Source organism: Myroides sp. (genome assembly GCF_032073645.1).
GTDB classification, from domain to species: Bacteria; Bacteroidota; Bacteroidia; order Flavobacteriales; family Flavobacteriaceae; genus Flavobacterium; species Flavobacterium odoratimimum.
In genome coordinates this window covers 326,658-374,548 of the sequence record NZ_DAMANB010000001.1, presented here as the reverse complement: position 1 = coordinate 374,548, position 47,891 = coordinate 326,658, and the positions used below count along the sequence as shown (strand labels likewise).

General features: G+C 34.4%; 45 protein-coding genes and 1 pseudogene. 28 read left to right on the top strand and 18 right to left on the bottom strand.

What is annotated here, in order from left to right; all coding sequences use genetic code 11:
- The first annotated feature begins 165 nt into the window (after positions 1-165).
- The 3 genes and pseudogenes from RT228_RS01765 to RT228_RS01755 all read left to right on the top strand — a co-directional run bounded on the left by RT228_RS01765 (position 166) and on the right by RT228_RS01755 (position 2,136).
- A pseudogene (locus RT228_RS01765) lies at positions 166-1,023 on the top strand (TraB/GumN family protein).
- 80 nt (positions 1,024-1,103) lie between these two features.
- Positions 1,104-1,544 (top strand): RNA polymerase sigma factor, encoded by a 441-nt coding sequence (locus tag RT228_RS01760; RefSeq protein ID WP_006257170.1) that lies wholly within the window; start codon positions 1,104-1,106, stop codon positions 1,542-1,544.
- The gene (locus RT228_RS01755; RefSeq protein WP_006257169.1) at positions 1,531-2,136 is read left to right on the top strand and encodes a hypothetical protein; all 606 of its coding nucleotides are present in this window, start codon (positions 1,531-1,533) and stop codon (positions 2,134-2,136) included. Before RT228_RS01760 ends, RT228_RS01755 begins: the two co-directional genes overlap by 14 nt.
- A gap of 40 nt (positions 2,137-2,176) precedes the next feature.
- Here RT228_RS01755 and RT228_RS01750 read toward each other — a convergent pair whose 3' ends face one another.
- The 3 genes from RT228_RS01750 to RT228_RS01740 form a co-directional block, all read right to left on the bottom strand.
- A complete protein-coding gene (locus tag RT228_RS01750) occupies positions 2,177-4,129 on the bottom strand; it encodes a heavy metal translocating P-type ATPase (protein ID WP_006257168.1) in 1,953 nt (650 codons plus the stop codon).
- Between the two features lie 95 nt (positions 4,130-4,224).
- On the bottom strand, positions 4,225-5,547 hold the full coding sequence (locus RT228_RS01745) for an MATE family efflux transporter (protein ID WP_006257167.1): 1,323 nt from the start codon (positions 5,545-5,547) through the stop codon (positions 4,225-4,227).
- A 112-nt stretch (positions 5,548-5,659) separates the two neighbouring features.
- A complete protein-coding gene (locus tag RT228_RS01740) occupies positions 5,660-6,370 on the bottom strand; it encodes an OmpW/AlkL family protein (protein WP_006257166.1) in 711 nt (236 codons plus the stop codon).
- A gap of 228 nt (positions 6,371-6,598) precedes the next feature.
- On the opposite strand from RT228_RS01740, the gene RT228_RS01735 reads away from it, so the two are divergent.
- Complete coding sequence (locus tag RT228_RS01735; protein WP_006257165.1) at positions 6,599-6,955, top strand: CoA-binding protein; 357 nt, start codon at positions 6,599-6,601, stop codon at positions 6,953-6,955.
- A gap of 46 nt (positions 6,956-7,001) precedes the next feature.
- Here RT228_RS01735 and RT228_RS01730 read toward each other — a convergent pair whose 3' ends face one another.
- Positions 7,002-8,504: a sodium:solute symporter gene (locus RT228_RS01730; protein WP_006257164.1), complete on the bottom strand. Its 1,503-nt coding sequence runs from the start codon at positions 8,502-8,504 to the stop codon at positions 7,002-7,004.
- 166 nt (positions 8,505-8,670) lie between these two features.
- Between RT228_RS01730 and recR the strand changes: the two genes are divergently transcribed.
- The 9 genes from recR to RT228_RS01685 all read left to right on the top strand — a co-directional run bounded on the left by recR (position 8,671) and on the right by RT228_RS01685 (position 17,898).
- Positions 8,671-9,291, top strand: coding sequence for a recombination mediator RecR (gene recR / locus RT228_RS01725; RefSeq protein WP_006257163.1), 621 nt, complete (start codon positions 8,671-8,673; stop codon positions 9,289-9,291).
- 601 nt (positions 9,292-9,892) lie between these two features.
- Positions 9,893-10,126, top strand: a complete 234-nt coding sequence (locus tag RT228_RS01720; protein WP_006257162.1) for a ferrous iron transport protein A — start codon at positions 9,893-9,895, stop codon at positions 10,124-10,126.
- Positions 10,127-10,150: 24 nt separating this feature from the next.
- Entirely contained in the window at positions 10,151-12,328 is a 2,178-nt protein-coding gene (feoB, locus tag RT228_RS01715) for a ferrous iron transport protein B (RefSeq protein ID WP_006257161.1), read from the top strand.
- A gap of 266 nt (positions 12,329-12,594) precedes the next feature.
- Complete coding sequence (locus tag RT228_RS01710; protein ID WP_006257160.1) at positions 12,595-13,125, top strand: hypothetical protein; 531 nt, start codon at positions 12,595-12,597, stop codon at positions 13,123-13,125.
- Positions 13,126-13,552: 427 nt separating this feature from the next.
- Complete coding sequence (locus RT228_RS01705; protein ID WP_006257159.1) at positions 13,553-14,053, top strand: hypothetical protein; 501 nt, start codon at positions 13,553-13,555, stop codon at positions 14,051-14,053.
- A gap of 45 nt (positions 14,054-14,098) precedes the next feature.
- The gene (locus tag RT228_RS01700; protein WP_006257158.1) at positions 14,099-14,605 is read left to right on the top strand and encodes a hypothetical protein; all 507 of its coding nucleotides are present in this window, start codon (positions 14,099-14,101) and stop codon (positions 14,603-14,605) included.
- The gene (locus RT228_RS01695) at positions 14,595-15,542 is read left to right on the top strand and encodes a DUF6175 family protein (RefSeq protein ID WP_006257157.1); all 948 of its coding nucleotides are present in this window, start codon (positions 14,595-14,597) and stop codon (positions 15,540-15,542) included. The genes RT228_RS01700 and RT228_RS01695 overlap by 11 nt, the downstream gene beginning before the upstream one ends.
- 7 nt (positions 15,543-15,549) lie before the next feature.
- Complete coding sequence (locus RT228_RS01690) at positions 15,550-16,485, top strand: hypothetical protein (RefSeq protein WP_006257156.1); 936 nt, start codon at positions 15,550-15,552, stop codon at positions 16,483-16,485.
- A 21-nt stretch (positions 16,486-16,506) separates the two neighbouring features.
- Positions 16,507-17,898 (top strand): hypothetical protein, encoded by a 1,392-nt coding sequence (locus tag RT228_RS01685; protein WP_006257155.1) that lies wholly within the window; start codon positions 16,507-16,509, stop codon positions 17,896-17,898.
- A gap of 83 nt (positions 17,899-17,981) precedes the next feature.
- Here the strand turns inward: RT228_RS01685 and RT228_RS01680 are convergent, their stop codons facing one another.
- Positions 17,982-18,647 (bottom strand): vancomycin high temperature exclusion protein, encoded by a 666-nt coding sequence (locus tag RT228_RS01680; protein ID WP_006257154.1) that lies wholly within the window; start codon positions 18,645-18,647, stop codon positions 17,982-17,984.
- Between the two features lie 52 nt (positions 18,648-18,699).
- A complete protein-coding gene (locus tag RT228_RS01675; RefSeq protein WP_006257153.1) occupies positions 18,700-19,947 on the bottom strand; it encodes a DEAD/DEAH box helicase in 1,248 nt (415 codons plus the stop codon).
- Positions 19,948-20,148: 201 nt separating this feature from the next.
- Here RT228_RS01675 and RT228_RS01670 point away from each other — a divergent pair, with 201 nt between their 5' ends.
- The gene (locus RT228_RS01670; RefSeq protein ID WP_006257152.1) at positions 20,149-20,748 is read left to right on the top strand and encodes a hypothetical protein; all 600 of its coding nucleotides are present in this window, start codon (positions 20,149-20,151) and stop codon (positions 20,746-20,748) included.
- 481 nt (positions 20,749-21,229) lie between these two features.
- On the opposite strand, the gene scpA is transcribed toward RT228_RS01670, so the two are convergent.
- Genes scpA through udk form a run of 4 tightly spaced genes read right to left on the bottom strand, consistent with a single transcriptional unit; the run spans position 21,230 to position 25,705 of the window.
- A complete protein-coding gene (gene scpA, locus RT228_RS01665) occupies positions 21,230-23,359 on the bottom strand; it encodes a methylmalonyl-CoA mutase (protein WP_006257150.1) in 2,130 nt (709 codons plus the stop codon).
- A 3-nt stretch (positions 23,360-23,362) separates the two neighbouring features.
- On the bottom strand, positions 23,363-24,733 hold the full coding sequence (locus RT228_RS01660) for a methylmalonyl-CoA mutase subunit beta (RefSeq protein WP_006257149.1): 1,371 nt from the start codon (positions 24,731-24,733) through the stop codon (positions 23,363-23,365).
- Positions 24,734-24,755: 22 nt separating this feature from the next.
- Complete coding sequence (locus tag RT228_RS01655) at positions 24,756-25,079, bottom strand: FtsB family cell division protein (RefSeq protein WP_006257148.1); 324 nt, start codon at positions 25,077-25,079, stop codon at positions 24,756-24,758.
- A gap of 17 nt (positions 25,080-25,096) precedes the next feature.
- Positions 25,097-25,705 (bottom strand): uridine kinase, encoded by a 609-nt coding sequence (udk, locus tag RT228_RS01650; protein ID WP_006257147.1) that lies wholly within the window; start codon positions 25,703-25,705, stop codon positions 25,097-25,099.
- Positions 25,706-26,505: 800 nt separating this feature from the next.
- Between udk and RT228_RS01645 the strand changes: the two genes are divergently transcribed.
- The 5 genes from RT228_RS01645 (at position 26,506) to RT228_RS01625 (ending at position 31,139) form a co-directional block, all read left to right on the top strand.
- Complete coding sequence (locus RT228_RS01645; RefSeq protein WP_006257146.1) at positions 26,506-27,333, top strand: siderophore-interacting protein; 828 nt, start codon at positions 26,506-26,508, stop codon at positions 27,331-27,333.
- A gap of 50 nt (positions 27,334-27,383) precedes the next feature.
- A complete protein-coding gene (locus tag RT228_RS01640; RefSeq protein WP_006257145.1) occupies positions 27,384-27,845 on the top strand; it encodes a hypothetical protein in 462 nt (153 codons plus the stop codon).
- Positions 27,846-28,320: 475 nt separating this feature from the next.
- The gene (locus RT228_RS01635; protein WP_006257144.1) at positions 28,321-29,640 is read left to right on the top strand and encodes an aspartate kinase; all 1,320 of its coding nucleotides are present in this window, start codon (positions 28,321-28,323) and stop codon (positions 29,638-29,640) included.
- A 12-nt stretch (positions 29,641-29,652) separates the two neighbouring features.
- Complete coding sequence (gene lysA / locus RT228_RS01630; RefSeq protein ID WP_006257143.1) at positions 29,653-30,819, top strand: diaminopimelate decarboxylase; 1,167 nt, start codon at positions 29,653-29,655, stop codon at positions 30,817-30,819.
- Positions 30,820-30,902: 83 nt separating this feature from the next.
- Positions 30,903-31,139: a hypothetical protein gene (locus RT228_RS01625; protein WP_006257142.1), complete on the top strand. Its 237-nt coding sequence runs from the start codon at positions 30,903-30,905 to the stop codon at positions 31,137-31,139.
- 79 nt (positions 31,140-31,218) lie between these two features.
- Here RT228_RS01625 and RT228_RS01620 read toward each other — a convergent pair whose 3' ends face one another.
- Both RT228_RS01620 and RT228_RS01615 read right to left on the bottom strand, forming a co-directional pair.
- Positions 31,219-31,698, bottom strand: coding sequence for a hypothetical protein (locus tag RT228_RS01620; RefSeq protein WP_006257141.1), 480 nt, complete (start codon positions 31,696-31,698; stop codon positions 31,219-31,221).
- 150 nt (positions 31,699-31,848) lie between these two features.
- Positions 31,849-33,084 carry a porin gene (locus tag RT228_RS01615; RefSeq protein WP_006257140.1) on the bottom strand — a complete coding sequence of 412 codons (1,236 nt, stop codon included), beginning with the start codon at positions 33,082-33,084 and terminating at the stop codon, positions 31,849-31,851.
- Positions 33,085-33,205: 121 nt separating this feature from the next.
- On the opposite strand from RT228_RS01615, the gene prmA reads away from it, so the two are divergent.
- On the top strand, positions 33,206-34,039 hold the full coding sequence (prmA, locus tag RT228_RS01610) for a 50S ribosomal protein L11 methyltransferase (RefSeq protein ID WP_006257139.1): 834 nt from the start codon (positions 33,206-33,208) through the stop codon (positions 34,037-34,039).
- Between the two features lie 24 nt (positions 34,040-34,063).
- Positions 34,064-34,339: an ATP-dependent Clp protease adaptor ClpS gene (locus RT228_RS01605; RefSeq protein ID WP_006257138.1), complete on the top strand. Its 276-nt coding sequence runs from the start codon at positions 34,064-34,066 to the stop codon at positions 34,337-34,339.
- 90 nt (positions 34,340-34,429) lie between these two features.
- Here RT228_RS01605 and prfH read toward each other — a convergent pair whose 3' ends face one another.
- Together prfH and RT228_RS01595 are read right to left on the bottom strand one after the other, a co-directional pair.
- A complete protein-coding gene (gene prfH / locus RT228_RS01600) occupies positions 34,430-35,050 on the bottom strand; it encodes a peptide chain release factor H (protein ID WP_006257137.1) in 621 nt (206 codons plus the stop codon).
- 2 nt (positions 35,051-35,052) lie between these two features.
- A complete protein-coding gene (locus RT228_RS01595) occupies positions 35,053-36,444 on the bottom strand; it encodes an RtcB family protein (RefSeq protein ID WP_006257136.1) in 1,392 nt (463 codons plus the stop codon).
- A gap of 767 nt (positions 36,445-37,211) precedes the next feature.
- Between RT228_RS01595 and RT228_RS01590 the strand changes: the two genes are divergently transcribed.
- Positions 37,212-37,964, top strand: coding sequence for a hypothetical protein (locus RT228_RS01590; protein WP_006257135.1), 753 nt, complete (start codon positions 37,212-37,214; stop codon positions 37,962-37,964).
- 76 nt (positions 37,965-38,040) lie between these two features.
- On the opposite strand, the gene RT228_RS01585 is transcribed toward RT228_RS01590, so the two are convergent.
- Both RT228_RS01585 and pyrE read right to left on the bottom strand, forming a co-directional pair.
- Positions 38,041-38,433, bottom strand: a complete 393-nt coding sequence (locus RT228_RS01585) for a hypothetical protein (RefSeq protein ID WP_006257134.1) — start codon at positions 38,431-38,433, stop codon at positions 38,041-38,043.
- A gap of 23 nt (positions 38,434-38,456) precedes the next feature.
- Complete coding sequence (gene pyrE / locus RT228_RS01580) at positions 38,457-39,098, bottom strand: orotate phosphoribosyltransferase (RefSeq protein WP_006257133.1); 642 nt, start codon at positions 39,096-39,098, stop codon at positions 38,457-38,459.
- Between the two features lie 7 nt (positions 39,099-39,105).
- Between pyrE and RT228_RS01575 the strand changes: the two genes are divergently transcribed.
- On the top strand, positions 39,106-39,714 hold the full coding sequence (locus RT228_RS01575; RefSeq protein ID WP_006257132.1) for an NUDIX hydrolase: 609 nt from the start codon (positions 39,106-39,108) through the stop codon (positions 39,712-39,714).
- Between the two features lie 55 nt (positions 39,715-39,769).
- Here the strand turns inward: RT228_RS01575 and coaD are convergent, their stop codons facing one another.
- A complete protein-coding gene (gene coaD / locus RT228_RS01570; RefSeq protein ID WP_006257131.1) occupies positions 39,770-40,222 on the bottom strand; it encodes a pantetheine-phosphate adenylyltransferase in 453 nt (150 codons plus the stop codon).
- Between the two features lie 11 nt (positions 40,223-40,233).
- The gene (locus tag RT228_RS01565; protein ID WP_006257130.1) at positions 40,234-41,214 is read right to left on the bottom strand and encodes a D-alanine--D-alanine ligase; all 981 of its coding nucleotides are present in this window, start codon (positions 41,212-41,214) and stop codon (positions 40,234-40,236) included.
- Positions 41,215-41,338: 124 nt separating this feature from the next.
- On the opposite strand from RT228_RS01565, the gene RT228_RS01560 reads away from it, so the two are divergent.
- From RT228_RS01560 to RT228_RS01540, 5 genes are all read left to right on the top strand, one after another.
- Positions 41,339-41,974 carry a PASTA domain-containing protein gene (locus RT228_RS01560; protein ID WP_006257129.1) on the top strand — a complete coding sequence of 212 codons (636 nt, stop codon included), beginning with the start codon at positions 41,339-41,341 and terminating at the stop codon, positions 41,972-41,974.
- 18 nt (positions 41,975-41,992) lie between these two features.
- Positions 41,993-43,048, top strand: a complete 1,056-nt coding sequence (locus RT228_RS01555) for an RluA family pseudouridine synthase (RefSeq protein ID WP_006257128.1) — start codon at positions 41,993-41,995, stop codon at positions 43,046-43,048.
- A gap of 176 nt (positions 43,049-43,224) precedes the next feature.
- Positions 43,225-44,544, top strand: a complete 1,320-nt coding sequence (tilS, locus tag RT228_RS01550) for a tRNA lysidine(34) synthetase TilS (RefSeq protein WP_006257127.1) — start codon at positions 43,225-43,227, stop codon at positions 44,542-44,544.
- On the top strand, positions 44,541-46,526 hold the full coding sequence (locus RT228_RS01545; protein WP_006257126.1) for a protein-disulfide reductase DsbD family protein: 1,986 nt from the start codon (positions 44,541-44,543) through the stop codon (positions 46,524-46,526). The genes tilS and RT228_RS01545 overlap by 4 nt, the downstream gene beginning before the upstream one ends.
- Positions 46,527-46,770: 244 nt before the next feature.
- A complete protein-coding gene (locus RT228_RS01540) occupies positions 46,771-47,616 on the top strand; it encodes a DUF2911 domain-containing protein (protein WP_006257125.1) in 846 nt (281 codons plus the stop codon).
- The last annotated feature ends 275 nt before the right edge of the window (positions 47,617-47,891 follow it).

Sequence of the window (47,891 nt, the reverse complement as noted above, 5' to 3'; positions counted from 1 at the left end):
CCGCCTTTCTTTATAGAATCCCCAATCTCGTATGAGGTTGGGGATTTTTTTGTTTGTATATTATTCCTTTTAAAAGAACTTATAAAAAAGTAATCTTTTTTTGTAACGTTTCATTCTATTTTATACTTACTATGTATATTATAACCCTATAAATACTATATAATTATGAAGCGTGTATTTTCTTTTATTTTATTATTTGTTTTAGTTAGTTTTCAGTGTATTGCCCAAGATATTAATGTATCAGAGAAAAGTTTATTATGGGAAGTTTCTGGAAAGGGCTTGAACAAGCCTTCTTATGTTTTAGGTACATTTCACATTTTGTGCAAGGATGAATTAATTATTAGTGACAAAGTTCAAAAAGCTTTAGATAGCGCAGAGCAATTAACTTTAGAGGTTAACTTTAGTGATCCTGTTGAATTGGCATATATGCAAAAAATGTTTGTTTCAGAGCAATCTTTATCTTCTCAATTGTCCCAGGAAGAGTTAGCTGAGTTTGGGGCTATTCTGAAGGAAGAATATAATTTAGAACTAGAGCAAGTAAATAACTTTTCAACTATAGCTTTAGTTGGATTAATGATGTCTAAGTTAGTGTCATGTGAAGTTAAAGGATATGATTTAGAACTTTTTGAGAAAGCATTGCAAGCTAATAAATCAATAATTGGTTTAGAATATTTCATTGATCAACAGAAAGTGATGGAAAGTATGTATTCTCCTAAAGAATTGGTCAATCAATTTAAAGAAGTTAACGCATATAAGGAGAATTATAACGAGATGAAGCAATCTTTCTTAGATTAGGATATTGAAGCATTGTATGAGTTTGGAACAGACCCTAAGTTTGTACCAATTGAGTTTAAGAAAGACTTATTAGATAATAGAAATATTAAATGGGTAGCTAAGATGCCAGAAATAATGAAGGAGAAGTCAACAGTATTTGCTGTAGGAAGCGCACATCTTGGTGGAGAGTATGGAGTTCTGAAGTTATTAGAAAAAGAAGGATATCAAGTAAAAGCTGTTTATAATTAGTTAAGGTGAGCAAGATTTTAGAACGAACTTTTCTAGATCAAATTGAAAAGCATAAAGGTATTTTATATAAAGTATCTAAGATGTATATGGATAACCAAGAGGATCAAAACGATTTGTATCAAGAAATTGTTTTACAATTGTGGAAGTCTTATACTCGTTTTCAAGGGCAGAGTCAATTCTCTACTTGGATGTATAGAGTGGCTTTAAATACAGCTATTACTTATTTTAAGAAAGCTAAGCAAGTAGTTGGACGAAATGAAGCTTTTGATGAGAAAATGAAAAGTATGCAATCAAGTGAAGTTGATATGGATATAGAAAGCCAAGTACACTATTTGTATAAGGCTATCTATTTATTAAATGACGTAGAGAAGGCACTCGTATTTTTGTATTTAGAAGGATTCTCTCATCAAGATATAGGAAGAAATCTTGGTATTTCTGAAGGAAATGCTAGGGTAAAACTCAATAGAACAAAAAGTAAATTACAAGAAATTATTAAAGATCAAGGCTATGAATTTAGATGATTTAAAGAAGTCATGGCAGGAACAGGAACTGCCTAATGATATAGTAGCGTCTGAGAAGCTTAATGAAAAAGTAGGTTGTTTACCATTAGACAAGATAAGAGGGAATGTCAAAAAAGAGATTTGGATACAGGTTTTGAGTATTGTTTTTATAGCTTTTACTCCTCGTTTGTTACGTATAGATGATACTAGAATAGGAGGTTTTTATCTATTCTATGGAATATTTGTACTTATTACAGGATATTATATTTTGAAGATGTATCGCTTTTATAAAACATCTGCTTCTTTGGAATTAAACAGTAGAGACAGTTTATATGATAGCTATTACAATGTTAAGTTGTATATTCAAATGTATGAGAACTTTTGTTATTCTCTTATTCCTTTTGGTATTCTATTGCTTTTAGCTGTATCTCCTTCATCTCAATTAGATCTTATTTTGGGAGGTGATTTACATGCTTTAAAGTATTTAGGAATAGTGTCTATTATTATGGTTGTTCTAATTTATTTTATTGCCAAGTATTGGATTAAAAAACTATATGGACAATACCTGAAACAGATAGAAGATACCTTAAATCAGTTTAAGGAACAAGAATAAAAAAATCCCGATTACTATCGGGATTTTTGTTTGTATTAAGCTATATAAACTTCATCTTTTGAATTCTAACAGCATTAAGGATTGCTAGTAAGGCAACTCCTACATCTGCGAATACAGCTTCCCACATCGTAGCTACTCCACCTGCACCTAGTATAAGTACTATGACTTTAACCACTAAGGCTAGTGTAATATTCTGAATGACTATTTTACGTGTTTCTTTACCTATATGCATTGCAGTAGCAATCTTAGAAGGTTGGTCAGTCTGTATCACGACATCAGCTGTTTCTATAGCTGCATCACTTCCTAATCCTCCCATTGCAATACCTACATCACTTAGCGCAAGTACAGGTGCATCATTTATTCCATCTCCTACGAATGCGATAGACATATTAGGATGTTCTTTTTTAAGCTTTTCTACTTGCTCTACCTTACCTTCAGGTAGCAAACCTCCTAATGCTAGATCTATATTGGTTTCTTTGGCTACTTTTTGAGTGATAGTATTTTTATCACCGCTTAGCATTACAGTTTTCTTCACTCCAAGAGATTTCATCAGCTTGATTGCATCCTTAGAGTCAACTTTAATCTGATCAGCAATTGTTATATATCCACTGTATTCTTTATTTATAGCAACGATAACGATACTTTCTACGATATCATCTATCGCTGTTGGGTAATTAATGTTATAGTGCTTTAAAAGAGCTGTATTACCAACTAGTACTTCTTTGCCATCTACTTTACCCATTAATCCTTTTCCAGATATCTCATGTACCTCTTCTGCAGTTTTGGAAGTAGGATAAGCTTCTACAATTGCCTTCGCAATAGGGTGTGTAGATTGTTTTTCAATAGCTGACACAATACTTACAAATTCTGTCTGTTCAATTGTAGTTTCTACTTTTTGAACTTTAAAAACTCCTTCTGTAAGTGTACCTGTTTTATCCATTACTACGATGTCTAATTTAGCCATTAGTTCTAAGTAATTTGATCCTTTAAACAAGATACCGTTTCTAGAAGCAGCCCCGATTCCTCCAAAGTATCCTAATGGAACGGAGATTACTAAAGCACAAGGACAAGAAATTACTAAGAATACTAGTGCACGCTCTAACCATGTTTTAAACTCATATCCTTCTCCTAATACAAAATAAGGGATAATCGTCAAAGCTACAGCTAGAAAGAATACGATAGGAGTATATACTTTAGCAAATTTTCTAATATAAAGTTCTGTTGTAGCCTTTCGAGCACTTGCTTCCTGTACCATTTGAAGGATTTTAGCAAGAGAACTATCTTGATATAACTTTGTTGTTTTAACCTCGATTACATTCTGTAAGTTAATCATCCCAGTAAGAACAGTTTCTCCTTTCTCGTAAGTACTTGGCTTACTTTCACCTGTTAAGGCAGAAGTATTAAAGCTACCTTTGTCCGTTAATAGCTCTCCATCTAATGGAATCTTTTCACCTACTTTTACTTGGATAATCTCTCCGATACTTACTTGTTCTGGATTGACAACAGTGTATTCATTGTTTCTAAATACTGTTGCTTCATTAGGGCGTATGTCTAGTAGAGCCTTGATATTACCTTTAGCTTTATTTACAGCGCTCTCTTGGAATATTTCACCGATGGTATAGAATATCATTACAGCTACTCCTTCAGGGTATTCACCTATAAAGAAAGCACCTAGCGTAGCTACTCCCATTAATGAGAACTCATTAAAGAAATCTCCTTTGCCTCCTAACTTCACAGCTTCTTTTAGAACAGGGAATGCTACTGGTAGATAAGCGACGATATACCAAGATAACCTCAGTGTATTATTGTTGATAAACCAATCTGCTTTTATAATATTAGCAAGAAAGACTCCTATAAAAAACATAACTAAACTGAAGCCAACAAAGAGCTTCGTGTTTTCTCCTCCGTGGCTGTGGTCATGATCATGGTCGTGTCCATGATTATGATCACTATGGTTATGCGAGTGATTATGATTTGAATGTTCTTGACACATAATTTGATGATTTTTTGTTTTTGTTTAAAGCAAATGTACCACCTTATAATCATTATAAATAATGTCAAGCCATGTTTGCAATGCTGTTGCATTGCTTACTTATCTACGTAATTCTTTTTAAATAAGTACATTAAAGGGAAGCTACGACAGCACATCCACACTCCGAAAGCAATCCACACACTGTATAATTTGAAATCTAAATAATCAAACAGTAATAGAGTAGGGATGAACCCACAGAAGGTAGCAAACAGTAAATTATTGCGAAGTACTTTAGCATCTCCCATTCCCTTAAAGATTCCATCAAAGATATAAGCAAGAGAGTTGATAGGTTGCATAAAGAGAACTAACCAAAACACGCTTATAAATACCTTGATAACTTCAGGATCTTGATTGAAGAGTAAGCCGATTTGTCTATAAAAAATCGCACAGATAGCGATTAAGATCAGTGAAATAATAATAGCGTATTTACTGATACTCTTAGAGAGTGACCACATCGTCTGGTAGTTTTTTTCACCTGCTAGCCTTCCTGACATTGCATTACCAGCACTTGCATAGCCATCTATAAAGAAAGAGAAGAATAACCAGATATTCATCAGTATACTTTGTGCTGCGATGTAACTCTTGCCATAACCTGTGGCATAAGCATTAGCTAAATATATAGCTACATTAAGTGTTGCTGTACGAATAATAAAGTTAAAGCTCATAATGATTAATGGCTTTAGTGAAGGGTTAATCGTTCTTCTTACTTTTAGGTTAAAAGGAGTATGCTTAAAGAAGTAATAGAATGCCATAAGTAACATAATCGTCTGTGCAATCACACTAGCATAAGCTGCCCCTTTGATATGCATAGCGGGCAATATCCCCTCTATACCAAAGACAAAGTAGTACGTTAATACAACATTGATAATAGCTCCAGTTAAGCTACATTTCATTGCCCACATTGTATTCTGTAATCCCCTAAAAACCCCATATAGAGCGAAGGTAATTAGAGTAAGCGGAAATCCCCAAGCACGTATTAAGTAATATTCTTTAGCATAGGTTAGTAATAAGCCTTCTGCATTATAAGCGATAAAGATTTCGTGTACGAAGAAAGTAGTGAATATGAATAGCAGAACACTAAGACAAAAGTTAAACAGTATAGCCTGTGGTACTAGGGTCTTTACAGCGAATATTCTATTGGCTCCTAGATGTTGAGATACGGTAGCAGATATAGAAGTTTTAGTTTGTGCTACGATCCATATTATCGCAGATAGAAAAGAACCTACTAAGCCTACAGCACCTAATGCCTCTACACTATTTTCTTTTACATTACCGATGATGGCGATGTCAGTTAGAGAAATTAAAGACTCTGATACCCCTGCAAAAATAGCGGGTATAGCTAGTTTATTAATTTCTTTAAAACTGATTGTAGTTTGCATATCTTATTGTTTTCAATAAAGTTGCAAAGGTCGGTTAAATAATAGACAATAAAAAACCAGCCTCCTATGCAGTACATAGAAGGCTGGTAAAAAAAAATGTCTCATTAAATAATTAAAAACGCATTCCTACACCAAAACCAATTAACATTGGATCTAATTTTACTTTTGCAGGAATATTTAACTGATCAACACCTGTTACACCTGGAGCCACTAAGTTAGTAGCATCAACAGTAACATCTGTTTTTAAGAATAACTTTTTGAAGTCAACGTTGATAAAGAATTTCTCTGTTAAATCAATATCAAAACCGAATTGGTAACCCCAACCAAATTTGTTGTCATATTTTATATCTTTCGCTACACCAGATTTTTCGTTATAGAAAATAGTGTAGTTTACCCCAACCCCAACATAAGGTTTAAATACTTCACCAAATTTGTGGTGGTATTGGAACATTAATGTAGGAGGTAATAAGTATACACTTCCTAAATCTACGTTAGCTGTGCTAGGCCCTTGAGTAATTGGGTTGTCTAAACTTGACCCAATAGTTCCTACAGTATGTCTAGTAGTACCTAAGATTAACTCAGCAGCTAAGTTTTCTGTAAAGAAGTAAGTGAAATCTAATTCAGGAATAAAGTTGTTATTTACATCGATTTGTCCACCGATGATTCCGATATCTGCTCTGTTATGAGGAATAACACCTACTCCACGTAGACGCATTTGCCATTTATAATCTTGTTTCTCAGGTGCACTAGTCGTTTCTTGTGCGAATGTAGAACCGCTTACGAATAATGCAGCTCCTAAAATTGAAAGTAGTAACTTTTTCATAATTGAGATTTTAAATTTCTAGAGTAAAATTACTGTTAAATTTATATCTGAAATATGACTTTTATCATTTATATACTTTTTGTTGTAAAAAAAGTTTAAATATTAGCTAAATTTATAAAATATAATTTATTAAACTAAGTAGATTAGCTTCTAAATATAATATGTTTTGATATATCTATGGTTTAATTTATGTATTTGTGTGATTAATCTGTTAAAAATATAAAAATTATGAAAACATTAGTTGTAGGTGCTTCTTTAAAAGAAGAAAGGTATTCTAATAAAGCAATAAAGATGCTTAGAGAATATGGACATGAGGTAATAGCCCATGGACTAAGAGAAGGAATGGTAGAGGATGTCAATATCCATACTAAATGGTACACAGGAGAAGATATCGATACAGTGACCTTATATCTTAATCCTGCAAGGCAAGTAGAGTACTACGATGAGATTATTAAACTAAAGCCTAGACGTGTAATCTTTAATCCGGGTACGGAGAATAATGAGTTTGTTCAGAAACTATCTGATGCTGGTATTAAGTCTGAAGAAGCCTGTACATTAGTACTACTACGTACTGAGCAGTTCTAGGGATAAAACAATAAAGGTCTTATGAATGCATAAGACCTTTATTGTTTTAATTTATTTTGTTTAATGCTTTGCTTTGACTAGTGCAGAGTAATAATAGTACTGTGATTAATCCATTGACAAGTATTAGCTCATTGTCAAAAACATATCCACCTAATAAAGTAGCAGAGTTGTTACTCAACCATAACGTCAAAAACGGCGCTAGTATACATATAATAGGTACTAACTTATCTTTGACAGTTCTATTATTAAATAGAATGGCGAAGGCAAAAAGGCCTAATAGCGGTCCGTATGTATAAGAGGCTATCTTGAAAATCATACTTACTACAGAGGCATCGTTAATAGCATTGAATAATATAATCACTAAGAACATTAATAAAGAGAACACTAGGTGTACTACCTTTCTCTTCCATACATTAGACGCATCGTCTTTCTTCTTATCCATGTGCAAGAAGTCTATACAGAATGAGGTAGTCAATGCCGTCAGAGCAGAGTCTGTAGTAGCAAATGTAGCCGCTGTCAACCCTAATAAGAATATGATAGCAGGTACTATATTTAGATAGTTAAAAGCAATCTCTGGGAATAGTAAATCTGTTCTAGGCTTACCAGTAGCTAGATCTAGTGGTACTTGGATGCCGTTCTTCTCTGCGTAGATGTATAATAATGCTCCTACACCTAAGAAGAATAGGTTAATCACCACAAAGATAGCTGTGAAAGAATACATGTTTTTTTGTGCTTCTTTGATGTTCTTACAGCTTAGATTTTTTTGCATAAGATCTTGATCTAATCCTACCATCGCTAGCGTTACAAATATTCCTCCTATAAACTGCTTTAAGAAATGGTATCTAGAAGAGATGAAATCCTCAAAGAAGAATATCTTAGAATAATTGCTGTTTTTTATGGTTTCGAAGGCTTCTACGGCCGAAAGGTCTAGACTGTGACAGATAAAAATGATGGTAAAGATAACAGAGGCAACTAAGAAGAAGGTCTGTAACGTATCTGTAACGATAATGGTTTTTAACCCACCTTTATAAGTATAAGCATAGATCAGTAATAGGGCGATCAGTACTGTAGCAAAGAAAGGTATTCCGAAATAATCGAATACATATCGCTGTAATACGATAACGACTAGGTATAGTCTAAATGCAGAACCAATCGTTCTACTCAACAAAAATATAGAAGCCGCAGACTTATAACTATAATGCCCAAGCTTCTTCTCTATATAGGTATAGATAGAGACTAAGTTATACTTATAATATAAAGGAAGTAAAACAGAGGCAGTTAATAGAAAACCGACAGCATTACCTAAAACAAATTGAAAATACTTAAACTGTTCACCGTTAGGAGAGCCTACTTCTCCTGGCACGGATATAAAGGTTACCCCTGATAAGGCTGTCCCTATCATCCCAAAAGCGACTAAATACCATTTAGCATTTTTATTAGCACTAAAGAATGCGTCATTACTACTATCTTTTTTACTGATATAATGAGATATACCTATCAGTATTCCGAAGTAGATAATAATAATCGTGATAATGGTTATTGGAGTCATAATAAGTTAATTGTTTTATATGCTTAGAATCCAAAAGTAATTCTTTTTTAGAAATATCAACTATTGCTTTTACAGCTATCAATTATAGAATAGGGCGAGTGCATAAGTCTAGTAGTAGTTTAGAGGAGTAGAGTTATTTATTAGTTTATTTTTTATCTTTGCAGTTATGGAATTTCCTTCAAAATTATTAGAAAAAGCAGTCGAAGAAGTATCACAATTGCCTGGGATAGGTAAGCGTACCGCATTACGACTAATGTTACATATATTAAAACAACCAGAGGAACAAACTCTACACTTAGCAGAAGCCCTATTAAAGCTTAGAAAAGATATTATCTTCTGCAAGAGTTGTTTTAATATATCAGATACAGAGCTATGTGATATCTGTGCTAACGAAGCACGCGATCACCAGACGATATGTGTCGTAGAAGATGTACGCGATGTAATGGCGTTAGAGAATACTCAGATATTTAAAGGAATATACCATGTGCTAGGAGGTAAGATTTCTCCTATAGATGGTATCGGACCTAGCCAGTTAAATATTCAATCTCTAGTAGAAAAGGTAAAAGCAGGGGAGGTAAAAGAAATCATCTTTGCGTTGAGTTCTACTATGGAGGGAGATACGACCAACTTTTATATCTATAAACAGATAAAAGATACGGGTGTCATCACCTCTACTATCGCTAGAGGTATAGCAGTAGGGGATGAGTTAGAGTATGCAGATGAAGTGACCTTAGGTAGAAGTTTAGTACACCGTGTACCTTTTGAGAATGCATTTAAGGCTGTATAGTAGTACAATTTTTAAAAGTTAATCATAGAAGAGTAATTAGTAATTCATACCAATTACTCTTTTTTTATGGATTTAAGTCTGAGATACACGTTGTCTCGTTTAGAAAAGTTTTTTTAGAGCATAGATACATTGAGATTAGTAAGTAATAATATACTTTATCCTAACTTTATATAGGTTGTTTTGTAGATCATAAGATTATAAAAACAAGTGTACAGTTAAAAGCAGGATTATAAACAAGATCTGTACAGCTATAGTAGGACGTGACCCTATTTTTCAGGCAGTGGTCGCATAGTGGTCGGCTTGTGGTCGCATAATGGTCGCATAGTTTTGGCTATTTTTAATGCGACCACTATGCGATCATTACCCTATAAGTATGGTAGAATATAAAGTAGCTTTGTAATGATGTGTATAATGGTAGAGTAATAAATTGTATTATAATAAGATAGTATGAAAGGCTTGTTTATGATAGCTGTATTGGCTTTCTAGCTTATAAATAGACTCATAACCTTAAATTAGAATGTTTTTATATAGAGGTTTTAACACTAAATTAATTGTTAGGCTTGTCTAATTTTGTAATTTTACACATCTAAAGAAAATTGTAATGAATTTATCAGAACTAGCTAAAGGAGAAAAAGCTACTATACAAGGTATAAAGCGAGGATGTCCTGTGGAGGTACATCAGCGTTTCTTAGACTTAGGGTTTGTTCCTGGTGCTGAAATATATATCCATAATATCAGCCCACTAAAGGATCCTGTAGCTTATTCTATCTATAATACTATCATTTCGTTGAGAAAAGAGGATGCAGAGATGGTATTAGTGACTTTAGCTAATTAAATTATAAAAGAAGGGAAAAAAATTATGGCGCAATCAGCCTGTGATATTTGTGATCTTAATGCAACAGCAGAATTAAAAAAACTAGGGGAGTCATCTGGTAAGTTTGATTATACTATCGCTCTAGCAGGAAATCCAAATACAGGTAAGAGCACAATCTTCAATGCTCTTACTGGTCTAAAACAACATACTGGAAACTGGCCAGGAAAAACAGTTACACGTGCAGAAGGAAACTTTCAGTTTAAGGATAGTAAGTATAAGATAATCGACCTTCCGGGTACTTACTCACTGATGTCTACTTCTGAAGATGAAGAGGTAGCACGAGATTTTATTTTATTTGGTCGCCCTAATGTCACTGTAGTAGTGGTAGATGCTGGTCGACTAGAACGTCATCTTAGCTTAGTAGTACAGATACAGGAGATTACGAATAAGGTGGTGGTGTGTCTGAATCTGATGGATGAGGCTCAGCGCCATGGTGTAGAAATAGACGTGAGAGGGTTATCTCGTGATCTAGGAGTACCTGTGATCCCTACTTCTGCAAGAAGAAAAGAAGGTATTACAGACTTATTAGTAGCAATAGATCAAGTAGCAACAGGTAAATATGTGCCTGAGCATAAGACAATATCTGGTATATCTGGAGAATCTCGTGAGGCAGTACAGCAGGTAGCTTCTAAGTTATTAGCTATAGATGCGGATTTGCCTAGTCCGTCATGGCTAGCGATGAGATTGATACAACAAGATACTACTATTCAGTCCGCTTTAGTGAACCAAACGTTATCTACTAAAGTCAATAATGAAAATATAAAAGAGGTGATAACGTTAGCAGCTCATTATCATGAGAAGCTAGGATTAGACTATTCTGATAATGTGGCTGGGGCTATCTTCACTCAAGTATCGAAGACAGTGAAGAGCACTGTAAAATCAGATATGAATCAGCGCGCGTTCAGAGTAGATCGAATGATCGATAATGTAGTGACGAGTAAGCGATTTGGCTTTCCTATTATGTTATTGATGCTTGGAGGTATTCTATGGCTGACTATTATCGGGTCTAACTATCCATCTAGTGCATTATCAACATTGTTATTAGAAGAGTTATATCCTATATTAAAGAGTGGAGCAGAGAGTCTTCATTTTCCATGGTGGTTATCAGGGTTTTTAGTAGATGGAGTATATCTAGCTACAGCTTGGGTTATAGCAGTAATGTTACCACCTATGGCTATATTCTTCCCTCTGTTTACCTTATTAGAAGATTTTGGGTATCTACCAAGAGTAGCATTTAACCTAGATCGACTTTTTAAAGGGGCAGGAGCACATGGTAAGCAAGCTTTGACAATGAGTATGGGATTCGGATGTAATGCTGCTGGAGTGGTCTCTACTCGTATTATTAATAGTCCTCGAGAAAAGCTAATCGCTATCATTACGAATAACTTTTCGCTGTGTAATGGTCGTTGGCCTACACAGATATTGATGGCAAGTATCTTTATCGGAGCCTTAGTACCATCGTATTTGTCTAATACTATCTCTACGCTTGCAGTAGTGGGAATCGTGGTATTAGGAATAGGATTTACATTCTTTACTTCATGGATGCTGTCTAAGACTATGCTAAAAGGGCAGGCTTCTTTCTTTACCTTAGAATTGCCTCCTTATAGACCGCCGAGAGTATTACAGACGATCTATACATCATTAATTGATAGAACACTTATTGTATTATGGAGAGCTATTGTATTTGCAGCACCTGCAGGAGCAGTTATTTGGTTGATCTGTAATATTGATATAGGAGATAAGAGTATAGCATTATGGACTATACAAGGTTTAGATCCTATCGGTATCTTCTTAGGGTTAAATGGAGTTATTCTATTAGCTTATATCGTAGCTATTCCTGCTAATGAGATTGTTATTCCTACGGTATTAATGTTGACTGCTATGGTATTAGGAGATGCTTCTATCGGTGAAGGCGCTGGTGTGATGTTTGAGGTATCGGATGGAGAGATAGCGACTATCTTGCACATGGCAGGGTGGACTACATTGACAGGAGTGAACTTGATGTTGTTCAGTTTACTGCACAATCCATGTAGTACTACGATATATACGATATATAAAGAAACGAATAGTGTGAAGTGGACTACTATAGCTTCATTATTACCAGTTCTTTTTGGAGTTATTGTGTGTTTTGTCGTAGCGCAGTTATGGTATTTATTTACCTAATTTAGTAAGAGTATAATTATATTTATTATAGTATCCCCTTCTTCATTTGATATGGAGAAGGGGATTTTCTTTATATGATTATAGAATTACTTTATTATTGGGCGAATCACGAGATTATATGATGGATAATATAGGTTCTCTTAGTGTAAGTACATATTTTATGTGAATTAACTCTTTATGTTTGTCACCTTGTATGCGAATTGTTTTATTTGACTAATGATCTTTATAGAGATAGAGGTCATTTTTTAATTTTAAAAAAATGAGCTATGAGACGAGTTTTAGTATTAGGAGCATTGCTAGTCTTTACTAGTATATATGCACAATCACCTAAGAATAGTAAACAGACAGATTATGAAGTAAGTGCTTCGGAGTTATTAGATAAAGGAGAGTATTACAAACTAACAGAAAGTCAAAGGACTAAGATTATAGAACGAAAACGTACTATCGGCAGAGAGTTTGAAGCGATAGGACGTGACCGTTCATTGTCAGGTAGAGAAAAAGGTTTAAAAAAGAGAGAGTTAGCAAGGAGTTTTAGACAGGATATTTATATTATCCTTAATGACTCTCAGAAGGTGAAGTGGGATAAGGCATCTCATCATAAGTATCAAAATAAAAGCTATAAGAATGATATAGAGCACCAGTTAGATATGTTAGAGATAGAGTATGAAAGAGATATTAAAAATATCGAAATCATCTATAAGGACAATGATTCTAAAAGAAAGATAGCAAAGAATAATAGAAAAGCGGAATATAAACAACAGAAAGCGATACTTAAGAGACAAAAAGATAAGCTATAGCATCGCTTTGTTAAGTGAGTAAGGTATAGGATACCCCCTAATAGACAATATGTTTGTTAGGGGGTATTTGTTTTTAATATATAGCTAAAAAATGTGCATAATGTACATGAATAATGTGCTGATTAGTCTGTATTGAGATTTTTATTATTCATCTGTTTAATTATGTAATGAAGTAAATCAAATATTTAGTAGATATTCTTCTTAGTTGTTTTGTATAATATAGTTGAATAATACAAGGAAAGAGGTGAATAGTTATATGGTTTACTCATAAAAAATATTCTTTCACCCATTTGATTATGGTTTTATTGGCTTTGATACGATGTGTTTGAATAGTATAAGTGTTTTTTGTAATTTATTTATTTATATGGTATAAATTTGTGTTAAAAATATAAGATAAAATATTTGTATAATATAAAGTTTTGAAAAAATGAATAGATATCTACTTGTTTTAGTATGTGCAGTATTAACTTTTTCTGCTCATATAAGTTTCGCTTCTAATCCTAAAAAAGAAGCAGCTCAATGGAAATATGATATTGAGTGTGCAGGTACAGGAAGTGAAGGAACATTCTTAGTAAAGATATGGACGTACAGTAATAAGGCTGTAATTCCTAATGAAGAAGCTAAGAAAAATGCTGTACATGGAGTTTTGTTTCGTGGTTTTGCAGCGAATGGAGTAGGGTGTGTTTCTCAACGTCCTCTTATAAAAGATGCTTCAGTTCAACATGAAAAAGCAGATTACTTCAATACTTTCTTTGGTAAAGAAAGTCCTTATTTAAAATATGCTTCTATTTCTTCTTCAGTTCCAGAAGTAATCAAGGTAAGTAAAAAAGAATACAAAGTAGGATATGTGGTATCTGTATCTAAAGATTTATTACGTAAAGACTTAGAAGTAGCAGGTATCGTTAAGAGTTTATCTGCTGGATTCTAATCAACTTATATGTACGCTGGTACTACTAATTAAAAAAATAATAGGATGATCAATAAAGTAATTCGGTTATCCGTACTATCTCTAATACTCTTAGTTCTGTCGTGTAAAAGCAAGCCTACTAATACTATGGCTAGCTTCTATACTGGTAAGACAGTAGAGTGTGTGAGTGCAGATATGTACGGTAATGAAGTAGTACAAGTATATGCTACTGGTAAGAATAGGAGTGCGGTTATCGCTGAAGCTAAAGAGATGGCTATAAAAACAGTAATGTTTCAGGGAATCGTAACGGATAAAAGAGAGTGTTCTGTAAAACCTATCGTAACTGAGCCTAATGCTGAAGAGAAGTATAAAAAGTACTTCGACAAATTCTTTAAAAAAGGAGGTAAGAATAGAAAGTATACCTCTGTAAAGAGAGCAGCATTTCAAAGTAATGTGGTTAAACACGGAATCAGTTATGAATCTTATAGTGTAGAGGTAACTGTAGCTCGCAAAGAGATAATTAAAAAACTTGAAAAAGATAAAATTGTAAAAATAAAAAGCTATGAAAAATAAATTTTTGACTATTTGTCTATGCCTTTTGAGTGTAGGAATGTTTGCACAAGCTAAGAAACCATCTTTAATGGTGGTTCCTTCTGACTCATGGTGTACAAAGAATAGAGTAATGGAAGTATATTATAACCAAGGGGTAGAAGAATATATTCCAGATTATAAATTAGCACTTTTACATTCTGATTTGATGAATGTAATTTCTAAGATTAATATTCTAATGGCAGATAGAGGATTCCCTCTTAAAGACTTATCTGCAACGATGAAAGCTATTAATAAAACTAATGCTGAGAATAACTTGATTACAAGTAAAGCTTCTGGTGCAGCATTAGCAGAAAGCCCATTAGATAGAGTAAGACGTACAGCTAAGTCTGATATTATATTAGAGGTAGATTGGACTATCAATGCTACAGGACCTAAGAAGTCTATTACTTATAACTTAAGAGCTTTAGATGCTTATACAAGTAAACAAGTAGCAGGTGCTCAAGGTACTGGAGCACCATCTTTCTCAGCTGATGTAGCTGTGTTATTAGAAGAAGCTGTATTAGTGAATATGGACAGTTTCGTTAATCAGTTACAAGCTCACTTCGATGACTTATTAACAAACGGAAGAGAGGTAACACTAGATATTTTAGTATTTGACAATGGATCAGGTGTTGATTTAGAAACTGAGTTTGATGGAACTGAGTTAACAGAGGTTATTGATAACTGGTTAGCAGAGAAAACAGTTAATCACCGTTTTAGTAAAGCAGATGCTACAGAGACAATGACTTTATATGAGAGTGTACGTATTCCTCTTTATAAAGCTAATGGTATGGCTCAGGACACCGATGGTTTTGCTCGTGAGTTAAGAACTTTCTTAAAGAAAGCACCATATAATTTAGATGCTAAATTAATCAACAGAGGATTAGGAAGAGCTGCTTTAGTAATCGGAGAGAAATAAGAGCACTATGAATAGAGTTATAGGAAAAATATCTGTAGCCTTATTGTTATTCGCGAGTTTGTTTACATATGGTCAAACAGATAAATGTGAGATATCATTAATGGCTTCTATACCTGAGCAGACAGATGGTTTATACTCTGGAGCAGAGGGACAATTAAAGACTAAGTTAAAAAGTATAGTTGCAGCTAATGGATTAGGCTCTTCAGATGGTTATGCTCAGTTCGCTATTACACCTGAGTTTAATGTAGTAGAAAAGAATATACTACCTGGCCCACCCAGATCTTTTGTATTAGACTTAGAGATGAATTTATTCATTGGTGATTCTTTTGGGCAAAAGGTATTTGCATCAACTTCAGTAAACTTAAAAGGAGTCGGTGAGAGTGAAACTAAGGCTTATATCAATGCATTTAAAAAGCTAAATGCAAAGAATAAAGATGTAGTTGCTTTTATAGAAGATAGTAAGAAGAAGATTATAGCATACTATGATGGGAATTATACTACTATAATCAAGAAAGCAGAAAGCTTAGCTAACCAAAAAAACTTTGAAGAAGCGATGTTTTTATTAACAGCGATTCCAGAGTGTAGTAAAGGTTATGATGCAGGTATGAAAGCTGCTGAAAAAGTTTATCAGTTGTATGTAGATCATGCTTGTATGGAAAACTTTAATAAGGCTAAGGCTGCATGGAATGCACAGCAAGATGCTTATGGAGCACATGAAGCTGGTCAATACTTAGTAACTATTTTCCCAGAATCTAAGTGTTATTCAGCTGCGATAGCTTTACAACGCGAGATGAAGGCACAGGTAAAAGCTGATCTAGACTTTGAAATTAAAATGTACAATGATGCAGTAAGTTTAGAGCAACAAAGAATCGAGGCATGGAAAGCTGTTGGTACTGCATTTGCTAAAAGAAAAGGAGACACTTATGTTGTCTTAAGAAGATAATACTCAAAAAAAAATACTAATATGAATAAAATAACATTTATGATTACTGCTTCATTAGTAGTATCATCAATTGCAGCTTTTGCTCAAGATAAAAAACAAGTAGCTGATGACTATATGCGTAGTTCATTATATACTATCATCGTGGATGACCACGGTATTAATGGAAATGGAAACTTAAAAGGACAAATCATTAAAGAGACATTCTTTAAAACACCTCTTCCAGAGAAGTTTAATGACCATAACTTAGATAAGTCTTTACGTTCTTTTAAACCTAGTCAATATCCAGTAACAGAAGCAGAGATTGCTGCTGTTGGAGGAAAAGAAGACTCTGGTAAGAAAAAAGGTGGGTTAGGTAAGTCTCTAGGTAAATTCGGTAAGAGTGTAGCTAGTGATAACACTGCAGGTGTGGTAGATACTACTAGTACTGATAAAGTAACAGCTCAATTTATCAAGTTCTTAGCTCAGAATAATGTTGGAGATAAGTTAGTTGCTAAATGGTTTAATGCAGGTAAATATGATGCGTCTACTCAATCTCCTTATAATATGGAGCTGATCAAAGAACGTGGATTATACAATGCTTCTGTATTTGATAAAGATATTGCTGATAAATCAACTAGAGGTAAAGCAATGTTAGAAGATGCAGGAGAGAACTTAATTTCTAATACATTCGTAGTAGGAGTACGTTTTAACTATATTAGTAAAGAAGAAATGGCTAGACAATTGTCAGCTACGACTGCTGCTGTTACTGGATTAATTGGAGGTAAAGCAGCTGCGACTACTAACTCTGCGGTACAATCAGGAGCTTCTGTTGCAGGTAAAGGATATGTGGTAAAAGCGACAGCATTCTTATTCCAATTAGATTGGACTGAGGAAGCCGCAGCTACATTCTATACAAAATACTACAATGCAAACAGCGCTGATCAGTTTATCAAATCTGGATTGTTTAAATTAAAATTAGTAGGAACAGAAACTGCTTGGGCAGATATTCAATCTACTACTTTCTCTAAAGTTTCTGAAAAAGAATTGGTAGAGCGTGCCGCTGTTCGTTCTATTGATAATGTAATTGCTAAATTACAGAAGAAATATGAGCCTTTCCGTACTAAAACTCCTCTTGCTACAACTGAGTCTGAGATTACAGCATTCATTGGTATGAAAGAAGATGTAGAGGCTGGTGATAAATTTGAAGTATTAGAGAAAACTGAAGATCCAGAAACTAAGGTTACAAAATATAAAAGAGTTACAGTTATTAAAGCTGAGAAAAATAAAATATGGGATAACCGATTCGAGGCTGATGTAGAACAAGCTGAGAATGCTGCAAATAATGCAGGTGAAGTACAAAAGATTAAAGCTACTTCATTCTCTGGTAACGCTAAGAACATTTACCCAGGTATGTTAATTAGACAAATTAATTAACATTCGAGTATTTTGTTAATATTTTTTTGCGCACAAAGTCCCTGATCTTTCAGGGGCTTTGTTTTTATAGAAAGAGCTCAAGGTTATTTATCTTGAGCTCTTTCTTGTATTATACCTTCTCCTATTTGAACAGGAGCTCCTAGGTGTTTAGGTTTTTTATTGATTAGGTTATCTAATAATACCTTTACTCTAGCGAACTTTTCTCTAAGCATGGTTTTAAAACCAAAGTTACGAGAGACATCTTGCGCATTATAAGCAACTGTTTTAAGATCAAGATGGTTAGCTATGTAGACAGCTCTTTCATTGTGAAAGGGTTGAGAGATAATTGTAAAACTATCTTGTCCAAAGATAGCTTGCATTCGATAGACAGAGTCTAATGTACGTAGTCCTGCATAATCTAGGTATATCTTTTCTTTAGGAACACCTTGTTCTATAAGGGCTTGTTCCATATCTTTAGGTTCGTTATAGTCATTGCGACTGTGGTCTCCACTCACTACGATATAATCTATTTTGCCTGCTTTATAGAGAGCTGCTGTAGCTTCTATTCTATAGGTGAAGTAGTAGTTTACATAGCCTCCTGCAAGTAATTTAGTAGTTCCGAGTACCATACCCACTTTGTTATGAGGTATTTCATGAACAGAGCTGTACAGTTGTTCTTTGGTAGTATTAGTTACTCTATAGTTTGCAAACCATATAAGGAATAAGGCGAGTAGTGCTAAGTAGAAAGTGTATTTAAAGATCTTTTTCATAGTTGTATAATAGCAATTGTTAAGATCAAATATAAAGCAAAAAACGTTAGTACTAATACCAACGTTTTTTATTCTTTTTTGAGTTTTCTGATTTACGAGAATTGCTCTGACCAGGTTTTTTTCTATAATCTTTTTTAGGAGTTTGACCATCTTTAGTAGTAGTCTCTTTCCAAGGGAAAGGATGATCCGTAACAATCTTTGGTTGTAATCTACCGAACTTACAAATAGCCTCCCAATAGGTCTTCTCAGATTTATCACAGAAAGAGATAGCTACTCCATCATTACCAGCTCTACCAGTACGCCCGATACGGTGTACAAAGGTTTCTGGGATATTCGGTAAGTCGTAGTTAATTACAACAGGTAGATTATCTATATCAATCCCTCGTGCAGCTATATCAGTAGCTACTAGTACTTTTGTTTCTTTGTTTTTAAAGCTATCTAAAGCAGCTTGTCTAGCTGTTTGTGACATATCTCCATGGAATGGCTCAGCGTTGACACCATTCTTTTTAAGTGATTCTACTACAGTATCAGCACCTGCCTTTGTACGAGTAAATACAAGTACATCAGATAACTTTTCGTTACGAATGATATGGTATAATAACTTTTTCTTGTCACCTTTCTCTACGAAGTACACTTTTTGTTTAACAGATTGTGCAGTTGAAGAAATAGGATCTACTGCTACATATTCTGGTTTTTGTAAGAATTCATGGGCTAACTCTCTAATAGGGAGTGGCATCGTAGCAGAAAATAATAAGGTTTGTCTATTAGAAGGAGTAAGTTGTATTAACTTTTTGACATCATCAATGAACCCCATATCTAACATTAAGTCAGCTTCATCTAATACTAAGAAGTGTAGATGATCTAAGTCTAAATGTTTTTGTTTGTATAGATCTAATAATCGACCAGGAGTACCAATGATAACATCTGCTCCTTTGTTTAATTGTTCTATTTGAGGTTTGATAGACATACCTCCATATAGTGTGATATACGTCACATTAGTATACTTAGCGTATTTTTCGAAGTTATCGCCTATCTGAACAGCTAGTTCACGAGTAGGAGTTACGATCAGTACTTTAGCTTTCTTTGCTTTTTTAGTATTTCCAAGTTTGTGTAAATAGTGAATAATAGGCATTGCAAAGGCAGCTGTTTTACCTGTACCAGTTTGTGCACATCCTATCAAATCCTTTTCAGCTAAGATAAAAGGGATTGCTTTTTGTTGAATAGGAGTAGGTTCTTTGTAACCTAGCTCATCTATGGCACGTAATATATTCTTATTTAATTGTAAGTCTTCGAATGTCATATACTTCATCTATTTATGGATACAAAGGTACTTTATTTTATTTTTATTACACGAAGTGCTATTGATAAGCTTTTTCTTTTTGCATTGTATGTAGAGGAATGCTCTTTATTGTCAGTATGTATAGTAACTAGTCTATTTTCTAAGCATCTATTTTTCGTATTAATAAAAAAATGATTAAATTGTAATGTAAATTACTTTATTATGGTCAGACAACTTGAAAAAATATACTATCCTGCAGCAATTATTATGATTGTCATAGTTATATATGCAGCTATTCAGGATATGATTTATCTATTATTATTTATACCTGTATTACTACTTTTAGCAATGATTAAGGTCTACACCACTAATCAGCGTTTAAAATATGCAGGGATAACCACAACAGCTAAAATAGTACAATATGAATCATACCTAAACTTCGATGAAGACCTAGCTACTAGCCGTAGAGGAGATGTGAAAAAAGAGATTCTTATCGTAGAGTTCACTACTAAAGACAACAAAATAGTGCGTGGTAAACCTATGCAGTATAAATTGAATAAACCAGAACTAGAAGATACTGACTTCGAGTACCCTTATAATGAAAAATACATAGCTCTACGAGACTATAACCCTGTAGGAGAAGAGTTCGATATTACTTACGATAGAGATAGACCTGATACTTTTACAGCAAAACAGTTTGTAATGGAAGATTTAGGATGGATGCTTAAGTTTATCTATATCTTAAGTGTTATCGTAGTGATATGCTTAGTATCTGTATTGATAGAATATAATGTAGTAGATACTATAAAAGGCCTTTTCTAAAGAAGATAATCAGGGAGACAATCTATTAGTACTGTAAAGTCTAACTACTAGTATTATATTTATTTTATGAAAGACTTATTCTACGCTGTAGTTTATGTACTATTATTCTACTTCCTTGTTATCGTTAGTTTTATACTTGGTCTTAGTGTCTTTGTTGAGGCATCAGGTATACTTTTTTGTTTATTGCTTACATTAGTGGTAAGTGTTGTTATTCTAACCCTATATAAACTTAACAAAAAGTACCTCGTTTATAGTCTGGCAAAAGTATCAATGAAAAAAAGATGGTTGTGGATAGCTGTATTATTATCTCCATTTATAGTTGCAATTATTTTGGCTATAATACAGTATAAAATTTTAGTCATACTGATATATACAAGTCCATTGTTTATCACGAATATAGTTTTTATTCGGATGAATTATAAAAAAGTAAAAGCTCTTCAGAATCACTGAAGAGCTTTTACTTTTTATAACCATATGATGATTACATATCATTACCTAATAGTATTTCTAACATTGTAATTGCTGCATCACTGATTTTAGTACCAGGGCCAAATACAGCTACTGCGCCAGCATCGAATAAGAATTGGTAATCTTGAGCAGGAATAACCCCACCTACGATAACCATAATATCATCTCTACCGTATTTCTTTAACTCCTCTATTACTTGAGGAACTAACGTTTTATGACCTGCAGCTAGAGAAGAAACTCCTAATGCGTGTACATCATTTTCTACAGCTTGTTTAGCAGCTTCTGCAGGCGTTTGGAATAACGGACCTATATCCACATCAAATCCAACGTCAGCATAACCAGTAGCAACTACCTTAGCTCCACGGTCATGACCATCTTGCCCCATCTTCGCAATCATAATACGAGGACGACGACCTTCTACTTCAGCGAATTTATCAGCTAGTTCACGAGCTTTCTTAAAGCTCTTATCATCTTTTATTTCTTTGCTATACACACCACTTACAGATTGGATTTGTGCTTTAAATCTTCCGAATACGCTTTCTAACGCGTCACTTATCTCTCCTAATGTAGCTCTATGTGTAGCAGCTTCTACTGCTAGAGCTAGTAGGTTACCTTCTCCAGTCTTAGCTGATTGTGTTAATGCAGCTAGTGCTTCAGCTACTTTAGTATTATCACGAGTAGCTTTAATATGGTTTAGACGATCTATCTGAGCCTTGCGCACAGTCTGATTATCTACTTCCAAGATATGTAATGGATCTTCTTTTTCAAGACGATACTTATTTACTCCTACGATAACATCTTGTCCACTATCAATACGAGCTTGTTTACGAGCAGCTGCTTCTTCTATACGAAGTTTAGGAATACCTGCTTCGATAGCCTTAGTCATCCCACCTAACTCTTCTACTTCTTCTATCAGCGCCCACGCTTTCTCAGCGATCTCTTGTGTAAGACTCTCTACATAATAACTACCTGCCCAAGGATCTACTGTTTTACATATTTTAGTCTCTTCTTGTAAGAATATCTGTGTATTACGAGCAATACGCGCAGAGAAATCTGTTGGTAAGGCGATAGCCTCATCTAGCGCATTCGTGTGTAGAGACTGTGTCCCACCGAACGCAGCCGCAGCAGCTTCTATAGCAGTACGAGCCACATTGTTAAACGGGTCTTGCTCTGTAAGACTCCATCCAGAGGTCTGACAGTGTGTACGCAGAGCTAGTGATTTATCAGATTTAGGTTCGAACTGTTTTAGCAACTTAGCCCATAGCATACGACCTGCACGCATCTTAGCGATTTCCATGAAGTGGTTCATTCCTATCGCCCAGAAGAATGACAGTCGAGGAGCGAAGTCATCTATCTTCATACCAGCATTAAGTCCAGTACGGATATATTCTAGTCCATCTGCCAAGGTATAAGCTAACTCAATATCTGCTGTAGCACCTGCCTCTTGCATATGATATCCAGAGATAGAGATAGAGTTAAACTTCGGCATATGAGTACTCGTGTAGTCAAAGATGTCAGCGATGATCTTCATAGAAGGAGTAGGAGGGTAGATATATGTATTACGCACCATAAACTCTTTTAGAATATCATTCTGTATCGTACCTGACAATAGTCTCTTATCTACTCCTTGTTCCATAGCAGCTACAATGTAGAAAGCCAGAACAGGAAGCACAGCTCCGTTCATCGTCATAGATACAGACATCTCACCTAGAGGTATCTGATCGAATAAGATCTTCATATCCTCTACGCTATCTATCGCTACTCCAGCTTTACCTACATCACCTACTACGCGCTCGTGATCCGAGTCATACCCACGGTGAGTAGCTAAGTCGAAGGCTACAGATAGTCCTTTTTGTCCAGCAGCCAAGTTACGTCTGTAGAATGCATTACTCTCTTCCGCAGTAGAGAATCCCGCATACTGACGTATAGTCCATGGGCGGCGTACGTACATGGTAGCATAAGGACCACGTAAGTTAGGCGCAAACCCTGCTCCGAAGCCTATGTGTTCTACTTTATCTAAGTCAGCTTTACTGTAGACTTTATTTATATCGATACCTTCAGCAGTAGTGAAGTCAGATGCTTCTGACTGTGTTCTCACTGTTGAGGTATTTATAGTCAAATGTTGTAAGTCCTTTCTTTTCATGCCTTATTGTTTAGTTGATTTTTCTTCCTCTAATCTATTTTGTTCATAGCTTTCTGCCAGTCGTTTCTCTATAATCGGAACGATAAGCGTCTTACGAGGATTCTGTTTAACAAAAGGGAATAACTCAAGGTCGTGACTCATCACATCTTGAGGATTAGGATACTTATTAGTACCTAATAGGACTTCTTTACCATTGTTGAAAAGCTCTTGTTCTTTTTGAGCACTTTCATTTATTTTTTTCTGGATTGTTCCTTCGATTAGAGAAGTGATTAATCCATCTGCTTTTTCTATTGATTTAAACAGCTCTAATGCTTTCTCAGCTAATTGAGCAGTAAGTGATTCGATATAGTATGCCCCTTCAGCAGGATTGTCCACTGCATCGAAATAACTTTCTTGTTTTAAGATTAAGAGTTGGTTACGAGATATACGATCTCCGAATTCATTCTCTTTGTGATAGATAGCATCATAAGCTAAGTTACTAATCAAGTCAGCACCTCCTAATACAGCACTCATACACTCCGTAGTAGTACGTAGCATATTCACATTATAGTCATATAATGTTTTGTTTCGTTTAGTAGGGATAGCGATGATGTGTATCTTCGCATCTGTGTTGTATTCTTTAGTTACTAGCTCTGCTAGTAAGCGAAGTGCACGTAGTTTTGCTATTTCGAAGAAATAGTTGGTTCCTACAGCTGTTTCTATATAAATAGGAGTATTCTTTAGCTCTACTCTGTTGAGGTACTCATTTAGATGAGCTAGTGCGTATGCTAACTGCTGCGTCATATTAGCACCAGCATTTTGGTACACAGTAGCATCCACATGAATAGCTACATTATTAGCTATACCTACACATTCATTTAGATTACTTAGGTCGCTGTTCAGGTTAGTGTACCAGTTACCATCAGTTGTTAGTTGGTGTATAGGGTCTAATAAGATTGTTATCTGATATCCATTGCTAGTAGCATAGGTAGATAACTTTCTAGTATATGCAGTATCTAGGAAGTTAAATACGAAGAAGTATTGGTGCGTTTTTGGTAGTGCAGTTAATAATTCTGTAGCATCTATAGAAGGATTGTCTATCGTGAAGTAGATCACTTCAGCTCCTCTATTAAGTGTATCAAGCGTCTTTGCTATCGATCTCTCAATATCAAAAACGTATACCCTCTGTACAATGTTAAAATGAGAGGTACTAGTCTGTACAGGAATCGGACGGTGATCAGCATCATTGTGATAGAATGGCTTTACCTTAATTCCCTCTAAACTTTCCCAAACAAGTGTTTCATTGTAGTCAGCGCCTTTTAACTCAAACTGTATTTGGTTTTTCCACGCCTTAGAAGAAACTTTTTCAAATTCTTCGAATAATTGGTTAGTCATAATTTTTGGTTGGTAGTGAAACTTATTGTGCAGACAGTGTGTCAAACTCTATAATAAAGACATCTTCATTCTCCCGCTTCATATAATAATTTTCACGAGCATATTTTTCTGTAGCGTCTCCACTTTTTAGACCTTTGATAGCCTGTCTATCTTTTGCTATTTCGTTTTCGAAGTACTTCTTATTGTCCTCCAGCTTGTTAATCTCTTGATCTATAACCCGCTGTTCTAATAAAGAAGAACTGTCAAAAAATATTATCCAAATTACAAATAAAAGACCTACTAAAAAAAAAGGATTTTTTAGTAGGCTTACATATTTATAATTTTTTAGGGTCTCAACTATTTTCATAGCCTAAAGATAGTAAATTAACCGATTTTTTCATTAATAACTGTACGAACAATATCGATAGCAACAGTATTATAGGTATCATTAGGGATAATGATGTCTGCGAATGCCTTAGAAGGCTCGATAAACTGGTCGTGCATCGGCTTTAAAGTTGTTTGATATCTGTTTACCACTTCCATCATATCTCTACCTCTATCAGCTATATCTCTCTTTAATCTTCTAATCAGACGCTCATCAGAATCTGCGTGAACGAATATCTTAATGTCACACATATCGCGTAGCTCTGGATGACATAGAATAAGAATACCTTCTACGATCATTACTTTACGAGGGTGAGTTAAGATATAATCATCAGTACGATTGTGTTTCACGAACGAGTAAACAGGTTGGTTAATACTGTTTCCTTCTTTTAATTCTTTTAGGTGTTTTACCAATAATTCAAAGTCAATTGAACGAGGGTGGTCAAAGTTAATTAACGTTCTTTCTTCTAACGAAAGATTATCAGTCGCCTTGTAGTATGAATCTTGTGATATAACTCCAACTTCAGTTTCGGGTAGTTCATTTATAATTTGTTGAACTACTGTAGTTTTACCACTTCCAGTACCTCCTGCAATTCCTATAATAAGCATGTTATAATATATTTTTAGCAAAAGTATAAATTAATAATCTTGCATAGAAACATTTTTTATCGATTCACTGTTTTTTGGCTTTTATTATCAAAAGTTTAATAAGCTTCTATATGCTGATTCAGACTCCTTATATTGAGCTGTATTTTAAAAAAGGATTGTTCTTTTTTTGTTTTTAATTCCTTTTTGAGCTTTAAAATCTTCTTTTTATAGAATGTATACCCTCTTTTTTTTCTAAAAAGTAGTTTTTAGCGGTCAATTTGATTGTTTTTCAAAATAAATGATATACTTTTTTTTAAGTATGTTTTTTATTAATTGGTTGATTTATAGTTACTTGTTTTGTTTTTGTGTTTTTTTACTGTATGGATTATATGTTGCTTACCCCTTGTAAAATATAGGGTTGTATAGAAATTGCTCGACAATACATGGACAATAAGCCGAGTTTAGTGGAGCTGAGGTGTTGTTTGTCGAAGGAGTGATCTTTTAATATCCAAGTATTCTCCTCTAAGGATTATATAAAGGATACGAAATGGAAAATAGAAGTAATTATAAGGTAGTATAGTAATGTCATTAAGGATAGTGATAGAGAAAAAGAAGAACAGATTAGAAGGAGAGTTAGCGTATATACTGAGGTAAGTAATAATAGGAGGATACTGCTAGTACTTCCATATTAGAACGAATTGGACAATAAGTGGTTAGTATTGGATAAAATACTGATTTAACTAGTTGTTTATATTGAATCTAAATAAAAAAGCTATATTTGTGTGATTTAAAGAAATAGAACCAAAGAATAAAACAACAATATGGCAAAGAAAGGTAACATACAGCGCAAAGTATTTACATTAAAGAATAGAGAGTATATCACGCCACATTATATACGTATTACATTAAGTGGTAATGATGTAGCAGATTTTAAGAATACAACGATAGGGGTAAATAATAAGATATTTATCGCTCCAGAAGGATGTGCTGAGGTACACTTACCAGAGTTTGACTTCGAGAAAGGGGCATGGAAGCCTCAAGAGGAATCAATCAAACCTTATGTACGTACTTATACACATAGAGGGATAGATTTAGAAAAGAATGAGTTATACATAGATTTCGTAGCACATGGTGATGAAGGGCCAGCTTCTAACTGGGCTATTAATGCAGAGATCGGTGATCCGCTAGGTGTAGCTATGGGATGTGATCCTAGTGAGTTATATCCAGAGGCAGCATGGTATATACTAGTAGGAGATGGTACAGCTATACCAGTATTAGGAGCTATATTAGAGTCTCTACCTGTAGATGCTAGAGTGAATGCTGTGATAGAGGTAGAAAGTGCAGAGGATATACAAGAATTACCTACTCATGCAGAGTCTAAAATAGAATGGCTGATCAACCCTACTTCTGGGCAAAACTCTGAATTAGCGAAGAGAGCAAAAGAAATCATAACAGAGCACAGTGATGAGATGTCTAAGTTCGGATATGTAGCGGCTGAGTTTGATACAGTAAAAGAATTGAGAAACTACCTTCGAAAAGAATTAAACTGGACTAAGGATGAGTTGTACGCTTATTCTTATTGGAAGTTTGGTAAGGCAGAGTCTGCTTCTGAAGCTGACCGTAGAGCTGAAAAAGCGAGCCTAGAATAATCAATTTTTGATAGAAATACTTCATCTTTGTTGTCTTAAAAAATAGAATGATGAAAAGAAGTGTTGTGGTAATATTACTTTCTTTATTAGGCGTGTTTTTCTCACAGTGTAAGGATAGTAAAGAAGTAGAGCAAACTACAGAAGTGCCTACTCCATCAGAACAAAGTAGTATAACTCCTACTGAAGAAGAAGTAGAGGAGAAGGAGGTCATATATGGTACTTATGAAGGAAAGTTTCCTTGGACAGAAGAAGGAGAAGATATGGAGATACTCCAAGTATCTGCTCAGATCAAAGAAGGTAATAAGTATGTCTATAGAGTCATTAGCTCTACAGGTACACATCATGAAGAAGGAGAGTGGGAGCTAGAGCAGGATAGACTGTACCTGAGAGAAGATGAGTATAGTGCTGCACATGCGTTCTTAGTAAAAGAAGGCAAATTATACTTTCTAGATAGTGAAGGAGATGTGGTGAATGAGCATGAATCTGGAGATTATATATTAGTGAAGAAATAAAATAGTTTTCCATAAATTGAACAAAAAGAGATGATACGATATTATTGTATTGTCTCTTTTTTTTGTTTTAAAGAGGACACTACTTTATTAACTAAGAGTAAGGTTATTCTTTTTAGTTATCTCTTATATGAGAATAGAGAAGAGATATTATGGTAAGATTTTTTAAAACAGAGGTGATTAAGCTTTACAGTTTATTTAAAAAAGTTGTTTTAAAGTATTGGTTATTAAATAAAGTGTTTATATTTGTCCCAAATCAATGAAGAAAATGTTTATATCAATTATAAAGAAGGGAAAGAAACAGTACTTACGTCCGACGTCGTGAGCAGCTTTCCTATGGATATGAATTAAAGATATACTAAAGGGGCTTGTCATCACGACAAGCCCCTTTTTTTGGTTTATGGTCAGAGGGTATTACAGAATAGTATAGTTTTTGATCTGAGTAAAGAGAATACATTTAATAACAAATTAATTTTATATGAAAGTTTTAAAATTTGGAGGTACTTCAGTAGGAAGCCCAGAAAGGATGCAACAGTTGTTGCCGATTATTCATTCGCAGCAAAGCGATCGTCATTTAGTAGTCTTATCTGCTGTGTCAGGTACTACTAATGCCTTAGTAGGAATAGCAGAAGCGTATACTAATGGCAAAAAGGAGGATGCAAAGAAACAAATCGATAACCTATATGCTACTTATAAAACTTTCATAAAGCAATTATTTAAAACAGAGGAGGGTCTGCGGATGGCGACAGAAGTAATAGATCACCACTTTAATTTGTTAGAGTCTTTTAGCAATGATCTATTTACTGCCATAGAAGAAAGAATAGCATTAGCACAAGGAGAGTTACTATCTACTACGCTATTTCACTTTTACTTAAAAGAGATTGGGGTAAGCTCTGTATTACTTCCAGCACTTGATTTTATGCGTATCGATGAAGAACAAGAACCTAATCTTGACTATATCCGTACTCAAGCAAGTACTCTATTAGCACAGTACCCTAAGGATACCTTATTTATTACACAAGGGTATATCTGTCGCAATGCTTTTGGGGAGATTGACAACCTAAGAAGAGGTGGGTCTGACTATACAGCTTCTCTAATAGGGGCAGTGTTACAAGCAGAAGAGATACAGATCTGGACAGATATAGATGGATTCCATAATAACGATCCTCGTTATGTACCGAATACCAAGCCTATTGCTAATCTGAGCTTTGATGAGGCAGCAGAGTTGGCTTATTTTGGAGCAAAGATTTTACACCCACAGAGTGTATTCCCTGCGAAGAGATTTAATGTGCCTGTGCGATTATTAGATACGATGGAGTTAAGTGCACCAGGTACTTTAATCTCAGATAACTGTCAGAACGATGATCAGATCGTGGCGATAGCGGCTAAGGATGGTATCACGGCTATACGTATTCACTCTTCGCGTATGTTATTAGCATACGGATTTTTAAGAAGAGTATTCGAAGTATTCGAAAGATATAAAACACCAATAGATATGATCACTACTTCTGAGGTAGCTGTATCACTAACCATAGATAATACGCAGTATCTAAAAGAGATTATAGAAGAGCTAAACTTCTTCGGTCATGTAGAGGTAGATACAGATCAGGCTATCATCTGTATCGTAGGAGATTTTAGAAATAATAAATTAGGGCATGCTACTATCGTCTCTGAAGCAGTGAAGCACTTGCCTATCCGTATGATATCGTATGGTGGAAGTGAGCATAATATTTCTATTTTAGTTCCAGCTAGTCAGAAGTTAGAAGCATTGAGATCATTACACAGTAGATTATTTTAAACAAGGAATAGGATGACAAGAGAGATAATACAAGAATTAGAAGGAGTAGAGACTCCTTTATATTACTACGATTTACCACTTTTAAGAGAAACACTATCTGTCGCTAAGAGTGCAGCAGATCGTTTTGGTTATCATATTCACTATGCTATAAAGGCTAATAATAATCCGCGTATCTTAAGAGAGATTAGTGCTCACGGCTTCGGTGCAGACTGTGTGAGTGGGCTAGAGATAGAGCGCTCTATAGCGGAAGGCTTCTCTCCATCAGATATCGTGTTCGCAGGAGTAGGTAAGACAGACAGAGAGATATTAATCGGGTTAGAGAATCAGATTATGTCGTTTAATGTAGAGTCTGTACAAGAGCTACAAGTGATAGGTAATTTGGCTACTAAGCATCAGCTAAAAGGGCGTATCGCTTTGCGTATAAACCCTAATGTCGATGCAAAGACGCATCACTATATCACTACAGGATTAGATGAGAATAAGTTTGGTATTATGATGCATGAGTTAATGAACTGTATCGAGATCATCAATAAGAATGAATATTTAGAATTAATAGGATTGCACTTCCATGTGGGATCGCAGATCACAGACCTGAATGTGTTCAAACGTCTATGTCTAAAAGTAAATGAGTGGAATACTTGGTTCTATGAGAGAGGACATGATGTACCTGTGTTAAACTTAGGTGGAGGATTAGGGATTAATTACAGCGAACCTGATGAAGAAGCTATTGTTAACTTTTCTAATTTCTTTTATTTATTCCACGAGTTTTTAGACGTGAGACCACATCAACAAATTCACTTTGAACTAGGGCGTTCTATCATTGCGAATAGTGGGACTCTAATCAGTAGAGTGTTATATATAAAGGAAGGACTAAAGAAGAACTTTGCTATTCTAGATGCAGGTATGACAGAGTTATTAAGACCTGCCTTGTACCAAGCGTATCACAAGGTAGAATTGCTATCTGATAAATATGCGGATGAGGTGACTAACGAAACAGAAGTGAAGTATGATGTAGTAGGGCCGATCTGTGAGAGTAGTGACTGTTTTGGCAAAGATGTTTTACTTCCAAAATTAAAAAGAGGTGATCTAATTGCTATTCGTTCTGCAGGAGCTTATGGAGAGGTAATGTCATCGCGTTATAACTTGAGACAAGAGTTAGAATATTTTTTCAAAGAATAACATTAAAATAGTTTCATATTAAGAATAGTTTGTTAAATTTGAGTTCGAACAATAGAAAGTTATAAATTTAAAAAAGAGTAATAATGACATTAGGAGACATTGATGTAGCAGGAGAAATAATTGATTTAAATTTTCAATTATTAAGAACACAGATTTTATTAGAAGAAGTTTTAAAGCACAATGCAGAAACAATGAAATTGCCTTCACCAGAAGCAATGAATGAAATCAATGAGTTCGCTTTGAAATCTATTCAACAAAAATTCCCAAATATGAATATTGGAAGAAAAGAAGATGAGCCTCAAGCAGAGCAAGCTGAATAAGCTAAATAATACAAAAAAAAGTCATACTACTAGTATGACTTTTTTATTATAGTTATCTGAGGTAATGTGTGTCTATATATTATAAGCAGTAATCAGCTCCCCAGTCTTGGTGACCTCTGTCTTTCCAGCATTGGTAGCTTTCTTTAATACCAAGTACTCTAAAAGTGTCTTTCTTTTTCTCTACAGTCATGATTACTTTCAAAGCTTTTAACGAATCATCGTTGATACCATCTTCTAATAAAGAAAGGGTGAATTTATTAGGATCTGTTGTCGTTGCCTTCGTGATGATATAAGTGTAATTGCCTTCTGCAGCCATATCTTCAGGTGCATATTCTTGCATGATCTTTTCGATAGAGTTTAAATTCTGCTCTATAATAGTCTTATTCAGAGTGTTGATTTCACTCTGTTCGATTATTCTAAACTCTCTATCTTCTGCTGTCATAGAAGTCAATAAATTCGGTTGATCTACAGGAGCATTGCCTGCAGTAGCACTATTATTTCCACAACCCATAGAAATGAAAGCAAAAATAAAACCTACTACAACGATAATCTTTTTCATACTTATTTAATTTTAGCTTTGAATTATGTTTCAAAAGTAAACAATAAGAACTTAAAGTTTGGTTATAGTAGGTTTGATAAATTACTAAATAATAGTTAATTATTTAGGGGTTGTATTTTTGATAATAATAATTTATTGACGTTTTTTTTATTATATTCCTATTTCAAACTGTAGTCTAAAATACCAATTGTTCTTCGTAGGGCCTTGGTAGAACTTTTGTTTATCATACGTTAACTCAGCTTGTAACTTAAAAGTATGTTCCCAAAGGTATTTGTTTGCTCCTAGTGAAAACTGTGTTGTATTTGGTAAATTGAAGTCTGTGTTTTTATGTAATTGGTCTTTCATAGTTTGAGTAGATACTCGTCCTATGATCTCATAGTTACTAGGGAAGATATAACTTAGCTGGTAGTCCATTCCTTGACCAGCAAAGATATAGTTATACCCAGCTGTAGGATCTTCAAGATTGTTTAATGATAATGCATCGTCTAAGGTTCTGTTCATATAAGATACCATACCAGCCCATCCATTATATTTAACGATACCGTCTAGCATTAATGAGTTGAATGACTTTGCTTCTCCTAGTTTATTCCCTGTTTGACCTTGTGATTTCATTGCATTATTATTGCGATGGAAGGTACCTGACAACATTAATTTAGGTGTTGCTTCTCTAGCTAAGTCACCTTCAAAGAATGCACCATTCTTAGAGAAACTACCTAAAGGGAATAACTCTACTCTACCTGTTAATGCATAGCTATCGCTTTCGCTCCCTGAGAAGTTACGACCTCTACCTGTAGATACCGCAGTTTTAATATTATATCCGAACTCATTCTTCTTCTCACGTAAGTAATAGGCTTGTATACCGAAGTCACGATCGATGTTGAACTTAGAGTTGTTAATAGAACGATCTGTTAACTGTAGTGCTCCTGATGAGTTAATACGCTGTCTGTTACCAGGTAGTTTAGTCTGTCCGAAGATAAAGTTCCAGTTTTCGTTAGGACGATATGTTAAGGCAGCATCACGGATGATATTAATAGGTTCATTCTCTTTGGTTGTCCCTAAATCTTTAGGAGCGAATGAAAGCTGAATTACATATAAGAACTTAGGGCTACCTACGAAACCGTCAAGTCTTAGACGCAATCTTCTGATTTCTCCTTCATAGGTGTTTTTCTCACCATCGTTTTCATTGAAGGTTAATCTGTTCTGCATTCTGAATCGGATATTTAACTGGAAGATACTGTCTGCAGAAGTCATTCCTAGTCCTTTACCATAACTATAGTATGGTAGTTGTTCTAATTTTAATTCATTACTAGTGGTTTCATGCTTAATTTCCTGTGCCATTGTCAGCATTGGACAAAGCAAAAAAAGACATTGTAAAAGCTTTTTCATAGTGTGTTGTATTTATTTGTGCAAAAATAACATTAGTTTTGCAATAGGAATACTTATGTTGTTACTTCAATGTAAAGATAGTGTTACCAAAAGGTTAAGGAAATAGATTTAATAAGAAATTATGGTATATATAGGTTATCATTTTAATGTAGAACCAAGAGAACTTGGTACAGAAATACTGATTGCGGAGTTAGGAGAAAAGGCATTTGAGAGTTTTGAAGAGACAGCAACAGGTGTTAGTGCTTATGTTCAAAAAGATTTGTGGACAGAGGATATTTTAGAAGATGTTTTTATTTTACAGTCAGAACAGTTTACAATTACTTATAGAAAAGAGGAAATAGCTCAAGTAAACTGGAATGAGGAGTGGGAAAAGAACTTTGACCCAATCGATGTAGATGGTATATGTTATGTTAGAGCACCATTTCACGAGAAGACAAGTGCTCAGTATGATATCGTTATAGAACCAAAGATGAGCTTCGGTACAGGACATCACGAGACTACCTTTATGATGATTCGCCAAATATTAAATAATGATATGCAAGATAAGGTAGTGCTAGATATGGGATGTGGTACGGCTATCTTAGCGATACTTGCTGCTATGCGCGGAGCTAAGCACGTAGATGCTATCGATATTGACAACTGGTGTTATCTTAACTCTATAGAGAATGCTGAGAGAAATAACTGTGCTAACGTAGAGGTATTCGAAGGAGATGCTTCTATCATTAGTAAAGAGCCTAAGTACAATGTAATCTTAGCTAATATCAACAGAAACATCCTATTAAATGATATGGACAAGTATATTGCTAGTTTATATCAAGGAGGTGAGATTTACTTCAGTGGATTCTATACAGAAGATATTACAGCGATTAAAAATTGTGCAGAAAAGATTGGTTTAGTTTTTGAAAGTTCTTTAGAAAAGAATAATTGGGTATCTTTGAAGTTTATAAAAGGATAAAATTTCATTACTATATAATATATTATGAGTACACAAGAGCAAATTCAGGAAAATGTAGATGTATCTGAATTACTGAATGGAAACAGTGAAATTGTTTTGTATAATGACGATGTAAATACTTTTGATCATGTCATCGATACGCTTATTCGCGTGTGTGATCATACATCTGAACAAGCAGAACAATGTGCTGTATTAGTACATTATACAGGTAAATGTACGGTTAAAACTGGGGAGTTTAAGAAACTTAAGTCTCAGTGTTTACAATTATTAGATGCAGGTTTAAGTGCTGAAATTATCTAATAATTATAAGGTATAGAAGTGTAACAGGACTGAGGTACTGTAGAAAATATAAAAAGGCTACTCATATCATATGAGTAGCCTTTTTTGTGATTATTTCTCTCTAAATTTTATGCCAATGAAAGTTCGAGTAGGGTTACCCCTTTCTACTTTCGTTTGGTTTAGCCACGTATTCTTTTCTTCTAGTTTGACTTCATTTAATGCCATATTCTGAAGTTTATCTAGTATTCTTTCGGTGGCTAATTTTTTGTTTTGGTGCTGAGATCTACTATCCATTGCTAGTACAGTAATACCTGTAGGCAGATGAGTAGCTCTCACAGCTGAGCTAACTTTATTGACATTCTGTCCGCCAGCTCCAGAACTACGTACAGCTTGATATTGAATATCGCAGTCAAGAATCGCAGGATCACTTGCTTTAGTGCTTTCAAAAATACCGATGTACCAATTCTTTCTTTTGTGTTTAGGTCTAAAGGGACTTTCGCAAATCCACTGTATTGTACCTAACCAAGTTCTCAAAAAAGTATCAACTTCTTTAGACGTTTCGACGATTTGGATAAAGACCGACGCGCCATGTGCGTCGGCTTCATCCTGTATTGGATCAACTTTAATATTGGATTTGACTGCGTCGTCTATAAAAAGTTGTGCGATCTTCTTAACGGCAAAATCACACTCTTGGGGGCCTCTACCTGATGTAATCTGAATAACTGTTGCCATAATTACTTATCCATTCTTACAAATTTAGGGGTAAAGCTTCCCAATACTTTTACTAATTCGCTTTGAGCTTGCATCACTGCATTGATGTCTTTATAAGCCATTGGGGCTTCATCTACGCTACCTCCGATAAGTTGAACACCTGTAGAGCTAAGCTCTTTCTTAATCTCACTCTTGGTAAACTTCTGTTTACATGCCGCGCGTGAGTGTAGGCGTCCTGCTCCATGAGAGGCAGAATTTAAGCTCTCTGCATTTCCCAGACCTTCGACTATATAGCCATTAGTAGTCATCGATCCCGGGACTATTCCTAATTGTCCTTCTGCAGCAGGAGTAGCTCCTTTGCGGTGAACAATTAATTCTTTGTTATTAATCACTTCTTTCCAAGCGAAGTTATGATGGTTTTCGATAGTGAAAGCTATCTGCTTACCTAATGCTTTAGCAATGCGACGGTGTATATCATCGTGACATGCCTTTGCGTAATCTCCTGCAAGATTCATGGCTAACCAATACTCTTGCCCATCATGTGTGTTGAGGTCTAACCAAGCTAAATGTTGTGCATTGCTTGGTAGAGGGCATTGTTTAGTTGCTAAATATGTGTAGTGCTTAGCGATATTAGCTCCAAGACCTCTTGATCCACTATGTGAAAGAACTGCGATATATTCTCCAGGTTCTAATCTCCACTCAGGTTTAGTCTCCGTTAATCGAACGATACCAAACTCTACGAAGTGGTTACCACTACCTGATGTTCCTAATTGTTTGTACGCTTTATCTAATAAGCCTTTTACAAAAGGAATATTTTTAAACTCTTCTCTGCTGAATACTTCATGATCAGCTTTGACTTTATGTGTGTCATACATACCGAACTTGGTGTGTTCTGATAATATGTTTAACAACATATGGTCTTTCCCTTTTAGGAAGCTGGCAGGTAGATTAAAGACTGACATACTCATACGACATCCTATATCTACACCTACTCCATAAGGAATAACGGCATTATCAGTAGCTAATACTCCTCCGATAGGTAAACCATATCCGTAATGAGCGTCAGGCATTAATGCCCCCTGTACTGCCACAGGTAATTTTAAAGCAGTGAACAGTTGGTATTTCGTCTGTTCGTCAATGGCATCTTCTCCATAAATAGAGAATGGTACTCTATTGGTATTCAGTTGATGCTTTTTGACTTCCACTTGCTTTATCATACTCTCTGCTACTTTGCCCCAGATACCGTCTCCTATGTAAGAATCAGGGTTCTTTAGGACAAGCTTAGCTTCTTCAAGTATGTTGTTTTTATTCTCTTTTTTCTTATATCTATTTACTTGCCCTAAGGCGATGTTTATTGTATTGTTTTGAGGAAAGCCTATTTTAATAAAGTCTCTCCCAGAAAGTTTCCTTCCCATGATGTAAAATTTAAATTGACTAAATGCTCAATTGTTAGTTCACAATTGATTTGTTTTTTACTGATGATCTTTAGCATCTATCAGTCAATTCGGGTTTTAATGACGTTAAGGGTCCGGAATAAACACAAAAAAGCCCGAATTTAAATCTTCGGGCTTTTCATTTATATATAAAATTAGATATTCTAAATAAAAGTAGCACGAAGATACACCCCAGCAATCTCTGCTGATGCGAATGATGTAGAAGTATAATTTAGTACAAACATTTTTTCTTCGTTTTTAATTGTTAAACTTTATTTTCAGTGCAAAGATTGTATAAAAGATTTGAATTGTGCAAGGGAAAAGAGAAAAAATATTTTGTAAATAAAATATTTATAAGGTATTTAGATACTAATATCCTAAACTTGGGAGGGAGCAGCTGATACTGTGTTTTTTGTGTAAATGGTTTTAAGATAGGTTGTTAATTTAGTTTTATTTTGAAAAGTATCAATCAAGATCAGCAGCGATTACTTTGAATTTTATAAAAGCAGGAGAAGGAATAGATCAGTTCTATCCTCACTTAATAATTAATAGAGGACTTAAGAATACAAAGGATCCTAAGACAGTAAAATAGTCTATTCTATAAGAAATTAAAAAACGCTTAAAATTAATAGTATAATTTTATTTAAGACAGCAATAAGTCATTATGATTTATTGCTGTTTTTTGTATGGTCATATTTTATCAGTGATTTAAAAGTTTACCTTTGTGTATCACAAAAAAAATAAAACAAATGAAAAAGATTTATTTATTCCTTCTAGGATTGAGCTTATCACTTCAGTCATGTGTGACGAAGGAAGAAATGTACGTAAAAGATAACGGGGCGGTAGATTACACCTTTAAGATGGACTTTAAAGAGTTGTTACAAAATGTGCCTGATAAGAATGCTATTTTTAAAGGAGATGCCGAGAAGTTAGAATTGATTAGCGGACAGGAATTAAGCATAGATCAGATACTTGATTTCGCTATGTTAAAAGAAAAGAATGGAGAGCAGAAGAAAGATAGTATTATTAAAGCAAACAAAGAGTTATTTGACAATACTAAGAATGTACGCTTTATGATTAATATGAAAGACTCTTTAGCTGATTTTAATTTAAAAGTAATTGCAAAAGATATGGCAGACTTGAATCAATCACTTATAAATATCAATAAGATAACAGATAAAACAAGTGAGCTAGATAAGAAGCAAAATGGGAAGAAACAACCTCCTTTATTAGTGGAGAGTAAGTATAGCCTAGACAGTAAACAATTCGAAAGAAAGGTTAGTGTAAAAGATACTGAAGAAGCTAAGAAATCGAATGAGATGGGAGGAATGGAAGCGATGTTTACTTATGTTCTAAAAACAAGTTTTGACAAGAAGATTAAGTCTGTATCTTATGAAGATGCCGTAATCAGTAAAGATGGTAAATCTTTTGAAAAGAGATTCTCTATGTCTGATATTATAGCTAATCCTAAAGTGTTAGAATATAAAGTGGAGTTCAAATAAGAGCATAAAGATTCTATTTTGAACATCTAAAAATAAAAAGAGGAATTTACTAAGTGTAAATTCCTCTTTTTTTGTATTATAATTTATTCATATTTCCAGCTAAAGCTTCAATGAATTTACCAATAGGACCTTTTACCATCATTGCCATCATTGGGTTAAAACTACCTTCGAATTGAAGTTGTATCTCAGAGTTATTAGCATCTACTTCAGTAATATTTCCTGTTAATGTAAAAGGAAGTTTATCACTAGCAGCACCTAAAACAACTTTAGAGTGAGGAGTTTGATCTTTTTGTTTTAATTTAATCTCTGGCATTCCTTTTAATGCAAAGATAAAAGAATCATCTCCTGTAACTTCAAACTTAGCAATTGACTCAGGCATTAGTTTTTCAAAGTTCTTAACGTCTGTCAAAGCGTTGAAGATATATTCTGCTGATTTAGCAACAGTTACTTTTTGACTTTCTAAATTCATATATTCTAGTATTTAGGATATTATTATTGATTCCATTCAGCAGGGTTCTTTCTCCACTCTTGTAGTGTGTCTAGATCACTATCTGAAATATATTTTTGATTTACTGCATTTTCTAATAAAGAAGAGTAGTTACTTAGTGTAGTTAGTTCTATTCCAGCATTTTTGAAGTTGTCTTCAGCTACTTGGAATTCATAAGTAAAGATAGCAGCCATACCTAGGATATTAGCTCCGTTCTCTTTTAGTGCGTCAACGGCTTGTAAGCTACTTTTACCAGTACTGATAAGATCTTCGATAACAATAACTGATTTACCAGCTTCTAATTGTCCTTCGATTTGATTTTGTCTTCCGTGTTTTTTAGGTTCAGGACGTACATATACAAAAGGCAGTTCTAAAGCTTCTGCTACTAGAAGGCCTATACCGATAGCTCCTGTAGCTACTCCTGCGATTACATCTGGTTTGCCATATTTAGCTACGATGTTCTCAGCAAATTCTTTTTGTAAGAACTTTCTAATCTCTGGATAAGACAATGTGATACGGTTATCGCAATAAATAGGTGATTTCCATCCTGAAGCCCAAGTAAAAGGATTTTTAGGATTTAATTTAATTGCGTTAATTTGCAGAAGTGACTCGGCAGTTTTGTGTGCTGTTTCTTTATTAAAAATCATAATACAAATGTATAAAGTTTTTGTAAACGACAAACCATTGTTCTTAACAGATAAAATCGAGAAAGAAACCGATTTTCAACTGTTCTTATTAGATAGTGTCGATATTGACAAAATTATCATTAAATATTTTCAAAATAAAATTGAGAAGGCTTTTTTATATCATCCAGATGAAAAAGAGATCTTAAAGAAGATAAAAGAAAAGATACCAGTACAGAAAGCAGGAGGTGGAGTTGTGTTTAATCCAAAGGGAGAAATTCTTTTTATTCTTAGAGGTGGTAAGTGGGACTTACCTAAAGGAGGAATTGAGAAAGGAGAAGAAATGGAGGAAACAGCTATACGAGAGGTAGAGGAAGAAACAGGTGTGTCTAAACTTAAGATAGTGCGTAAATTGCCTAAAACGTATCATATCTTTAAAAGAAATGGTAAGTATAGATTGAAAATTACTACTTGGTATAAAATGACTTCTACTTTTGACGGACCATTAGTAGGTCAGATAGAAGAAGATATAGAACAAGTAGCATGGTTAAATAAAGAACAAATCCGAGAGGCAATGAATAACTCTTATGAGAATATTAAGTTGCTTATAGATGAACTAGGAATATTAAAAGATGAATAATTTAAAAAGCCTATCTAAATCGATTTAGATAGGCTTTTTTAGATTCTATATTGGATTAGAATTTTACAGTAGGAGGGACTAGTTTAGAATAGTCTCCTTTATTACGGATAACATCTCTCACTATACTAGAGCTAATAAATGAAGTACTCGCTGCTGTTAGTAAAAAGACAGTTTCTATTTTTGTCAAGAAACGGTTTGTATGTGCAATTGCTTTTTCAAACTCGAAGTCAGCTGGATTTCTTAGTCCTCTAAGAATAAACTGCGCCTCTACCTTAAAGCAGAAGTCTGTGGTTAGTCCTTCGTAAGTAGCTACTTTAATTTTAGGCTCATCTTTAAATGTCTCTTCTATAAAACGCTTTCTGTCTTCTAGTGAAAACATATATTTTTTATCTGAGTTTACTCCGATAGCAACAATAATCTCATCAAATAGAGGTAATGCTCTTTGGATAATATCATAGTGGCCATTTGTAATAGGGTCAAAAGAACCTGGTAAAACTGCTCTTCTCATGGTATCTAAAATTAATTTGCTTTCTGCAAAGCTAAAACAATTGCATTGTCAAACAAGTCAGCTAGGGCAATATTAGCCGCTTTTGCTTGTTGTGGTAGAATACTTTCGTTCGTTAAACCTGGTACAGTATTCATTTCTAATAAAAATGGAACTCCATCCACTATGATGAATTCACTGCGAGAGAAGCCTTGCATATTTAAAATTGTATAGACTCTACTAGCTATATCTGCTACTTTATCTTTAACTTTATCATCTATTCTAGCAGGAGTTATCTCTTGAGATTTACCTAAGTATTTTGCTTCGTAGTCAAAGAAATCGTTTTCAGAAACTATCTCTGTCATAGGTAGTACTTTTATCTCTCCTTGATAGTCAATAACCCCAACAGATACCTCAGTACCATTTAAAAAACTTTCGATTATAATCTCGTTATCTTCTTTATAAGCTACGTCTATGGCAGTAAGTAATTCTTCTGTAGTTTTTGCTTTAGATATACCAAAACTAGAACCAGATTTATTTGGTTTTACAAAACAAGGTAATCCAACACGTTGAATAATTTCTTCAGTATTGATCACATCTCCTTCATTAAGGTAATAAGAGATTGCTGTTTTAATACCGAAAGGTTTTAAGACAGAAAGCATATCTCTTTTATTCATCGTTAAAGCAGCTTGGTAATAGTCACATGAGGTATGAGGCATTCCAATAAGAGAAAAGTAAGCTTGCATTAAACCATCTTCTCCAGGAGTACCGTGTATAGCGTTAAATACAACGTCAAAAGTGATTTTATTTCCTTTGTAGTTTACTGAAAAATCATTTTTATCGATAGGGAATTCTTCTCCGTTATCATCTACATATACCCATTTGTTTTCAAAGATATGTATAGGGTAAGGAATATACTTAGAGCGGTCTAGTGTTTCACATACTACCTTACCACTAGTTAGTGAGATTTTGTATTCACTAGAATATCCCCCCATAATTACTGCTACGTGCTTCATATAGAGCTAAATTTTAATACGTTAGTATGAATTACTAGTTTGTATTTGTTCAAAACAAATTTATAATAAAACATAGAAACAAAAAATGTTTTCGATTTTATATCTTTGCTCAAAATAAGTAGATATGAAATTAATGGATTTTCTAAAAAGTAGAGCCTTTTTTATTTCCTTAGCGAGTGCAGTCGTAATCGTTATACTAGGTGTGTTCTTAGCGCTTAAGTGGTTGGCACATACGACTAATCATGGAGAAAAGATAGAAGTACCAAGTTTAATTAAGTTAGATACTGATCAAGCGTTACAACTGTTGCAGAAGAATGAGTTGAACATGGTTGTATTAGATACACTTGATTATGATAAAGACTTTCCTCCGTTAAGTATTGTGGAGCAAGACCCTGCTCCGAAGACGGGTGTAAAAACGAATAGAAAGATATATGTGAAGATTAATGCATCGGGTTATGGTAATGTAAAATTGCCAAAGCTTGAAGAATTAACTTACCGTCAGGCCTTAGCGACTATTAAGTCATTAGGTTTAAAAGAAGGAACTATTACATACCAGACTTTCATTGGAAAGGATGTTGTGCTTAAAGTTTATCAAAAAGGTAAAGTCTTAAATGAAGGGGACAAAATAGCAAAAGACTCTAGAATTGACTTTGTTTTAGGAGATGGTAGAGCGGGTTACTCAGAAGAAGAGCTTGACGTAGCGCCAGCTATCGAAGATGCGAATGGCAATTCTAGTAATTCTAGTGAATTTGATTTTTAAAAGATTTAAATAAGATTAATGCAAGAAGATAATGTAGAAATGTTCGATGACTTAGAAGGTGAGTTATTTGAGCATTATAGATTTGAAGCAGGGAAAGGACAAGCTCCTTTAAGAGTGGATAAGTTTTTAATGAACTTAGTAGAGAATGCTACACGTAATAAAATACAACAAGCAGCTACTAATGGAAATATATTCGTGAATGATATACCTGTAAAATCAAATCACAAAGTAAAAGCTAATGATGTGGTGCGTGTGTTGATGAAACAACCACCATTCGAAAATATCATTATACCAGAGAATATTCCTCTTGATATAGTATATGAAGATGATTCATTATTAGTAGTGAATAAACCAGCAGGACTAGTAGTACACCCAGGACATGGTAACTATACAGGAACTCTAGTAAATGCTTTAGCATATCACTTTGAGAATTTACCCCTAAATAGTAGTGAAAGACCAGGATTAGTCCACCGTATTGATAAAGATACTAGTGGTCTGTTAGTAGTAGCAAAGACAGAATGGGCAATGACCGAACTGCAAAAGCAATTTGCAGAAAAGACATCTGAGCGTGAGTATGTCGCTATGGTATGGGGGAATGTAGAAGAAGATGAAGGTACGATAGAGAGCTATATCGGCCGTCACGTCAAAGATAGAATGCAGATGGCTGCCTTTGATGATGAGAGTATGGGGAAATGGGCTGTGACGCATTATAAAGTACTTGAGCGCTTAGGATATGTTACTTTAGTATCTTGTCGTCTAGAGACAGGTCGTACACATCAGATACGTGTTCACATGAAACATATTGGACATACGCTGTTTAACGATGAACGTTATGGAGGTAACTTAATTCTTAAGGGAACGACATTTACCAAATATAAACAGTTTGTAGATAATTGTTTTGCTGTTTTACCTAGACAAGCTCTACATGCTAAAACACTAGGATTTACACATCCTATAACTAAAGAAAGAATGAGGTTTGACTCTGAGATACCTACAGATATGGTAGAATGTATTGAAAAATGGAGAACATACGCACAAGCTTCTAATTTTGGAAATAAAGTAGATGGATTATAGTTAATTTAAGATATCAAAGCCTCATTGTTAGATGAGGCTTTTTTTATTTGCTTTATTTTATTTGCTATAAAATATCATTTAAAAAAGAAGGAAAAAGTCTTAATCTAGGTTAAAAAAACATAAATAAGGAGAAAGTAATTAAATTATTTTAGTTACTTTGTTGACTTTACTAGAAGATGTTTAATCAGTTTAAATTACATATAGAGAATAACTTCAGAGAGTTATTAGAAGAGCCATTATTACTTGCAGTAAGTGGAGGGATAGATAGTATCGTTTTAGTGCATTTATGTCATAAGTTAGGACTAGACATAACGATAGCACATTGTAACTTCCATTTAAGAGGAGAAGATAGTAATGGTGACCAAGAGTTTGTAGAACAATTAGGAGAGGAGTTAAGCATTCCAGTTTTTGTTGCAGAGTTTGATACAGTACAATATGCCACAGAGCACAAGGTGTCTATACAGATTGCAGCTAGAGAATTGCGATATGATTGGTTTAGAGAACTAGCTACACAACAGAAGAAGACCTATCTATTAACCGCTCATCACTTAGATGATTCTATGGAGACTTTCTTGATTAATTTATCTAGAGGTACGGGTATAGAAGGGTTATTAGGAATACCAGCTAGAAATGGCTACATCAGAAGACCAATATTGCCATTTACTAGAGAGGATATCGCTCATTATGCAGAAGAGAATCAGATTACTTGGAGAGAAGATATAACAAATAGTCAGACAAAATATTTGCGTAATAAAATTCGTAGGAATATATTGCCGCTTCTAAAAAAGACAAATGAACATTTTTGTCAGTCTTTTTTACAGACAATGGAGTATTTACAGCAGTCAGTAGATTTGAGTGAAGATGCTAGTAAATATTATTACAGTCAGGTAGTTACAGAACATGACGGTGAGGAGATAAGTATTAACTTAGAGCAGTTAAAAAGTCTTTCTTCACCTAAAGCATATTTGTATAAGTGGTTATCTCCTTTAGGATTTACGGCTTGGTCTGATATCGAAGATTTAATTAATGGAGCATCAGGTAAGATGATTTATTCGCCTACTCATGTACTGTTGAAGAATAGAGGAGAGTTTATAATAAAACCTCTTCCACAAGAAAAAGAGAATAAAGAACAAATATATTTATTAGAGAACAAACAAACATTAACCCAACCACTAACGATTAGTATAACACCTTATGAAGAAAAACAGTTAACAAGTGATGCTTCGACCATTTATGTAGATGGAGATTTATTGACTTTTCCATTGACTATACGTAAATATCGAAGTGGCGATAGATTTATCCCATTTGGGATGAAGGGAACAAAGAAAATGAGTAAGTTTTTTAAAGACGAGAAGTTTAGTCTATTTGATAAAGAGAATACTTGGCTTTTATGTTCAGAAAATAAGATTGTATGGGTTATCGGTAGTCGAATGGATGAACGATTTAAGATAAAAGATACAACAACAAACATTATTAAAATTCAAATTAATCTATGAGAAAATTAGCTTATTTGCTACTTTTTTTATTGTCATTTATATCAGTGCAGGCTCAGATTACTAATCCTGCTAAATGGCAATCTAAAATTGAGAAAAAGTCTGATACAGAATATACCATTACTTGGGATGCTGTAATAGAAAAGAACTGGCATTTATACTCCCAATATAACCCAGAAGGAGGTTCGCTGCCTTTAGAGTTTATTTATAATAATCAAGAGGGAAATTATACTTTAGAGGGTAAGGCAAAGGAGAGTGAAACAAAGACTTCATTTAATGATGTCTTTGGTGTGGATGAAATCTACTTCGTAGACTCTGCTAAACTAGTTCAAGACATTAAGATAACCAATCCTACTGTGGAAACTATCCAAGTAGAATTAGCTTATCAGGTATGTGATGAAATGTGTATTAGCCAGAGTAACTTATTTGTTTACGATTTAAAGACACTTGAAACCAAGGAAGTAAAGAACTTCGAAGATTTAGCAACTACTGCTGTAGATACTAAAAAGGATAGTGATACAACGGATACAACAGTAGCTACAACGGGGAATACTAAAGAAGAGAAAAAAGGTTTGTTTACTATTTTCTTCTTAGCCTTCTTATCAGGATTTGCAGCATTACTTACACCATGTGTATTCCCAATGATTCCAATGACAGTGAGTTTCTTTACTAAACAGTCTAAGACTAGAGCGAAGGGAATTAAGAATGCAATTATCTATGGATTATCTATCATCCTTATCTATGTAGTATTAGGAACGATAGTGACTGCAATATTTGGAGCAGATTCATTAAACGCACTTTCTACGAATGTGTATTTTAATATTATCTTCTTTTTATTGTTAGTGATATTCGCTACATCGTTCTTAGGAGCGTTCGAGATTATGTTACCTAACTCATGGGCTAATAAAGTAGATTCTCAAGCAGACAGAGGAGGTATCATAGGGATCTTATTTATGGCATTAGCACTTGCTATAGTATCATTCTCATGTACAGGGCCTATCGTAGGAACACTATTAGTAGAAGCAGCATCTAAAGGAGGTATAGCACCTATCGTAGGAATGTTAGGGTTCTCTCTAGCATTAGCATTACCATTTATGTTATTCGCTATGTTCCCAGGATGGTTAAACTCTATGCCACGTTCAGGAGGATGGTTAAATACTGTGAAAGTATCTTTAGGATTCTTAGAGTTAGCTTTAGCATTTAAATTCTTGTCTAATGCAGACCTTGTATTACAAGCACATTGGTTAGAAAGAGAAGTTTTCTTAGCGATCTGGATTGCTATCTTTGGAGCATGGGCATTATATTTATTAGGAAAGATCAGGTTACCTCATGATAGCCCCGCAGATAGTATATCAGTAGGAAGATTATTTATGGCTTTATTAGTATCTGTATTTACGATTTATATGATACCAGGACTATGGGGAGCACCACTTAAGATTATCTCAGGTTTCCCTCCACCGATGACGTATTCAGAAAGTCCTTATGGTGTTGGAGGAAAAGGTGGTAATGCGGGAGGAGTAGCTACTGCTATTCCAGACGGAGCTAAACTAGGAGCACATGATATTATTGCCTTTACAGATTATGAGAAAGGTATGGCTTATGCTAAGTCTGTAAACAAACCAGTCTTACTTGACTTCACAGGATTTGCATGTGTGAACTGCCGTAAAATGGAAGACTCTGTATGGTCTGAACCTAATGTGTTATCAATTTTAAAAGGTGAAATAGTTTTAATATCACTTTATGTTGATGATCCGACGAAGTTACCTGAGAACGAACAATATATTTCTGAAACTACAGGTAAGAAAATAAAAACAATTGGTAATAAATGGAGTGATTTCCAAATGAAACATTACCAAGCGAATGCACAGCCTTACTATATCGTATTAGATAAAGAAGGTAATCGCTTAAATGAAGCTGTTGGTTATATGCCAGACGCACCTGAGTATAAAGCTTGGTTAGAAAGCGGAATTAATAAAGTGAAATAAGTTTTTATAATTATAGTTAAAGAAGCCACGTGAGTTCACGTGGCTTTTTTTATGGTAGTGGTATAAAAAAACAAAGGTGTTTTGATTTAATTTTAAGAAGAAAGTTAATACATTTGATAACCTTCTGAAATAAGGAAACAAAACACAATATTTAATTTAAGTACCTTTTGTTAATCACTAATAGAGAATGTATTCTTCAGAATATTAGATGATTAATTAGAGCGTATAAAATAAGCTAAGAAAAATGAAAAGAAGTTTAGTTGCATTATCATTTGCATTGTTTGCACTGTGTACACAAGCACAAGTTCACACTCCACCTACAAGTACAAAAGCAGAATCACATCAAGTAGTAGGGCTTACGGATATCAAGATTGACTACTCAAGACCGAATATGAGAGGGCGTTTAGTATTTGGTGATTTAGTTCCTTATGGAAGAATGTGGAGAACAGGAGCGAATATGAATACGGTAGTTACTTTTGGTAATGATGTAGAGATAGGTGGTAAGAAATTAAAGAAAGGATCGTATGCATTATTTACTATTCCTAAAGTAGAAGAATGGGAAGTAATATTCTATGCAGATACGAATAACTGGGGATTACCAGAGAAATGGGATGAGAGTAAAGTAGCTTTATCGACTAAGGTTAAACCTATTGGTTCTGATCGCAAGTTTGAGACATTAACTGTAGCGGTGAATAACGTAAACATAGACTACGCAGACCTAGAGATTATGTGGGAGAAGACAGTTGTGCCTGTTCGTTTTAAAGTACCAACAGACCAATTGGCAATGCAGAGTATTGAGGAGACATTTGACGGTCCTACAATCGTTGATTATTACGGAGCGGCAGAATATTACTACCTAACGAATAAAGACCTTGTAAAAGCTCTAGATTGGGTAAATAAGGCTATTGAGAAATCAGGAGAGAAAATACCTTACTACTTTGTACGCTTAAAATCACAGATCCAAGCTAAAGGAGGTGATAAAATAGCTGCTGTAGAAACTGCCAAATGGGCATTAGAGTTAGCAGAGAAAGCGAATAATCTTGATTATATCAAGATTAATAAAGACGCTATCAGAGAGTGGAGCAAGTAATTTTAATTAAGAATTAAGAATTAAGAATTAAGAATTAAGAATTAAGATTGTACTTAAAAAGCTGATTTCTTAAAGCTTATAGCTGAATATATAAAGAAAAAGATAGTTCTAATGAGCTATCTTTTTTTGTTTCTATGAAGTTGTCTTTTGTGAAACCGTGAAGTTGTGAAACCGTGAAATTGTGAAGTTGTGAAACCGTGAAGTTGTGAAATTGTGAACTGTCAATTAACCATATCTCTAATTCCCATTACCCTATGCCGTAGGCAAACAACAAA

Coding starts and splice junctions, on each gene's coding strand:
- RT228_RS01745 (WP_006257167.1), bottom strand. CDS start 5,547: ATGCAAACTACAATCAGTTTTAAAGAAATTAATAAACTAGCTATACCC.
- lysA (WP_006257143.1), top strand. CDS start 29,653: ATGACAAGAGAGATAATACAAGAATTAGAAGGAGTAGAGACTCCTTTA.
- RT228_RS01560 (WP_006257129.1), top strand. CDS start 41,339: ATGAAATTAATGGATTTTCTAAAAAGTAGAGCCTTTTTTATTTCCTTA.
- RT228_RS01660 (WP_006257149.1), bottom strand. CDS start 24,733: ATGACTAACCAATTATTCGAAGAATTTGAAAAAGTTTCTTCTAAGGCG.
- RT228_RS01700 (WP_006257158.1), top strand. CDS start 14,099: ATGATCAATAAAGTAATTCGGTTATCCGTACTATCTCTAATACTCTTA.
- recR (WP_006257163.1), top strand. CDS start 8,671: ATGGAATTTCCTTCAAAATTATTAGAAAAAGCAGTCGAAGAAGTATCA.
- RT228_RS01760 (WP_006257170.1), top strand. CDS start 1,104: ATGTATATGGATAACCAAGAGGATCAAAACGATTTGTATCAAGAAATT.
- scpA (WP_006257150.1), bottom strand. CDS start 23,359: ATGAAAAGAAAGGACTTACAACATTTGACTATAAATACCTCAACAGTG.
- RT228_RS01640 (WP_006257145.1), top strand. CDS start 27,384: ATGAAAAGAAGTGTTGTGGTAATATTACTTTCTTTATTAGGCGTGTTT.
- RT228_RS01585 (WP_006257134.1), bottom strand. CDS start 38,433: ATGAATTTAGAAAGTCAAAAAGTAACTGTTGCTAAATCAGCAGAATAT.
- RT228_RS01645 (WP_006257146.1), top strand. CDS start 26,506: ATGGCAAAGAAAGGTAACATACAGCGCAAAGTATTTACATTAAAGAAT.
- RT228_RS01555 (WP_006257128.1), top strand. CDS start 41,993: ATGCAAGAAGATAATGTAGAAATGTTCGATGACTTAGAAGGTGAGTTA.
- RT228_RS01685 (WP_006257155.1), top strand. CDS start 16,507: ATGAATAAAATAACATTTATGATTACTGCTTCATTAGTAGTATCATCA.
- prfH (WP_006257137.1), bottom strand. CDS start 35,050: ATGGCAACAGTTATTCAGATTACATCAGGTAGAGGCCCCCAAGAGTGT.
- feoB (WP_006257161.1), top strand. CDS start 10,151: ATGGCGCAATCAGCCTGTGATATTTGTGATCTTAATGCAACAGCAGAA.
- RT228_RS01545 (WP_006257126.1), top strand. CDS start 44,541: ATGAGAAAATTAGCTTATTTGCTACTTTTTTTATTGTCATTTATATCA.
- RT228_RS01710 (WP_006257160.1), top strand. CDS start 12,595: ATGAGACGAGTTTTAGTATTAGGAGCATTGCTAGTCTTTACTAGTATA.
- RT228_RS01595 (WP_006257136.1), bottom strand. CDS start 36,444: ATGGGAAGGAAACTTTCTGGGAGAGACTTTATTAAAATAGGCTTTCCT.
- coaD (WP_006257131.1), bottom strand. CDS start 40,222: ATGAGAAGAGCAGTTTTACCAGGTTCTTTTGACCCTATTACAAATGGC.
- RT228_RS01740 (WP_006257166.1), bottom strand. CDS start 6,370: ATGAAAAAGTTACTACTTTCAATTTTAGGAGCTGCATTATTCGTAAGC.
- RT228_RS01675 (WP_006257153.1), bottom strand. CDS start 19,947: ATGACATTCGAAGACTTACAATTAAATAAGAATATATTACGTGCCATA.
- RT228_RS01750 (WP_006257168.1), bottom strand. CDS start 4,129: ATGTGTCAAGAACATTCAAATCATAATCACTCGCATAACCATAGTGAT.
- udk (WP_006257147.1), bottom strand. CDS start 25,705: ATGCTTATTATAGGAATTGCAGGAGGTACTGGAAGTGGTAAAACTACA.
- tilS (WP_006257127.1), top strand. CDS start 43,225: ATGTTTAATCAGTTTAAATTACATATAGAGAATAACTTCAGAGAGTTA.
- RT228_RS01575 (WP_006257132.1), top strand. CDS start 39,106: ATGTATAAAGTTTTTGTAAACGACAAACCATTGTTCTTAACAGATAAA.
- RT228_RS01720 (WP_006257162.1), top strand. CDS start 9,893: ATGAATTTATCAGAACTAGCTAAAGGAGAAAAAGCTACTATACAAGGT.
- RT228_RS01620 (WP_006257141.1), bottom strand. CDS start 31,698: ATGAAAAAGATTATCGTTGTAGTAGGTTTTATTTTTGCTTTCATTTCT.
- RT228_RS01705 (WP_006257159.1), top strand. CDS start 13,553: ATGAATAGATATCTACTTGTTTTAGTATGTGCAGTATTAACTTTTTCT.
- RT228_RS01605 (WP_006257138.1), top strand. CDS start 34,064: ATGAGTACACAAGAGCAAATTCAGGAAAATGTAGATGTATCTGAATTA.
- prmA (WP_006257139.1), top strand. CDS start 33,206: ATGGTATATATAGGTTATCATTTTAATGTAGAACCAAGAGAACTTGGT.
- RT228_RS01625 (WP_006257142.1), top strand. CDS start 30,903: ATGACATTAGGAGACATTGATGTAGCAGGAGAAATAATTGATTTAAAT.
- RT228_RS01735 (WP_006257165.1), top strand. CDS start 6,599: ATGAAAACATTAGTTGTAGGTGCTTCTTTAAAAGAAGAAAGGTATTCT.
- RT228_RS01670 (WP_006257152.1), top strand. CDS start 20,149: ATGGTCAGACAACTTGAAAAAATATACTATCCTGCAGCAATTATTATG.
- RT228_RS01690 (WP_006257156.1), top strand. CDS start 15,550: ATGAATAGAGTTATAGGAAAAATATCTGTAGCCTTATTGTTATTCGCG.
- RT228_RS01590 (WP_006257135.1), top strand. CDS start 37,212: ATGAAAAAGATTTATTTATTCCTTCTAGGATTGAGCTTATCACTTCAG.
- RT228_RS01730 (WP_006257164.1), bottom strand. CDS start 8,504: ATGACTCCAATAACCATTATCACGATTATTATTATCTACTTCGGAATA.
- RT228_RS01565 (WP_006257130.1), bottom strand. CDS start 41,214: ATGAAGCACGTAGCAGTAATTATGGGGGGATATTCTAGTGAATACAAA.
- RT228_RS01615 (WP_006257140.1), bottom strand. CDS start 33,084: ATGAAAAAGCTTTTACAATGTCTTTTTTTGCTTTGTCCAATGCTGACA.
- RT228_RS01680 (WP_006257154.1), bottom strand. CDS start 18,647: ATGAAAAAGATCTTTAAATACACTTTCTACTTAGCACTACTCGCCTTA.
- pyrE (WP_006257133.1), bottom strand. CDS start 39,098: ATGATTTTTAATAAAGAAACAGCACACAAAACTGCCGAGTCACTTCTG.
- RT228_RS01635 (WP_006257144.1), top strand. CDS start 28,321: ATGAAAGTTTTAAAATTTGGAGGTACTTCAGTAGGAAGCCCAGAAAGG.
- RT228_RS01655 (WP_006257148.1), bottom strand. CDS start 25,079: ATGAAAATAGTTGAGACCCTAAAAAATTATAAATATGTAAGCCTACTA.
- RT228_RS01755 (WP_006257169.1), top strand. CDS start 1,531: ATGAATTTAGATGATTTAAAGAAGTCATGGCAGGAACAGGAACTGCCT.
- RT228_RS01540 (WP_006257125.1), top strand. CDS start 46,771: ATGAAAAGAAGTTTAGTTGCATTATCATTTGCATTGTTTGCACTGTGT.
- RT228_RS01695 (WP_006257157.1), top strand. CDS start 14,595: ATGAAAAATAAATTTTTGACTATTTGTCTATGCCTTTTGAGTGTAGGA.